Here is a 57671-nt window from a genome sequence, read left to right as displayed (position 1 = left end):
GCGCCGAGGGCGACGGCCTTCACGACGTCCGAGCCACGGCGTACGCCGCCGTCCATGACGACCTCGACCTGGCTGCCGACCGCGTCGGCGATCGGCTTGACCATCCGGATCGCGGCCGGGGTGCCGTCGAGGTTGTTGCCGCCGTGGTTGGAGACCGACAGGGCGCTCACGCCGGCGTCGACCGCGCGACGGGCGTCGTCGATCCGGCAGACGCCCTTGAGCATGAACGGCTTGCCGCCGCTGAGCTGCCCCCACTGCTCGACCATCCAGGCGACGTCGTCCCAGGACGCGGGCGGGGTGGTCATCCACTCGTAGTAGGCGCCGAAGAACGTCGGGCCCTTGGCCTCACCGGGTGCGGCGAGGTTGGGAGCGGTCAGGTCGGGGATCTGACCGGACTTCCCGAACTGGTAGAGCCAGCGCGGCTTGGTGGCGACCTTGGGCGCCATCCGGACCATCGTCTTGAGGTCGACCTTCTCCGGGATCTCCGGGCTCCCCCAGTCGCGGCCCATCGAGAACGACCAGTCCAGGGTGGCGATCAGGCCCTTGGCGCCGGCGTCGTGGGCGCGTTGCATCCGCTGGATCATCACCTCGCGGTCGCCGGTCCAGTACATCTGGAAGAACGTCGCGGCGCCGGTGGCCGTAACCTCTTCAACCGACTTGGAGGCGAAGTTGGACAGGCCCATGACCGTGCCGCGCGCCGCCGCCGCCCGAGCCACCGCCACCTCGCCATCGGGGTGCACCGCCTGAACGCCGGTCGGGCTGATCAACACAGGCAGCGAGATGTCCTGGCCCATCAGGGTGGTCGCCATCGACCGCTCCGCCTGGAGCCCGGCGACGTGCGGGGCAAACCCGAGCTCCATGAACGCCGACTGGTTGTCGCTACTGGACTGGCCACGCTCCGAGCCGGCGACGAGGGCGCCGTAGACGGGAGCGGGCAGCCGCTTCTTCGCACGGGCCTGGGCCACGGCGACGGACTCGAACCAGGGGTTCTGCTTCCAGGGGTTCTCGAGCCACTCGGGCTTCTTCGACACGGGTTGTCCTCAGTTCTGGGGCGGGGTGAAGCCGGCGAGCGGGTTCTCGGCGCATGCCGAGACCGGCGGCGCGGGCGGGGTGAAGCCGTCGGGGCGACGCCCGAGGGTGAGCATCACCGGCTGGTTGCGGGTCGGGTTGGCCTTCGAGTGGTCCTGGCTGGGCGCCGGGATGGTGCGCTCCCCGGTGAGCGCCTCCTCGCCGAAGCCCCGCACGCACTCGGGATCCGGGCCATCGAGCGGCAGACCGGTGAAGAACTTCGCGGCCATGCAGCCCCCGCGACAGGAGTCGTAGAAGGTGCACTTCGCACAGGCCCCGCCGGTCTGCGGTGCTCGCAGCTCCTGGAACAGCTCGGAGGTCTGCCAAACCTGCCTGAAGCCGCCCTCGGCCAGCAGGTTGCCGGCCAAGAAGTTGTCGTGGATCGCGAACGGGCAGGCGTAGACGTCGCCGATCGGGTCGATCAGGCACACCACGCGGCCGGCACCGCACAGGTTCAGGCCGGGCAGGGCCTCACCGAACGCCGCCAGGTGGAAGAACGAGTCGCCGGTCAGCACCCCGTCACCGTGCGCCATCAGCCAGTCGTAGAGGACCCGCTGCTGTTCGGGAAGCGGGTGCAGCTCGTCCCACACGTCCGCGCCACGGCCCGACGGGCGCAGCCGGGTCAGCCGCAGCGTGGCACCGAACTTGTCAGCGAGGGCCTTGAACTCGTCCAGCTGGTCGATGTTCTGCCGGGTGCAGACCACCGAGATCTTGGCGTCCTCGAAGCCAGCGGCCTGGAGGTTCTCCAGCGCGGTGATCGCGGTGTCGTAGGAGCCGGGGCCGCGCACGTAGTCGTTGACCTCGGCGGTCGCGCCGTCCAGGGAGATCTGCACGTCGACGTACCCACCGCACGCCGGGCTGGCCAGGAACGCCGCCCGCTCGGGATCGAGGCGGACACCGTTGGTGGAGAACTTCACGCCGACCTGGTGGTTCACGGCGTACTCCAGCAGGTGCCAGAAGTCCGGGCGGATCGTGGGCTCTCCCCCACCGATGTTCACGTAGAACACCTGCATCCGCTGCAGCTCATCGATCACCGCCTCGCACTGCTCGGTGCTCAGCTCACGCGGATCCCGCTTGCCGCTGCTCGACAGGCAGTGCGCGCACTCCAGGTTGCACGCATACGTCAGCTCCCAGGTCAGGCAGATGGGGGCGTCCAGGCCGTACTCGAACTGCTGCACCAACGAGCCGGTCGTGGGCCGCTCCGTCGGGGGCACTGAGGTCACGGTCATGCGACTGCCTCGTCCTCACTCGCGCGGGGACGGATCATGTCGGTGGCAGCCAGACCCATCAGGGCGGCGGCGTACGCCGCGTGCTGAGGGTCGGGGATGCCGGCGGCCACCAGGGCCGACCGGGCATCAGGGTGCTCGGCGAGTCCCTGCACGACCCGCACCAGCTCCGGGCGCTTGAGGAAGGTCAGCTTCCGGTTGCCGAAGTGGTAGGCCAGTGCACCGAACGGCTCCGGCCTCAACGCGACCGACGGCGACAGGCCCCAGGCTCCGTCCAGGAGGTCCAACGGGGACTCGGCGGGCGTGGGCATCAGTAGACGCCGCACATGCCATCGATCGAGACCTCCTCGATCAGGTCCTCGGCAAGCAGCTCCGAGCTCTGGTCAGCGTCGGCAGCAGTGTTCTGTGCGGGGTTCATGCGGGGCTCCTCACGGTCAGCAGTCACGGGCAGGTGGTGCCGATCACAATAATGGCACTCGTGGTCATAATGGAAGACCGCGGGACTGCTAAATTCCGATCGCCATGACATTGGAGCCGCCGCTGCGCACCGCAACCCTCAAGGGACGACCCGTCGCGACCAGCCACGGCGAGATCGAGCAGGCGGCCTTCGGGCTCTTCGCCGAGCGCGGGTTCGACGGCACCACGCTCGAGGACATCGCCCAGGCGGTCGGCGTCGGGCGACGCACCCTCTTCCGCTACTTCGACTCCAAGAACGACATCCCGTGGGGCCAGTTCGACCGCACCCTGCAGGGGTTCCGCCAGATCTTCGCCGAACTGCCCGCCGACCTGCCCACGCACGAGGCAGTCCACCTCGCGGTCCGCCGTTTCAACGAGTTCCCCGACGACGCCCAACCCCCGCACCGCGAACGGATGCGCCTGATCCTCCAGACGCCCACCCTGCAGGCGCACTCGGTGCTTCGCTACGGACAATGGCGCGCGGTGATCGCCGACTACGTCGCCACCCGACATGGCCTGCAGCCCGCAGACCTGCTCCCCCGCACCGCCGGCCATGTCTCACTGGCGCTTGCAATCGCGGCCTACGAGACCTGGCTCGAGGACGACACCGCCGACCTCCCCGCCCTCATCGACACCACGTTCGTCGAGCTGCGCACCTACCTGAAGACCTGACAACCGGTCCGTCGGGAAGCAACCCCACACACGCGTGGCCCGCGGCTGAGGATCACGAGTGCGTCTGCGTAGTCGAACAGGTAGTCCCCCGGTCGTGGACGACCCCCTGCCGACGTTCACTGGAATCACCGCGAAGGGTTCGCGGAACCAGGAAGCGAGGCAGCCATGACCCCCCAGACCAACACCGCAGAGGCCGGCAAGCTGCGCTCGATCCTGCTGGAGCTGGCCCGGCACCAGGACGACCTGGCGGCCACCGAGGCGGCGGTCACGCCGTACTGGAGCCCCTGCCCCCCGAGCGTCCTCGGACACCGCACGGCCGCTGCCGCGCTGCGGGCCCAGGCAGACCTGGTCGCGTGAGGAGCCGGCGCCATGTACACAGTCCTCCCCCAGAACGAGAAGTACCTGAGCGACGTCTTCGGCTCGCACCTGCGTGACGGGGCGTGCGTCCTCGATGCCGAGCGCGAGGTCGGCTACGTGCGCCTCGAGTTCGGCACCCGACGCGGTCCCGACTCGGCGTACTGGGACGGCTGGTTCTCGGTCACCCGCACCCGCGAGGCCCACCCCCTGAGCGGCAAGATCATGACCGGCCCGATGGTCCAGCTGATCGGGCGCGCGTCATGACCTGGCACACCGCCACCGTTCCGCCCTCCAGCCTCGCCTCTGCGCTGGCCGCGATCCACCGCGACCACGGAACCCTCACGAGCTCCAAGCCAGAACCGGACGGCATCCACCTGACCTGGACCACGCCATCGCCCTCCCGCGCAGCACTCCGATGATCGCCCGTGGCGAGTACATCAGGTTTGCCGCCCTCGGCGACTCCGCCACCTACGGCCTCGGCGACCCCGTCGACAGGGGCTGGCGCGGTTGGGCCCGCCTCCTGTCCGACGCCATCGCCGCCACCCACCAGGTGTCGTTCTGCAACCTGGCCCTGCCCGGCGCGACCGTGTCCGAGGTCCGTGAGCACCAGCTGCCACTGGCCCTGGCCCACCGCCCGGTCATCGCCTCGCTCGTGGTCGGCCTCAACGACACCATGCGCTCGACGTGGGACCCGCGACGGATCCGTGAGGACCTGCTCCATTGCGCACGCGAACTGGCCGAGTCGGGCGCGATGGTCATCACCGCCCGGTTCCACGACCACGGCCGGACCATCGGCCTCCCCGGCTTCCTGGCTCGCCCCCTCGCGCGGCGGATCGCCGAGCTCAACCGGATCTATGACGAGGTCCACGAGCGCTACGGCCTGCTACGCGTCGACCTCAGTACGGACGATGCCGCCGCCCGCCGGGACTTCTGGGCCCACGACCGGCTCCACCCCTCCGAGCTCGGTCACCGACACGTGGCGGTCCGCGTCGCCCGGTTGCTGAATGCGGAAGGTCTCGAGTTCGAGCTCCCCTCGCTCGTGTGTACCGGGCCACGCGTGGGCCGCCTCCGCGCCGCACAAGAACTCGCTCACCAGGCAGCCCCTTGGATCACCAGGCGCATCCGTGACCTCGCGCCCGTCGCCGCCGGCCTCGTGGTGAAGCAGGTGCGTCCCCTGTGGGGCCGCGCCGGTGACGTCAACGCGGGATACGACGACGCCTTGAGCGTCTAGTCGAAGCAACGCCCTCCGCGCTCGGCCACACTCACGTGTGGCGCTCGCGAACCACCAGGTCGGCCTCGCGAACATGATTCACGCAGGCGGGGCAGCGCCTCGAGCGCGGGGCAGCCTCGAAAGGAATTTCCCACAGCTTTGTCCAGGTTGTCGTGTTGAGTCCGCACGCCGACGCGTTGGTGCCCACGGACTTCGCGTGCGTGACGAGATCGGCGATCCTGGGATCACCCGCCACTAGGTCCTCTGCGGACGCCGGCCCGGTGAGGAACCAACGTGGGCTGATGGGGCGCCGTACGGTCCGGTCGGCGCCCGTGGCTCGCCGGGGCATTCCTTGGCTCCTGAGGTTCACTGCGAACCCCTCCTTTGGGCAGTTCTGTCAGGGTTCGGACGAGCACGTCCGACCTCGAGTCGTTGGGTGGTCTCGTGCGCGAGACGGATGAGCTCACGTGCGGCGCTGCGTGCCCAGTGCTCGCCGTGGACGTTGTAGATCGCCACATCGACACCCTTGGCCGTTGGCCGCCCCGAGGCGGCACTGCCGACGACGGTGTTCTCGGTTGGCTGCGTGTCAGAGGGCATGGAGGATGTCCTCGACGCGGTCCTTGGCGTCACCGAAGAGCATGGCTGAGTTGTCGCGGAAGAAGAGCGGGTTCTGCACGCCGGCGTACCCGGACGCCATCGAGCGCTTGAAGACGATGACGTGGTCGGCCTTCCACACCGTCAGGACAGGCATGCCGGCGATCGGACTGGACGGGTCCTCGGACGCAGCCGGGTTGACCGTGTCGTTCGCTCCGATGACCAGGACGACGGCGGTTCCGCCGAAATCGTCATTGATCTCGTCCATCTCCAGCACGATGTCGTAGGGCACCTTGGCCTCGGCGAGCAGCACATTCATGTGGCCCGGCAGCCGGCCAGCCACGGGATGGATGCCGAACCGGACGTGCACGCCACGGGCGCGGAGCTTGCGGGTCAGCTCGGCCACGCCGTGCTGCGCTTGCGCGACGGCCATGCCGTAGCCGGGCGTGATGATCACCGAGTCGGCTTCGCTGAGCAGCTCGGCCACGCCTTCAGCGCTGATCTCGCGGTGCTCGCCGTAGTCGGTGTCGTCGGACGGGCCGGCCTCCACGCCGAACCCGCCGGCGATGACCGAGATGAACGAGCGGTTCATCGCCGTGCACATGATGTAGCTCAGGTAGGCGCCGGAGGACCCCACGAGCGCTCCGGTGATGATCAGCAGGTCGTTGTCGAGCAGGAAGCCCGACGCCGCAGCTGCCCAGCCCGAGTAGCTGTTCAGCATCGAGACCACGACCGGCATGTCGCCGCCACCGATCGAGGCGACCAGGTGCCAGCCGAGCAGCAGGGCGAGCGAGGTGACGACCACGAGCAGCCACACCGCCGGCGCGAGCACGAACCACACGGTCAGCGCGACGAAGGCGAGCAGCGCGCCGATGTTCAGGAGGTTCTTGGCCGGCAGCAGCAGCGGGGAGGACTTGATCCTCGCCGACAGCTTGAGGAACGCCACGATCGAGCCGGTGAACGTCACCGCGCCGATGAAGACACCGATGAACACCTCGGTGCTGTGGATGCCCAGCAGGTCCTCGGCCACCAGGGTCTCGGCGGCGGGACCCTGGAGATGGTGCTCGACGTGGAGGTATCCGTTCCAGCCGACGAGCACCGCGGCAAGGCCGACAAAGGAGTGCAGCAGCGCGATCAGCTCCGGCATGCCGGTCATCTCGACGACCTTGGCGCGCCAGAGGCCAATGGCACCTCCGACCACCACGGCCGCGGCGAGCAGGGCGGCCGGGAGCGGGTCGATCCTGTCGTGGATCACCTCAGCTACGACGGCCAGGAGGGCGATTGCCATGCCCAGGATGCCGAAGGCGTTGCCCACGCGGGCGGTCTCGTGCCGCGAGAGACCGGCCAGGGCGAGGATGAACAGCAGCGCGGCGACGACGTACGCCGCCGTGGCGGCGGACTCGGTGGTGAACATGTGCCTCATCAGCTCCTGGAGAACATTCCGAGCATGCGGCGCGTCACCGCGAACCCGCCGAAGATGTTGATGCTGGCCAGCAAGGTGGCGATCGCGGCCAGGACCGTGATGGGCGTGCTGCCTTCGCCGATCTGGATGAGGGCGCCGACCACGATGATCCCGGAGATCGCGTTGGTGACCGACATGAGCGGCGTGTGCAGCGCGTGGTGCACGTTGCCGATCACGTAGTACCCGATGACGATCGCGAGTGCGAACACCACCAGGTGTCCCTGCAGGCCCTGGGGTGAGAGAGCGATGAGGCCGAACAAGGCGGCCGCCGCCAGGGCAACCAGCCCGAGCCGCCTGCCCGCGCTGATGGGAGGCTTCTCCTCCTTGACCGACCCGTTCTTGGCGGCAGTCGTGGCTGCGGGGGCGGCCGACACGTTGACCGCGGGCGGCGGCCAGGTCAACTCCCCCTCGCGCACGACGGTGATGCTGCGCTGGACGACGTCGTCGACGTCGATGGTCAGCTGGCCGTCCTGCTCAGGGGTCATGAGCTTGAGGAGGTTGACCACGTTGGTGCCGTACAGCTGCGAGGTCTGGGCGGCCAGGCGGCTGGCGAGGTCGGTGTAGCCGAGGATCGTCACCCCGTTGTCGGTGACGATGCGCTCGTCGGGCTGCGTCATGGCGGCGTTGCCACCGTTGGCTGCGGCCATGTCGACGATGACCGAGCCCTTGCCCATGCCGGCGATGGTCTCAGCGGTGATCAGCTGTGGCGCCGCACGTCCGGGGACCAGCGCGGTCGTGATGACGATGTCAGCCTGACGCGCCTCCTCGTCGTACATCGCGGCGGTGGCCGCCTCCTGCTCGGCCGTCATCTCCCTGGCGTAGCCGTCGGTGGAGACCTCGGCCTCGAAGTCGACCTTGACGAAATGCGCGCCCATCGACTCGACCTGCTCAGCCACCTCGGGACGTACGTCGAACCCGCGCACCACCGCACCCATCGCGGAGGCGGCGCCGATGGCTGCAAGGCCAGCGACACCGGCACCGACGACGAAGACCCGTGCGGGGGGAACCTTGCCCGCGGCCGTCACCTGGCCGGTGAACATCCGGCCGAACTCGTGCGCAGCCTCGACGACGGCGCGATAGCCCGCGACGTTCGCCATCGAGGACAGCACGTCCATCGACTGCGCTCGCGAGATCCGGGGCACGGCGTCCATCGCGAGCGCGATCACGCCTTGGGCCTGGAGCCGCTCCAACAGCTGCGGGCTCCGGGCCGGTGCCATCATCGAGACGATGGTCGCGCCCTGGCGGAGGCGCCTGACCTCCTCCTCAGACGGGGCGTTGACCTTCACGACCACGTCCGCTGCCCACACCTCCATGACGGTCCCGACCCGGACGCCGGCGTCGAGGAACATCGCGTCCGACTGGTCGGCCGCGTCTCCGGCACCCGATTCAACGATCACGTCATAGCCGAGCTTGGTCAGCTGCGTCGCAGTCTTGGCGGTCGCCGCGACGAGGGTCTCGCCCGGTTTCGACTCGCGGGGAATGCCGATGAGCACAGGTTCTCCATTCCTCGGATCAGGGTTGAACATGGTGCGGTGAGGCGCACACACCAGATGATCGACGGGTTGTGCCCCCACGCGTGACTGTCGGAGGAAGCCACTGACCACGTGGGGGATGGGCGTCCGCTGTTCTGAGCGAAACCTCCCCCGATCGGGCGATGGCCGCGCCTCGCGCCAGGGCGAGCAATGTCAACGCGCGGCCCGTCCGAGCGGGAGATCGACCAGATCAGCCAACGCCGCGCGGTGGGCGCCAGCGGTGCCCAGGCCGATCTGGTCCGCCTTGGCCTTCTTGAGGTAGAGGTGTGCGGGGTGCTCCCAGGTCATACCGATGCCGCCGTGGAGCTGCACCGCCTCCTCCGCCGCGTGGACAGCGACATCACTGCAGTACGCGGCCGCGACTCGGCAGCTGACCGCCTGGTCCTCACCGGCGGCGATCGCGGCGGCGGCGTACCGGGCAGCCGCCGAGGCCGAGTTGACCTCGGCGTACAGGTCGGCCAGGCGGTGCTTGAGCGCCTGGAACCCACCGACGACGCGGCCGAACTGCTTGCGCACCTTCAGGTAGGCGACGGTCTCCGCCAGGCACCAGGCCGCAACACCCGCTTGCTCGGAGGCAAGCAGCCCCGCACCCACTGCCAGAGCCGATCTGACCGCAGCCTCACCCTCGGCAAGTAGCTCCGTCGAAGCCGCATCGTCGAGGGTGACGTCCGCCAACTGACGGGACATGTCGAGCGAGCTGACCGGGGTCACGGTGGCTGCGGCGCGCTCCACCAGGTGCACGGACACACCTGTCGCGGTACGGACCGGGACGACGAGCAAGTCGGCCTCGAGCCCCCCGGCGACACTGCGCACCGATCCGGTCAGGCCGCTGGTCGACTCGAAGACCTCTGGAAGCGCGGCCTCGGCCGAGGCGGAAAAGGGGACAACGAGCGCGGCAGTTCGTTCGCCCGAGGCAACCGCCGCAAGCTCGGAGGAGGCGACGTCGCCGTCGGCGGCGAGCAGCACCGAGGTGGCGACGACCGCGCTCGTGAGGAAGGGCACCGGCGCGCAGGCCCGTCCGAGCTCCTCCAGGACCACCGCGGCCTCGCGCGCGCTCGCGCCCACACCGCCACGGTCCTCGGGGACCAGCAGCCCGGCCAGGCCGAGCTCGAGAGCGAGCGCCCGCCAGAGCGGATCGACGATCGACCGGTCGCCGTCGTACACGGCAGCAACCGCATCGGAAGGACACCGCGCGACCAGGAGATCACGCAGCGTGGTTCGCAGGTCGTTCTCGGTCTCGGTGGCGAGCAGGTCCAGGTCGGCTGCCTCAGGCACGGTGGTCACTTGGAGAGCTCCTTCCAGGGGCGGTCCTTGTCGGTGCGGTGCTCGGCCGGCAGCCCGAGGACGCGCTCGGCGACGATGTTGCGGATGATCTCGGACGTGCCTCCCTCGATGGAGTTTCCCTTGGCGCGCAGGTACCGGTAGCCGGCGTCGCGTCCGGTGAACTCGACCTTCTCCGGGCGCTGCATCGTCCAGCCCTGGGCGTCCTCGAAGCGCAGTCCGTCCTCACCGAGGAGCTCGAGCTCCAGGCCTGAGAGCTCTTGTGAGATCCGGGCGAAGAACAGCTTGGCTGCCGAACCCTCCGGACCCGGCTGGCCGGACGCGAGCTTCTGCGTCAGCTGGCGACCGGCGATCCGCGCGACCTCGGCCTCGACCCACAGCCGCAGCAGCCGATCCTGCAGCTCCGGGGTACGGCGCTCCGGGTGGGAGCGCCAGGTCTCGGCGACCACGCCGATCATGCCGCCCTCGCGGCCTGCTCCGTTGCCGATCGAGACACGCTCGTTGTTGAGCGTGGTGTTCGCGACCTTCCATCCCTCGCCGACCCCGGCGAGCCGCTGGGAATCGGGGATGCGTACGTCGGTCAGGAAGACCTCGTTGAACTCGGCCTCGCCGGTGATCTGCCGCAACGGTCGTACATCGACCCCGGGGTCGGTCATCGGGCACAGGAAGTAGGTCAGGCCCGAGTGCTTGACCGCGTTCGGGTCGGTGCGGGCGATCAGGATCGCCAAGTGGGCGTTGTGCGCGCCCGAGGTCCACACCTTCTGGCCGTTGACCACCCACTCGTCGCCGTCCCGCACCGCGCGGGTCGAGACGTTGGCCAGGTCGGATCCGGCACCCGGCTCGCTGAAGAGCTGGCACCAGATCTCCTCGCCGGTCCACAGCGGTCGCAGGAAGCGCTGCTGCTGCTCCTCGGTGCCGTAGGACAGGATGGTCGGCGCCGCCATGCCCAGGCCGATGCCGTTGCGCTCGGGGCGGTTGGTCGGTGCACCGGCCTCGGCAAAGAGCCGGTCCACCTCGGGCTGCACACGCTGCGGCAGGCCCAGCCCGCCGAGGCCCTCGGGGTAGGACACCCAGGCCAGTCCCGCGTCGAAACGGGCACGGAGGAACTCCAGCCGGTCGGTCGTGACCGGGTCGTGCGTCGCGAGGAAGTCCGCGACCCTCTGTGCGATGTCACTCATGCCAGCCCCTCCCGCTTCCCAGCCTGACGGCGCAGCTCGCTCTTCGCCAGCGCGTTGATGTGCACCTCGTCCGGGCCGTCGGCGAAGCGCAGGGTGCGGATTCCCGCATACATGTTGGCCAGGGGGAAGTCCTGCGAGAGCCCACCCGCGCCGTGCAGCTGGATGGCCCGATCGAGGATGCCCTGCACGACCTTCGGCGTGGCGATCTTGATCGCCTGGATCTCGGTGTGGGCCCCCTTGTTGCCCACGGTGTCCATCAGCCAGGCGGTCTTCAGGACGAGCAGCCGCAGCTGCTCGAGCTCGACCCGCGACTCGGCGATCCAGGTGCGGATGACGCCCTGGTCAGCAAGCGGACGACCGAAGGCAACCCGCTGCTCGGCACGGGCACACATCATCTCGATCGCGCGCTCGGCAATCCCGATGGACCGCATGCAGTGGTGGATCCGGCCAGGTCCCAGCCGCGCCTGGGCGATGCCGAAGCCGTCTCCCTCACCACCGAGCAGGTTGGTGGCAGGGACACGGACGTCGGTGAAGGACAGCTCGGCATGCCCGCCGTGCTCACGATCGTCGTACCCCATCACGGTCAGGCAGCGGTGGATCTCAAAGCCCGGGGTGTCCCGTTCGACGAGGATGAGCGACTGCTGCCGGTGCCGGTCCGCGGACGGGTCGGTCTTGCCCATCACGATGAAGATCTTCGCGTTGGGGTTCATCGCCCCGGTGATCCACCACTTGCGCCCGTTCAGCACGTAGGAGTCACCGTCCCGCACGATGCTGGTCTCGATGTTCGTCGCATCGGATGATGCGACCGCGGGCTCGGTCATGGCGAAGGCCGAGCGGATCTCGCCGCTCAACAGCGGCTCGAGCCAACGCTCCTTCTGGGCGTCGGTGCCCACCAGCGAAAGCACCTCCATGTTCCCCGTGTCGGGGGCCGCGCAGTTCATCGCCGGAGGTGCCAGGTGGATGCTGCGGCCGGAGATCTCTGCCATGACGGCGTACTGCAGGTTGGTCAGACCCGCGCCCTCGGCGCCGGGGTGGAAGAGGTTCCACAGGCCACGCCTGCGTGCCTCGGCACGCAAAGCGGCCAGCACGGGGACCGTGTCCCACGCCCAGGGATCCGCGAGTTGCGAGCGCTGCTCGTGGAAGACCGGCTCGGCCGGGTACACGTGGCTCTCCATGAAGTCGAGGAGGGTGGCACGCAGTACTTCGGTCTTCTGGTCGAACTCGAAGTCCATCAGGAGCACTCCTTCATTGCGGTGAGTCCGGCGTCCAGCAGGGGATGGATGACCTCGCCGATGCCGGCGAAGCCCTCCCCCACCGTCTGCCCGTGGAGATGGCGGAAGTGGATCCCCTCGAGGATCGCGGCGAGCTTGTACGACGCGAGTCCGAGGTAGAACCCGAAGCGCGACAGGTCCCGATCACTGTTCGCTGCGTAGCGGGCGACGATTTCGTCCTCGCTCAGGAAGCCCGGAGCGGAAGCCGAGTCGACCACCGAATTGCCTGTGACCTGATCACCCAACCGCCCGTAGACGCACATGAGGGCGAGGTCGGTCAGGGGGTCACCCAACGTGGCCATCTCCCAGTCGATGACGGCTGCGGGACGGTCTTGGTCATCGGTGAGGACGTTGTCCAACCGGAAGTCGCCGTGCACGATCCCGGTGGCCGACTCGGCGGGGACGTCCGAAGCGAGAAGGCTGTGCAGCTCGTCAGCAGCGGGGAGATCGCGGGTGTACGACGCATCCATCTGCCTCTTCCAGAGTCGGACCTGGCGCCCCAGGAACCCCTCCGGGCGACCGAACTCCCCCAGACCCACGTCCGTCGGATTGACGGCGTGCAACGCCGCCAGGGTGTCGACCAGGCCCTCGGAGATCCGCCGCGTCCGCTCGGGGCCGAGCGGCTCCAGCTCGGCGGCATGGCGATACGGATGACCCTGGACCCGCTCCATGACGTAGAACGGGGCACCCAGGACGTCCGCGTCCTCGCACAGGGCGAGCGTCATCGGCACCGGTACGTCGGTGTCCTGCAGCGCCGCCATCACGCGGTACTCACGGACCATGTCGTGGGCCGTGGCCAGCACGTGGCCGAGCGGGGGGCGCCGCACGATCCACGTTGCCACGCCGTCGGTGACCGCGTAGGTCAGGTTCGACTTGCCACCAGCCAGGAGGGTGGCGGAGAGGTCCGCCCCGGCCCCGGGTATCGCTCCGAGCAGCCACGGGGAGAGCCTGCCGAGGTCGAGCCCGGGAAGGGACTGCTCCGCCGCACTCATCACGGCACCAGGATGCTGACGGTGTCCACGACGCACGCGGGCTTCTCCCCGCCATCGCGCTCGATCGTGACCCTGGTGACGACCTGGTAGCCACCGCCTCCTGGTGTGACCTCGAGCAGCTCCACGCCGGCCCGGACCCGTGAGTCGACCGGCACGGGGGCGGGGAAACGCAGCTTGTTGGCGCCGTAGTTGACGCCCATGCCGATGCCCTGCACGTCGTACACCTCCCAGCTCAGCATCGGCACCAGCGACAACGTGAAGTATCCGTGGGCGATGGTCGTGCCGAAGGGGCCCTTCGCCGCCTCGACGGGATCGATGTGGATCCACTGGTGGTCGCCCGTGCACGTGGCGAAGGTGTCGATCTGCTCCTGCGTGATCGTGTGCCACTCGGAGTAGCCGAGGTGCTCGCCGACCGCGGCCTCGAGCGCCGGGATGCCGTCGAAGGTCCTCATGCCTTCGGGCCGCCCGCCACGTAGAGGACCTGGCCGGAGACGAAGCCCGCACCGTCTGATGCGAAGAACGACACCGCGTGGGCGATGTCGGCCGGCAGACCGCCGCGGCCGACCGGGATCTCCTTGACCACGAACGCCTTGAAGTCCTCGAACGGCACGCCCATGCGCTCCGCGGTGGCCATGGTCATCTCGGTCTCGATGAACCCTGGTGCGATCACGTTCGCCGTGACGCCGAACTTGCCCAGCTCGATCGCGAGGGTCTTCGTGAAGCCCTGGACGCCGGCCTTGGCGGCGGAGTAGTTGGCCTGCCCACGGTTGCCGAGCGCAGAGGTGCTCGACAGGTTGACGATCCGACCCCAGCCGGACCTGGTCATGTAGCCCTGGACTGCCTTGGTCATCAAGAAGGCACCACGCAGGTGGACGCTCATGACCGAGTCCCAGTCGGCAAGAGTCATCTTGAACAGCAGGTTGTCGCGGATGATGCCGGCGTTGTTGACGAGCACGGCCGGGTCACCGAGCTCGGCGGCGATCCGCTCGACCGCATCCCCGACCGCGACTTCGTCGGTGACGTCGACACCGACCGCGAGCGCACGACCACCGTCGGCCTCGATGTCGGCGACGACCTGCTGGCAAGCCTGCTCGTCGAGGTCGAGAACGGCGACGGCGAAACCGTCGGCGGCAAGGCGGCGGGCGACGCCGGCGCCGATGCCGCGGGCTGCTCCGGTGACGATGGCGGTGCGGGAGGTTGTCATGTGGATTCCTGTCGGAGAGGGTGAAAGGGGTACGCCGGATGAGGGTCAGTCGCCCGCGGTCAGGCTGACGCCGCCGTCGATGACGACGGTCTGGCCGGTGAGCCAGGCCGCGTCCGCCGACAGCAGGAAGGCCACGGCGCTGCCGATGTCCTCGGGTACGCCGAGTCGCTTCAGCGGATAGGCCTGTGCGGCCGCTTCCTCGCGGCCTCGGTAAAGGGCCTCAGCGAATCTGGTCTTCACCACGGCCGGGGCGACGCCGTTGACCCGGACGTTGGGCCCGAGCTCGACGGCGAGCAGCTCGGTCAGCGAGTTCAGCATGGCCTTGGATGCGCCGTAGAACCCGATGTTCGGGGCGGTGCGGACACTCGAGACCGACGAGACGTTGACGATCGCGCCGCCGTGCTCGGCCATCCAGGCACGGTGGACATGCTGGATCCAGGAGACCGCCGCGATGCAGTTCACCTCGACGACCTTGCGTGCCGCGTCAAGGTCCAGGTCGACGAGCGGGCCGTAGACCGGGTTGATCCCGGTGTTGTTGACCAGTAGGTCGATGCTGCCGAAGGCGTTGATCGCCGTGCGGGTCGAGTCTGCCTGGTGCTCGACGTCGTCGGCCTTGCCGGCCACGGCCACCGCTACGGCCTCGCCGCCCAGGTGGGCGACAGCCTCGTCCAGCGCCTCCTTCTTGCGGGCTGTGATCACGACCCGAGCTCCCTCGGCGACGAGTCGCTCGGCGATGCCAAGGCCGATTCCCCGGCTCGCGCCGGTGACGATCGCGGTCTTGCCTTCGAATCGCTTGCTCACGGGATCCTCAGCTCAGCCGCTCGATGACCATGGCCATGCCCTGGCCACCACCCACGCACATCGACTCGACGCCGAACTGCTTGTCGTGCCACTGCAACGAGTTGATCAGCGTCGCGGTGATGCGCGCGCCGGTCATGCCGAACGGGTGACCGATGGCGATGGCGCCACCGTTGACATTGAGCTTGTCGACAGGGATGCCGAGCTGCTGGGCCGAGCCCAGCGACTGCACCGCGAAGGCCTCGTTGATCTCGAACAGGTCGATGTCCTGCAGGGTGAGGCCCGCGTGCTGCAGCGCAGCCGGAATCGCCTCGACGGGTCCCAGGCCCATGATCTCCGGGGAGAGACCGGTGACGGCCGTGGAGACGATGCGGGCGAGGGGCGTGAGGCCGAGCGACTTGGCCCTGTCGCTGCTCATGATGACCATGGCGGCAGCGCCGTCGTTGAGCGGGCAGGCATTGCCGGCAGTCACGGTGCCGTCGGGACGGAAGACCGGCTTGAGCTGGCTGACCGCCTCGATCGTCGTACCGGGACGCGGGCCGTCGTCGGTCGAGACGATCGTGCCGTCAGGCAGTGCCACCGGGCTGATCTCGCGGGCCCAGAAGCCCTCCTCGATCCGCTGGCACGCGAGGTTTTGGCTGCGCACAGCGAACTCGTCCTGCTCGTGGCGCGACATGCCCAGCACCTGTGCGACGTTCTCGGCCGTCTGGCCCATCCCGATGTAGAGGTCGGGCAGCTCGCCACTCTCGCGCGGATCGACCCACTTCTCGGCGCCGCCCTCGGCACGCTTCGACGTGCGCTCCTGCGCCGTGCCGAGCAGCGGGTTCTGCGCGCTGGGGTCGTCGGCGAAGCCGTTGACGAACCGGCTCACGGTCTCGACACCTGCCGAGATGAAGACGTCGCCCTCGCCGGCCTTGATGGCGTGCAGCGCCATCCGGGTGGTCTGCAGGCTGGAGGAGCAGTAGCGGTTGACGGTCACGCCGGGGACGCGGTCGAGGCCCGCCAGGACCGAGACAGCGCGGCCGAGGTTGTTGCCCGCCTCGCCCGCGGGCTGACCGACGCCGAGGATGAGGTCGGTGACGTGGCTCGGGTCGAGACCCGGCACCTTGTCCAGGGCGGCCTTGACCATCTGCACGGCCAGGTCGTCGGGCCGCATGTCCTTGAGCGAGCCCTTGCCGGCCCGGCCGATCGGAGAGCGGACGGTGGACACGATGACTGCTTCGGGCATGACTGCTCCTTCGAGTAACTAAGCGCTTGCTTAGCGTTACTGTGGTGCCATGCGTCCCCCCACGTCAATCCGCCAGCCGGGTGTGTTAGCCACGTCACCCCGGGCACCACGCACATGCCCATCCCCGGGGCCGAGAATGGAGCCGCGATGATCGAGCCCACCGACGTCTCCCGCGCCGACAACAGCCGAGCGCGCCTGCTCGAGGCGGCCGTGGCAGCGTTCGCTGACAAGGGTTTCCACGGCACCACGACACGCGACATCGCGACCGCGGCCGGCATGAGCCCCGCTGCCCTCTACGTGCACCATCGCTCCAAGGAGGAGCTGCTCTTCCTCATATCGAAGGACGGGCACGAGGACACACTGCGACTCGTCCGGTCGGCGATCAGCACCAGTGACGACCCGGTGGAACAGCTGCGCCGCGTCATCCACGACTTCGCCGTCCACCACGCCCGCGGCCACACCAGTGCGCGCATCGTCAACTACGAGCTCGCCGCCCTCTCGCCCGAGCACCTCGCCGAGATCAGTGGTATCCGCCACGCGATCGAGGACGAAATGCGCCGCCTGGTCGGGCGCGGGGTCAGCGCCGGCGTGTTCGACAGTCCCGATCCGCGGATCGCCGCAGGAGCGCTGCTCTCGCTCGGCATCGACCTTGCCAGGTGGTACCGCGACGGACTCCGGTGGACTCCGGAGCAGATCGCCGAGCAGTACGCCGAGATGGCCCTGCGCATCGTCGGCGCAAGCGCGCGGTCCTGAGCATCCGCGAGGACCGGCTCGCCCTCCACATCGGCAGGCTGCTCCCCCATCTGGGCACAGGCTGCTGCTGCCTCCTTCCCTACCGCGTCAGGAGGGCGACGATTCGGCCATGAACAGCCACGTAACCGCACCCCACCGGGTTCTCGTCACCGGCGGTGCCGGTGAGATGGGGGCCTACGCCTGCCGCATCCTGGCTGAGGCCAGCGAGATCTCCCAGGTCGTGATCGGCGACCGCGACGAGGAAAAGGCCGCCAAGCTGGCCGTCGACCTCGGACCCAAGACGAGGGCGCTCGCGCTGGACATCTCCGATGCAGATGCCCTGTCAGACGCGCTCGAGACGGTCGACATCGTGCTCAACTGCGCCGGCCCGTTCTACCGCTTCGGCCGTGAGGTGCTCAGCGCCGCCATCGCCGCGGGGACCGACTATCTCGACATCTGCGACGACTGGGAGCCCACGCTCGAGATGCTCGAGCTCGACGACGCCGCCCGCGCCGGCGGAGTCACCGCCGTCATCGGCATGGGCGCGAGCCCGGGCACCAGCAACCTCCTCGCCGTCCTGGCGATGGACGAGTGCGACGCCGTCGAAAAGGTCTACACGTCATGGCGGGCGTCCGCGGCACACTTCCCCAAGGCGCACCAGGGCAAGGAGTTCGCCGACGCGACCGCGGCGATCGAGCACTGGGTCCACAACTGCACCGAGCCGATCAAGTTCTGGCGCGACGGCGAGCTCGTCGACGGTTACGGCCTCGAGGAGATGACCCTGACCTACCCAGGTGTCGGCACCGACCCCGTCTGGATCTGCGGTCACCCGGAGCCGCTCACGCTGCCGCGGGTCCGCCCCGAGGTCCGCGAGTCGCTCAACGTGATGAGCGCGCGACGTGGCCTCATGGAGGCGATCGGCGGCATCGCGCTGCGAGTCCGCGCCGGCGAGCTCGACGTGCGCCAGGCCTCCGAGGCACTACTGCGCTCACCCAACGTCGCCGGCAGGGCCGCCGGTCCGTCGCCCTCCCTGCCGAGCAACATCTTCGCCATCGCGGAGGGCACCAAGGACGGCCGCCGGGTCCGTGTGGGCGCACAGGCCGTCGTCCAGCCCGAGGGCAACATGGGCGAGATGACCGGCATCCCGCTGGCCGTCGCGGCCCTGATGGCCGCGCGCGGCCAGGTCAGCAAGCCCGGCGTGCACGGCCCGGAGGGCGCCATCGACCCGAAGACGTTCTTCCACGACCTCGCGCAGTACGCCGCGGAGCCGCCCGCCCCGGGCGCGCCGGTCTACGAGGTCGTCACCGAGACCATCGACTGATGGCCCGCGACCGGATTCCGCTGGCCGCGCCACCGCTGTAGGCCTGTCCCGAGAGCCCGCTAGCGGCTTCACCCCCGACTCCGGGTCGCCGTCCGCACGTCCGAGACGGGCGGCGACCCGGACTCCAGCGACGTCCGCCTGGCCCACCCGTTCTCACATGACGGAGGTCGTCGAGCAGGCGAACGCTTGAGTTGCCCTGTGTCAACGTCCGTCGTTTCATGTGGCCTGGGGGCCTGTTCGCTGAGAACGCGCTGGAGGGCGTGATGGCGATTGGAGTCGAGGCGACGCCGCCTTGCCAGCAGCGCCAGATGATGTTCGCCCAGGGTCGGCCGACGATGCCCACGGCGTGGGGGTGGCCGTGCCCGGGCGAAGTCGCACAAGGGGTCGCGGAGCCGAACCCGCCGAGCTGGCCGGTCATCGCACGGAACCAGCTCGGCTTGCGACTGCTGCCGAGCCAACCCGTGGGCCGAGGATCTCTACCCACGCCCCTTCGGGGGCCTGCACCGGTGGCGCGGTCAGCGGATCCGGTCGCGGGCCTTCAGTCGATGGTGTCGGTGACGACCTCGTAGACCGGCCCGCCCGGGACGGCGTCGAGGCGCTGCTGTGCACGAGGGTCTTGTAGGGCACGACCAACGAGGAGCATCGGAGGACTCTGCTGCCGTCGTGCCCGCAGCCGACGTTGAAATGCGCCGTGGGCCCCCTCAATGCGAAGGGAGCCCACGGCACGCGTTGAGCTGTCAGGCGCCCTGCTCCTCCAGCAGCTTCTGGAAGCCGTCGCGGTTGCGCAGCCGCGAGACGATCGCGGCCACGATGACCAGCGCGGGGAAGATCATCGCCACGTAGTAGCCGGTCGTGTAGACGTCAGCGCTCGGGATGTGCGTGCCCTCGAGCAGGTAGTCCGACATCGTGAGGTTGACCTTGGCCGGGTCCAGCTTTCCCGCGACCATGTTCGCCACGTCGACCGAGTGGTAGACGAAGCCGGAGCCGTTCTGGAGCACGGTGACGACCGCTGCACCCACGGCGAAGCCGATGGCCATGATCGTGCCGGGCATGCCGGCCGCCATCCCCGCCTCGGTCTGGGGTACGACGAACTGCGGAACCGCGAACGCGCCGCTGTAGCCTGCCCGGCTGCCGAGACCGATGATGCCGGAGCCGACGACGTACTCCCAGGCCTGGTCGTGGGCCACCGCGAGGAACCACAGCCCGACCAGGCAGATCACCGCGCCGCCGACCAGGACGATGCCCGGACGTCCGCGGCTGATGATCTTCTCGGAGTACTTGCCGCTGATGAACATGGTCAGCGCGAACGGCAGCATGATCAGGCTGGTCTTCAGCGGGTCGTAGGTCAGGCCGTACTGCGCGACGTGCGGGGGCCAGCCGGTCTGGCCACCGTCGGTCGAGACGGGCAGCCCGTTCGGGTTCTGCACGTAGTAGTTGGACAGCACGAGGAACGCGGCGTCGACACAACCGAAGAGACCGGCCGAGATGCACGCGGTGGTGACGAAGGGCTTGCGCAGCACCGCCAGGTCGAACACGGGCCGCTCGGAGCGCCGCTCAGCGAACACCCAGCCCACGGCGGCCACGATGCCGATGAGCAGGATCAACGTCGCGTTCTTGCCGATCGTGGAGTCGGTCGGCGCACTGAAGGCCAGCAGGATGAGGGTCACCCAGCCGATCAGCCAGACCGTGCCGAGCAGCCCGATCCGCCCGGTGGACTCGGGCGGCGAGTTCGGCACGACCACGAGCAGGGCGATCGTGGTGATGACGAACAGCGCGGCCAGCAGGTAGTAGAACGGCGCGATGGACAGGCTCGGGAGCGAGCCGTCGGCGTTGAGGTGGTCGGGCAGTGGCCACAGCCGCACGGAGATGCCTCCGCCGACCATGCCCAGCACGACACCGCTGCCAGTCGCCATGATCAGCACCATGACTGCGGTCGAGACGCCGTTGCCGGGCAGGTGCCTGCGGAGGAAGCTCAGCGGCACCAGTTGAGCGGCACCGCCGAACCCGAGCAGGACCGACCCGACGACGAGGCCGGCGTAGTTGTCGCCGATCGCGGCGACCAGCGCACCCCCGGTCAGGAACCCACCCGACATCAGCGTGGTGGAGCGGTCGCTGAGGATGTCGGTCAGCCGCGGGATCAGGACGAAGCCCGCACCTCCGCCGAGGGTCAGGGCGGTGAACACCCAGGTCGCGGCACTGACCGAGTTGTGCGCGTAGCTCGTGGTGATCACCGGCAGCAGCGGCGGGAGCATGAAGGCGACCGCGTTGGTCACCGTTGCCAGCAGTGCTGCCACCGCGATCAGCGCACCGGGGCTACTGGCGGCGACGCGGGTGGGAGCCACTTCCGCCAGGCCCACTGTGGTCTCGAATTGATCCATGTTCCTCTCCAAGGGTCACGTTGCGGTGCTCGTGCACCGTCGACGCGGCTGGGTCCAGCCGTACCCGCTCGAAGGTAGGGACGATTCGACGCGACGACGCCCTGTGACCCAGGCCTCACCCACTTGGGGGAGTATCCCGCGACGGCCCTGGCGACGCAGCAGACCCGGCGTCGGGACATCCCCCAGGCGGGTGGACCGGAGCCGCCACTGGCGCCACACGCAGACGTACGGCGTCAGCCTGAGCGCCATGACGACGCAGAAGCTCCTGCCCGAGACCATGCCGCCCACGCACGGCTGGCCGCAGGTCACCGTGGCCACCGGCTCCCGGATCGTTTTCACCTCCGGCCAGGTCGCCCAGGACACCTCCGAGGAGATGGTGGCCGGGCCCGACGACTACAAGGGCCAGATGCTCCAGGCCATGCTCAACGGCTACGCGGGCATTGCCGCCGCCGGGGGGACGCCCCAGGACGTCGTACGCCTCATGATCTACGTCGTCGACCCCACCCCGGAGACTCTCGAGCAGGTGTACGCCGGCTTCGGCAAGGCGCTGGCCAAGGTCGGCGCAGATCCCGCCACGATGACGCTGATCGGCGTCGCCGGACTGTCGGACCCCACGCACAAGGTCGAGGTCGACCTCACCGCCGTTCTGGACTGATCGGTCCTCCCCCGGGCGGGCTAGCGGCCGGGCTCCGGCCCGGCACCAGCCCGGTGAACGGGCGACGATCCGGACATGACCACCCCCACTTCTCAGAAGTCCCGTACGCGCATCCTCGTGACCGGCGGTGCCGGCGAGATGGGTGCCTATGCCTGCCGCGTCCTCGCCAAGGCCGACGAGATCGAGCAGGTGCTCGTTGCCGACCGCGACCTTGCCAGGGCCGAGGCGCTCGCCGCCGAGCTCGGCCCGACGGCGATTGCGTTCGCCCTCGACATCTCCGAGGCCGATGCACTGCGCTCGGCCCTGGAGCAGGTCGACGTCGTGCTCAACACCGCCGGACCCTTCTACCGTTTCGGGCGCGAGGTGCTCAGCGCCGCGATCGCGACCGGCACGGACTACCTCGACATCTGCGACGACTGGGAGCCGACGCTGGAGATGCTTGAGCTGGACGAGGCCGCGCGCGCGGCCGGGGTCACGGCCGTCATCGGCATGGGCGCCAGCCCCGGCACCAGCAACCTGCTGGCCCTCCTCGCCATGAACGGTTGCGACACCGTCGACCGCGTCGTCACCGCGTGGCGCGCTGGCGCGCTCCCCTACCCTGCCGAGGACGAGGAGCCGCAGACCAACGCTGCCCTGGAGCACTGGGTGCACAACTGCACCGAGCCCATCAAGATCTGGCGCGACGGCGCCCTCATCGACGCCCACGCGCTGGAGGAAGTCACCGTGACCTACCCCGGTCGCGGCGAGGGCCCGGTCTGGGTCTGCGGCCACCCCGAACCGCTCACGCTCCCCCGGGTGCGCCCCGAGGTGCAGGAGTCCCTGAACCTGATGGTGTCTCGACGAGGCCTGATGGAGGGCATGCAGCGCGTGGCCGCCAGGGTCCGCAGCGGAGAACTGGACGTGACCGCCGCCTCGAAGCAGATCCTCCTCGAACCGAACACCGGCGGCAACGCCGCCGGCCCCTCACCGACCCTGCCGAACCTCTTCGCCGTCGCCGAGGGCACCAAGAACGGCCGGCGGATCCGAGTCGGGGCTCAGCCGATCGTCCTGCCGAACGCCAACATGGGCGAGATGACCGGCTACCCGCTGGCGATCGCGACACTGATGCTGGTCCGGGGGCTCGTCGACGCGCCCGGCGTCCACGGCCCGGAGGGCGCGATCGATCCGGAGGCCTACTTCCACGAGCTCTCACTACTCGTCGAAGACCGGCCCAGTGGACCAGTGTTCGAGGTCGTCACCGAGGAGATCTGAGCCTCGGGCCCCGGGTGGAGGTCGACCCCTGCATCCCCCACCCGGGGGTCCTCGGCGGCCGCGTGCTGCGCCGTCGTTGCCCGCCGGGCCGACGCTGGGACCATGCACCTGAGCACCTCGGACTCCAGGAAGGTCATCGTCGTCGGCGCGGGCCTCGCGGGTCTCACGTCGGCCAGCCGCCTCACTGAAGCGGGCATAGACGTCACGGTCCTCGAGGCCCGCGACCGCGTGGGGGGTCGCACCTGTACGGTCCGCGACGGCTTCGCCGACGACCAGCACGGTGACCTCGGCGGGGAGCTCGTCACCACCGACCACCGGGCGTTCACCGCCCTCTGCGCCGAGTTCGGCGTGGAGCTGTCCGACGAGGTGTGGCTGGAGCGACCCGACCTGCGGGCCGGCGAGAGCGCGCTCGAGGGCTACCTGGTCGAGGGCCACGTCATCGTCGAGGGCGCGCTGCTCGCCGGTGCCCGCTTCGCGGCGGTGGACGACGAGATCAAGGTGGCGCTCCGCGACGTACCGCCGGCGCCGCACGAGGTGATCGCCCAGTGGGTACGCCGCGCAGGCCTGTCCGGCGTGGCACGCCGAGCCATGGCCGGTATCGGCCGGATGCCGGTGCAGCACGACCCGATGTTCATCGACACCCACTACCTGACCGGTGCCCACATGCGGACCATCCGGCGCGTCGTCGGCGGCAGCCAGCGGCTCGCGGACGAGCTCGCGCGCGGCCTCGACGTACGCCTCGAGAGCCAGGTGCGCTGCGTGCGCCAGGCCGGCGGCCGCGTGCAGGTGGAGCTGGAGAGCGGGCAGCGTCTCGTCGCCCACCAGGTCGTCGTGACCGTCCCGGCGTTCGTGCTGCCCACGATCGGCTTCGATCCGCCGCTTCCGGCCAACGTGAGCGGCGCCATCGCGGCCATGCAGCGCGCGCAAGGCGGCAAGGTGATCGCGCAGTACGCCGAGGGCGACGCCGTCCGGGCCGCGCTCAACCACGCGGTGTTCACCGACGGCCCGCTGAACACCGCCTGGGTCAGCAACCACTACGTGACCTCGGGGCCGGCGGTCGTCAGCGGCTTCGTCTGTGGGGCCGACCGGCACGTGCTCGAGGACGACGCGACCGCTTTCGCGGCGCTCGACGAGGTCGTCAGCATTGCGGTCGGGGGCCCGGTCACCCGGCTGACGGGCCAGCGCAAGAACTGGAGCGAGGACCCGCTCGCGCTCGGGATGGGCGCGACCACGACCCACTCCACCCGCACCCAGGTGGTCGCCCAGCTCGCGACGCCCGAGCGCAGGGTCCACTTCGCCGGCGACCAGACCGACGTGGAGATGGCCGGCTCGATGGAGGGCGCGGTGCGGTCGGGTCTCAGGGTCGCGGACGAGATCCTGCGGACGCCGCAGCGCATTCCCCTGAACGAGATCGACGCGAGGTTGGTGCGCGCATGAGCACCATCGTCATCGGAGCCGGCCCCGCTGGGCTGGCCGCCGCCCGCACGCTGGGCCGCGAGGGAGAGGACGTCGTCGTCCTCGAGGCGCAGCCGCACGTGGGAGGTCGCACCCGCAGCGTGCGCGATCGGCTCCGGCATGGCCAGCCCGCGGACCTGGGCGCCTCGTTCATCGACATCGGGCAGGACAAGCTGTTGCAGTACTGCGCGGCCCTCGGGGTCGACCTCACCCCTCAGGTCGCGCTGTTCCCGACCGATCCGGACGGCCGCCTGACCGCGGCCTCGCCGTTGCGCGTGACGCTGGTGGTCGACGGAAAGCGCCTCGACGACGCCGAACGCGACTGGCTCGCCGACGAGGTGCGGTCGGCCCTCGAGGCCACCCCGCCCGAGCGCACCGAGCCGATCCCCGCCTGGGCGGCAAGGGCCGGCCTCTCCCCGAGGACGCGGCGCATGTTCTGCTGGCAGACCGGCTACAACCCCGTGCACGAGGCCTCGCAGGTGCCGATGGCGATGCTGGAGCCGCCGCACGTCGGCCGGGTCTGCTGGATGATGGCCGACGGAACCGACGCCCTGGCCCGGGCCATGGCTGCAGGGGTCGACGTCCGCCTGGAGCAACCGGTGCGCGCCGTACGCCGCCGGCGTGGCCACCTCGTGGTGGAGACCGACACCGACCGGTTCACCGCCGACGACGTCGTCGTCGCCACACCCGTGACTCCCTCGCTCGCGATCGGCTTCGACCCGGTCCTGCCCGCCTGGAAGGTCGACGCCCTGCTCGCGACGCCGATGACCCAGGGCGGCAAGGTCATCGGGCAGTACGCCGATGGCGCGGCCCTCGTCGAGCGACTCGGCCTCTCGACCATGAGTGACGGCCCCATCTCGCTGGCCTGGGCGCGGCCGGTCGGCCCCGAGGACACCGTCGTGGTGCTGGGCCTGCTCGCGGATCGCGGCGACGGCGTGCTGCGTGACGAGGCGCGCTGCCTCCGCGCGCTCGACGAGCTCCTGGGTGCCGCGACGGGCCTTCCCGTCCAGCGGCTGGCCGGCCTCGTCCAGGACTGGACACGGGAGCCGTATGCCGGCGGCGTGGTCTCGACGCTGATGGGTGACTTTCCTCGCCTGCCCAGCCTGCTCGCACAGGGCGTGGGCCCGATCCACTTCGCCGGCGAGCACACCGCCGAGATGTGGCAGACCAGCATGGATGGCGCCCTTCGCTCCGGGGAGCGGGCTGCGGCCGAGGTGCTGCACCGCCGCCACCTCCGACGGCCGATTGCAACGCTGACGAGCTGACACCCGCGGACCCGGCGCCGGCACTAGGATCAACAAGCCCACGATCGCGGGAGACGAAGGACCATCTTGCCCTCACCGAAGACGACGCGCGCCCTCCCTGCCGACGTCACCAGCTTCGTGGGGAGGCGGCACGACCTCGCCGCCGTGCGCCAGCTCTTCTCCACTGCGCGGCTCGTGACGCTGACCGGCATGGGCGGCGTCGGGAAGACCCGGCTGGCGGTGAAGGCGGCGCACGAGATGCGCCGCGCGTTCCCCGATGGTGCGTGCCTCGTCGAGCTCGCGTCGTTGCGGGACCCGGACCTCCTTGTCCAGGCGATCAGCGACGCGCTCGGTCTGCGGGGCCAACCCGCGCTCGACCCACAGACGGCGCTGGAGGGGTTCCTGGCGCAGCGTCGGGTGCTGCTCGTCCTCGACAACTGCGAGCACCTCGTCGAGGCCACGGCTGACGTCGTGGACCGCCTCCTGCGCGCCGCACCGGAGCTCAAGGTGCTGACCACGAGCCGGCAGGCGCTGCGCCTTGTCGGCGAACACCTCTACCCGGTGGCTCCCCTGCTCGCGCCCGATCCGGACGCGGCCCGCGAGCCTGGAACGGCCCGCCGCTACCCGGCGGTGGCCCTCTTCGCGGACCGCTCGGCCGCGGTGGTGCCCGGCTTTGCCGTCACGCCGGAGAACGAGCACGCGGTGGTCCGTCTCTGCCACCGGCTGGAGGGCATCCCCCTGGCGATCGAGCTGGCCTCGGTCCGATTGCGCGTGCTCACGGTCGATGAGCTGGCGGCGCGCCTGGACGACCGGTTCGACCTGCTCCGCGAGGGCAGCCGCAACCTGCCCGAGCGCCATCAGACCCTGCAGGCGCTCATCGACTGGAGCTTCGACCTCTGCACCCCGATCGAGCAGGTCCTGTGGGCGAGGTCGGCCGTCTTCGCCGGCGGGTTCGGCATCGATGCGCTCCAGGCGGTCTGCACCGATGAGCGGCTGCCGGCGCGCTCCGTCATCGACACGGTGGCGCGCCTGGTGGACAAGTCGATCCTGATCCGCGAGGAGCATCTCGGACACACCCGATTCCGGATGCTCGAGACGTTGGGGGAATACGGCGCGGCCCGGCTCGCCGAGGATGACGAGGACCGCGCCGAGACCGAGCGCCGCCACCGCGACTGGTACGCCCGGCTCATCACGTCCGCCGGCAAGGAGTGGTCCGGTGCGCACCAGCAGGACTGGGCCACCCACCTGCGGTTCGAGCACGCCAACCTGCGCCGCGCGCTCGACTACTGCATGTCGAGGTCCGGCGAAGCCACGACCGGACTCCGCATGGCGGCAGTGCCTTGGTTCTGGGGCGCCATGGACCACCTCACCGAGGCGCGGCTGTGGCTCGACCGGGGCCTGGCGCTCGTCCCCGAGCGCACGTTCGAGCGCGCGTGGGCGCTCGCCACAGCGGCGTACATCGCAGGCTTCCAGGGGGACCTGGAGACCATGCACGCCTACGGCGGCCAGGCGCACGAGATCGCCGTCGAGCTCGACGACCTGCGGGCGCTTGCGTTCGCCAACCACGTGCTCGGTTTCGAGCGCGCGCTCGGCAACGCCGCCGACCTCAGCACAGCGATCCCGGTCTTCGAGGAGGCGCTGGCGCAGTACTCCGAGTCGGGCGTCGAGGAGCAGTACCCCGACAGCCTGCGTGTCGAGCTCGGCGCAACGCTGATCCTGCTGCGACAGCTCGAGCGCGCCCAGGAGGTCGCCGACGACCTGCACGACCGCTGCGCGGCGGCGGGCGAGCGGTGGAACCTCTCCTATGCCCTCTGGCTGCGCGGACTCCTGGCACTCATCGCCGGCGAGCTCGAGAGCGCCGAGCAGCAGCTCTTCGAGGCACTGCGCATCAAGCGGGTCTTCCACGACACGCTGGGTCACGGCCTCACGCTCGAGGTGGTCGCCTGGGTCGCGGCTGCCCGCGACGAGGCGGAGCGAGCCGCGACGCTCTTCGGTGGCACCGACACGATCTGGCGCACGCTCGGGGCCCGGCAGCTGCGCGGCTTCCGTCAGCGCTACGAGGAGACCGTGCGCGAGCAGCTGGGCGAGGACCGCTTCCGCGCGACCTTCGCGCTTGGAGCCCGCATGGGCGTCGAGGAACTGGTGGCCCTCGCCTTGCGGGAACCGTTCGCCGACGAGAACGGCGCGACGCCCGGCCAGACGGCGCCGGGCCTGACCCGTCGCGAGCGGGAGGTCGCCCAGCTCGTCGCCGAGGGCATGTCGAACAAGGAGATCGCCGCCAGGCTGGTGATCTCGCTGCGCACCGCTGAAGGCCACGTCGAGCGGATCCTCACCAAGCAGGGCTTCACGTCGCGCGCGCAGCTGGCCATCTGGTTCACCCAGCAGCAGTCGCAGGGGTGAGCCCGTAGCCCACCCCTGCGACGTGGCAGTGAGGGCTCAGCGGCGCCCGAGGACGACGTTGGCGTCCCAGGCCGCAGCCGTGAGGCCGCGCTCGCGCACCTTGCCCTTCTCGATGCGCTCCGACGGGGTCTTGGGGAGGCTGTCGACGACCTCGACGTAACGGGGTACGGCGAAACGCGGCAGGTCGGTCGACACGAACTCGACCAGCTGGGCGGGATCGACGGTCTGTCCGGGCACGGAGACGACGAGGACGGCGACGTCCTCCTCCCCCACCTCCGAAGGGACGCCGATCGCAGCGGCCTCCAGCACGTGGGGGTGGGCGAGCACCGCCGTCTCCACCTCCCAGGCGGACACGTTCTCGCCACGCCGGCGGATCGAGTCCTTCTTCCGGCCGATGTACTCCAGGGAGCCGTCGTCGTACCGACGGACCAGGTCGCCGGTGTGGAACCACAGGTTGCGCCAGGCCTCGGCGGTCGCCTCGGGCTTGTTCCAGTAGCCCTGCATCATCGCGAACTCGTCGCGCGTCCGGTAGATGAGCTCGCCCACCTCTCCCTGCGGCACCGGCGCGTCGTCGTCATCGACCAGTCGGATCTCGATCCCCGGCGCAGGTCGGCCGATCCGGCCCGGCGGAGTCTGGCCGCCGTCCGCGGTCGAGCAGGTCAGCAGCAGGCACTCGGTCATGCCGTAGCCCTCGACGATCGTCACGTCGAAGCGCTCCTCGAAGCCGCGCCAGATATCGGCCGGTGTCGAGGAACACATGGCCAGCCTCGCCGGGACGTCGCGGTCGTCGTCGCGGGGTGGCTGCTTGTAGAGCAGCCACAGCATGGTGCCGATCGTGCCGAAGGACGTCGCGCCGTGCTCGCGGAGCTCGTCCCAGAAGCGTGAGGCGCTGAACCGTTGACCCAGGATCGCCGTCGCCCGAAGACCCACGACCGTGGAGAGGAAGCCACGCGCATCGATGTGGAAAAGCGGCTGGACGCAGTAGATGACCTCGTCCGCAGACAACGGGTAGCTCTCGGTGATGTGCGCTGCCTGCGAGGGGTAGTACCTCTGCGGCAGCATCACGCCCTTCGACGGCCCCGTGGTGCCGGAGGTGTACATGATCGTGGCCGTCTCCCCGGGACGCGCCTCCTCGAGCTCGCCGCCGGTCGAACGGCCCAGGGCGCTCAGCTCCTCGAAGCTGAGCTGACGCGCGCGCTCACCGAACGGCGTCGTCGTGTGCTCACCGATGCACACCACGAACTCGGGGTCGTGCGTGATCGCGTCCGCCAAAATCTGGAGGTAGTCCTCGGTGCCGATGAGGACCTTCGGCCGGGCGTCATCCACGAAGTAGGCGAGCAGCCGGCCGCGCGCCTCGGCATTGAACGGCACGTCGATCGCACGGGCGGCGTTCACCCCGAGCCACGCCCACACGACCTCGGCGCGGTTGTCGCACATGAGGCCGACGCGCTCACCGGGGCCGACCCCCAGGGCACGCAGTCCCCGGGCCGCGGCCTCGACCTCGCCGAGAGCCTGTCGATAGGTGAAGGACTCGCCGGCGATGCGCAGGAACTCGTGGTCCGGGACGTCGGAGGCGGCGGTGCGCAGGGCACCGACGAGGCTGGAGGGGATCGACATGGCGTGATCCTCACCGCGCTTTGGGTGCGCAGGGCGTCGTCGCGCCCGCTCATCACCCGGCTGGGGGACGCCGCATCTGTACATCGATTCGCCGACGCTCCCCCTCGCCGAACGGCATCGACCGGCGAGCAGCGCGATCCCACCGCACCAGCACCACGCGTGCCCGGGTGTGCGGGCCCCGCGCCGAGGCCATCACCTCCTGCACGGTGACCGTGCTGCGGGTCAGCTCGACCGGCTCGACGCGCACCGTCACCGGGGCGTCTGCAAGCAGCAGCTCGCGCTCGTAGTCGAGCTCGACCCGGACCAGGACGAACGCGGGCTCTGGCTCGTCCACCACGCTGGCGAGCCAGTGGGCGTGGGCCTCCTCCAACAGCGTCAGGTGCGCCGCCGCCGTGACGTGGCCGAGGTAGTCGACGTACTTCTCGGTCAGCGGCAGCTCGATGCTCCAGGTCTCGTTCACGTGGGCAGGCTCCTGCGTCGGCTTCGGGATGTTGCCGCCACCGTGCCCCCCGTACCCGGCACCGGTCGCGAGTCGTCCTCGAATCTCCCCCACCCGGGTCAGCACAGGCCCTGTTGCACCGCCTACCCGCGCGGCGCCCAGCCCATCATCGGCGGCATGACCACGACCGAGATTCCCGTCCTGAACGGCCGCCGCGCACTCGTCACGGGAGCGAGCCGCGGCATCGGCCGAGCGCTCGTCGTAGCCCTCGCCGCCACCGGAGCCGATGTGCTCGCCGTCGCCCGCGGGGAAGACGGTCTGCAGGAGACCGCGGCCCTCGCCACCGGCCCGGGGAGGGTATCGGTGCTCGCGGCCGACCTGCGCGACCCGGACAGCATCGACGAGGTCGTCGCCCGCGCCGTCGCGGAGCTCGGAGGCCTCGACATCCTGGTCAACAACGCAGCCACGCACCTCAACGGAAGAATCGAGGACCTCCCGCTCGAGGACTACCAGCAGATCGTCGACCTCGGGCTGCGCTCGGCCTGGCTGCTGTGCAAGGCCGCCTCTCCCCTGCTCGGCGAGGGTGCCAGCGTCATCAACGTGGGCTCGGTCTGCAGCCTGGTGGCGATGCACGGCGAGACGGCGTACGTCGCCACCAAGCACGCCCTCCTCGGCGTGACCCGCGCGCTGGCCCTGGAGTGGGCACGGCGCGGTGTGCGGGTGAACGCGCTCGCCCCCGGCTGGGTCGAGACGGAGATGAACCAGGCGGTGCTCCAGGACGCGGACGCCATGACCTGGGTGCGGCGCAACACGCCCATGGGCCGTTGGGCGTCGACGGAGGAGATGGCGGGTCCGGTCGTCTTCCTGGCCTCGGACGCGTCGTCGTACATGACGGGACAGGTTCTCGTCGTCGACGGCGGCTGGACCGCGCGGTAGCCGCAGGATCAGCCCGGATCCGCGAGGAACGGCTCCCTGCCCTCGTCGGCCCGCAGGCTGCGTCGTACGCGGCCCACGGACGCGACACGGATGAGCACCACGCCCGCGACGACCAGGGCTGCGCCGGCGTACTGCAGCGGGTGGGGCGCCTCACCGAGGAGGAGCCACCCCATTCCCAGCGCCGAGATCGGCTCAGCCAGCGCGACGAACGACGTAACCCTTGCGCCGAGCACGCTGACAGCGGTGAAGCCGGCGACGTACACGAAGACGGTCGAGAGCAGCACGACGAGGCTCAGGGGCACGAGCGGACCCACGGTCCAGCCACCCAGGTCGACGCCGGCGGTGCCCACACGGAACGGGACCAGTCGCACCACCACAAGCAGGCTCAGCACCAGTGCGCTCACGCCGAGACCACCGCATGCGATGGCCATCGGCGGGACGGAGGCCGACATCCGCTCCGATGTGAGGAAGTACGTCGCGACGCAAGCGGCCCCGCCCAGGGCCCACGCGATCCCGTCGGGGCTGGGCCGGTCGACACCCATGGCGGCCACCACCAGCACCAGCCCCCCGATCGCGACTGCGGCACCGAGCAGGGTGGTGCGGTTCGGCCGCTCGCCGTCGCGCCACCACACCCAGACGAGCACCAGGACGGGCGCGAGGTACAGCAGCATCATCGCGACACCGACGGGCAGCCGGGCGAGGGCGTTGTAGTAGCACAGAGCGGTGCCGGTGATGCCGACCGTGCCCAGCACGACGATGCCGCCCAGGCTGGAGCCGAGCGCCGTCCGGCGCCGCCGCACCGTCCACCACGCCGGACCGAGCAGCACCAGGGTGGCGAGGCAGGTGCGCAGGAGCAGCACCCCAGCGGCCGTCCAACCGCCGAGGATCAGCGCCTTGCCGAACGGCCCGCTCGCGCTCGACGCCACCGCAGCCGCGATCTCGAGCAGGAGCGCGGCGGGCGCGCCGAGGCGGCGTACGCCGTATGCCGCAGCGGCATCGTCAGCCGGCACGGAGCTGCGGATCGGCCGGCGGCGTCCAGCCGAGGAGGCCCAGCTCCTGCGCGCGGCTCGCGGCCTCCGCGCGGTTGCGCACACCGAGCTTGCGGTAGACCGAGCTGGTGTGTTGCTTGATCGTGTGCCGGGAGAGCTGCAGGCTCTCGGCGGTCTCGGGGTTGCTGAGGCCGGAGGCCAGGAGGCGGAGCACGTCCAGCTCGCGACGCGACAGCTTGACCGTCGGCCCGGGCTGTCCCTTCGGGAAGACCTTGCCGCCCTCGGCCACGTGGCGGATCGCGATCAGGATCGCCCCGGGCGACATGTTCTTCGAGAGGGCGGCGACCGCTCCGAGGGAGGCGGCGAGGGCGGCCGGGACACGGCCGTCGCCGAACATCAGCACCACCTTCACGTGCGGCATCGACTGGCGGATCGTTCGACACAGGTCGGGGCCGCTGCGCCCGCCCAGCGAGGTGCTCACGAGCACCAGCTGCGGGTAGTGACGGCGGGCCACGTGGAGCGCCGCCTCCGCGGACGGGGCGGTGAGGCAGCTCTCCACCCAGGGTGCCTCCCTGAGCACAGCCCGCAGCCCGGCGGTGAGCAGGGCGTGCTCGTCGACCACCAGCACGCGTTGCGGACGGATGCCGTCCGTCCACTCCTGCTGGTCGACCGGCGGAAGCTGCGGAAGTGCCCGCTCGGAGCTCGGCGCAGTGTCGGCCAGTGTGGTCGGTTCGGGCTCAGCGTCTCGCGTGGCGACGAGTGTCATTGGGCACCCCTTCGGCGTCTCGTTCGGCGGGTTGTCCCCCTGGGATGAACAGTCCTCATCGGGGGTCGTACCGACACGCGTGGAACTACCTGTTTCCGCCACCCCGAACAGCAGCCGGTGACGCTGCCACCAGCGCCTCACGCTCAGCTGTGGTCAGCGCCCGGGCACCTCGCCGCTCGGGATCCCACGCCACATGGCGCACCCGGGAGGTGCTGCACACGCCACCGTCCGACGCGCACAGCACCATCTCGGCGACGAAGCTGGCGCGGCCGACCCGCGCGATGCCGACGTACACCCGGACGGGACCGTCCTGGCGGCACACCTCGCGCAGGTAGGCCACCTGCAGCTCGGCCACGACGAAGTCAGGCTCGTGCTGGCGCCACGCGGCCGAGACGAGCCGCCCGATCGCCTCCCCGTACATCACCGGGTAGCCAGTCGCCGTGAGGTGGCCGTAGCCGTCGATGTCGCGCCACCACAGCTGCAGGTCGGTCGACCACCACCGGTCGTAGCCGGCGGGCGGCTCCCGACGCAGGTGCGAGGTGCCCTCGAGGGTCACGGTGCCGACCGGTCCAGCTTCCTGACCAGCGCATCAGTGAAGTCGACCGCGCCAGCCGACGGGCGGTGCAGGGCCAGCGATCCGTCAAGCGGGGTCACGGTGGCGTAGCCGCGCGCGACCAGGCCGTAGTCGACCGTCGTCCGCCCGCTCTGGTGGGCCGTGGCGGCGTACAGCGGGTCGAGGCTGTAGCCGACGGTGTACTCGTCGTCACCGGTCTTCGTGTACGTCGTCGGGATGGGCTCCCGGATGCCCAGGGTGGCGACCCGGACACCGCGGAGCGGCCGTGCCGGGTAGTTGACGTTCAGGCCGCTGGTGCCGGGCATCAGGTGCCGGCAGTCCAGCGCGGTGCGCTGGATCGTGCGCACCATCCGGCGCACCAGCCGGGCAGTACCTTCGTAGTCCTCCGAACCGGTTCCGTCCCAGTTCGGGTCGAACTCGGCCGGGTGGGCGGAACTGACCGCGATCGCGGGCACACCCAGGTCCATCGCGGTGACCGCGGCGCCCACCGTGCCCGAGTGGTTGATCGTGCGCGACAGGTTCGTGCCGGCATTGGTCCCCGACACCACCAGGTCCGGCTGGCGGTCGGGGTAGAGAGCACCCAGCGCGAGGGCGACCGCGTCGGCGGGGGTGCCGGCGACGGCGTACACCTGCGGGTCGCCGTCGACCGGCTGCGTGACGGTGAGCGTGCCGCCGTACGCGAGCGCGCCGCCCTTGCCGGTCTGGTTGGTCGCCGGCGCCACCATCGTCACGTGCTCCCCCGCCGCCGTGAGGGCGGCGTACACGGCGTTGATGCCGGGGGCGGTGTACCCGTCGTCGTTGGTCAGCAAGATGTCGAGCGGCCGGTCGCAACCCGCCATCCGCGCGTCGGTCTCCACCGCGGCATCCGATCCGGTCGCGGTCCCGCCCACGCACATGCCAACCAGGACGAAGGCGGCCGCAACCGCCGAGGTCATTCTGATGTCCATGACTGCCTCATCTCTCGCGAGCCCACCCACCGTGGGCCGTCCTGGGCGGTCAACCTAGGTACGCCTGTGGGACGCGAGACGAGAGCCGCTCACCGTCATGACCCGGATGGGGGGTGCACCTCGCGCCAGCGCGTCAGCCGGCGACGCGGATCAGCTTGCGGTTGACGAACTCGTCGACGGCGAACCGGCCGAGCTCGCGACCGAAGCCTGACCGCTTGGTGCCGCCGAACGGCAGACCCGGCTCCTCGGCGCCGACGATGTTGACGAAGACCATGCCGGCATCCAGCGCGTTCGCGACCCGGTCGGCCTGATCGGTGTCGTTGGTGAAGACGTAGGAGCCGAGACCGAAGGGGGAGTCGTTGGCGACGGCGATCGCCTCCTCCTCCGAACCGACCCGGTACACGCTCGCGACCGGCCCGAAGAGCTCCTCGCGGGCCGCCTCGGTCGTGGCGTCGATGTCGACGAGCACGGTCGGTGCGTACGCCGCACCGTCCCGCGTGCCGCCCACGACCACCTTGGCCCCGCTCGCGACGAGTCGGTCGACCTGGTCCTCGAGGAACTCGGCAGCACCCACCGAGGACAGCGGCCCGAGCGCAGTCCCCGGCTCGGCCGGGTCGCCCGGGACGAGGGCGGCAGCCGCACCGCTCATCTTCTCCACGAACGCGTCGTAGAGGTCGTCGATGACGATGAACCGCTTGGCACCACAACACATCTGACCCGCGTTGTCGTAGAAGCGCACCCCCAGGGCCGCCTCGACGGTCGCGTCGAGGTCGTCGGTGCTGAGCACCATGAACGGGTCGTTGCCGCCGAGCTCGAGGACGACCTTCTTCAGGTTGCGGCCGGCGAGCTCGGCCACATGGGCGCCCACCGCCTCAGAGCCCGTCACCGAGACGCCCTGCACCCGGGTGTCGGCGATGAGGCCGTCGACCTGCGCGTACGTCGCGTAGAGGTTCTCGTAGGCGCCTGACGGCAGGCCTGCGTCGAGGAAGATCTGCTCCATCGCGGCCGCGGACTCGGGGCACTGCGCCGCGTGCTTGAGCAAGATGGTGTTGCCCGCCATCAGGTTGGGCGCGGCGAAGCGGGCCACCTGGTAATAAGGGTAGTTCCAGGGCATCACGCCCAGGAGCACTCCGACCGGCGAGCGTCGTACGACCGCCGTGCCGGTGCCCCACTCCAGGGCGACAGGCTCGTCGGCCAGGAACGTCTCGGCGTTGCGGGCGTAGTAGTCGTAGATCGCGCCAGTGAAGTCGACTTCGAGAGCGGCCTGCTCGACGGGCTTGCCCATCTCGCGGCTGATCAGGCGGGCCAGCTCGTCGCGTCGCTCGGCGTACAGCTCGGCGACGCGGCCCAGCAGGGCGCTCCGCTCGGCCGGGGAGGTGGTGCGACCCCAGCTGCGGTACGTCGCGTCCGCGCGCGCGACCTTAGCTTCGAGCTGCTCGGCGGTCAGCGCGTCGAATTCCTTGATGGTCTTGCCCGTGTACGGGTCGGTGACTGCGTAGGTACTCACCGCCCCACCGTCCCTCCGTGCCCCTGCCGAGGTCGGGCCCCGCCGCGGAACACCGCCCGGCCGGGGGAGGTCGCGTACACGCGAAGGCACCGCTCGCATCACCCATCCGGGCGGTCCTCGCTGCCGCGTCCCGTGCACAGCCACCACGCGCCCGCATCATCGGCCGCATGACTTCCACCGACATCTTCGACATCACCGGCAAGCGCGTCATCGTGACCGGCGCGAGCCGCGGCATCGGCCGCGCGATCGCGCTCGGCTTCGCCGACGCGGGCGCCCACGTGCTGATCATGGCCCGGTCCGAGGAAGGCCTGAAGGAGACCGCGTCGCTGGGTTCGGACTCCCCGGGCACCATCGACATCCTTGCCGCCGACCTGCTCGCGCCGGAGTCGGCGGAGGCCTCGATCCTGACCGCCGCCGAGACCTTGGGCGGGATCGACGTCCTGGTCAACAACGCCGCCGACGACCACGACTCCCCCATCGAGAAGACCGATCTGGCGACGTTCCAGCGTGTGGTCGACCTCAACCTGCAGTCGTGCTGGGTCATGACCAAGGCAGCCTCGCCGTTCCTGAAGGACGGCGGCGGCAAGGTCATCAACATCGCGTCGGTCCTCGGCCTGGTCGGCATGCGCGACGACAGCGCCTACATCGCGGCCAAGCACGGCCTCGTCGGCCTGACCAAGGCCGTTGCGCTGGAGTGGGCCCGCAAGAACGTGCAGGTCAACGCGATCGCGCCGGGATTCGTCGAGACCGCGATGCTGCCGCAACTGGGTCAGGAGGGTGTTGCGGACTACATCCGCAAGCAGGTGCCCGCTGGCCGCTGGTCGCAGCCGGAGGAGTATGCCGGTCCGGCGATCTTCCTCGCTTCTTCCGCGTCGGACTACATGACCGGCCAGGTCCTGGTCGTCGATGGGGGCCTGACTGCTCAATGAGCGCTCTCTGACCCAGAGGAGGCGGCGAAGGGGCCGGTGCGACTTGATCCGCACCGGCCCTTCGTCCTCGTCCGGGCGGGTAGGCGCCGCCGGGCCCGCCACACCTCATCACCCGCGGCGACGCCCCCGTAGCTCCATCAGCCGCTCGAGCCGGCCGAGGACGGTGTTGTAGTGACTCGGGGTCAGCCGGGTGACGACGTCGAAGATCCTGGCGTCGGGCCCGACCAGCACTCGTGCCTTCCCCGCGTCGACGCCGCGGTGGATGAGTTCGGCCGCACGTTCGGGGGTCGTCGGTGCCGCGGCCCGGAACTCGTCGGCCACCTCGGCGAGAGAGCGACCGAACGGGTCCTGGAGACGACCGTTGTCGACGATCGCCGTGCTCACGTAGCCCGGGTGGACGTTGACGGCGCGCACCCCCGTACCGGCCAGCTCGTGGCGCAGGGCGTCGGTGAAGCCTCGGACGGCGTACTTCGACGCGCAGTACGCCGTGTGGTACTCCATCGCCGCGAGGCCGTACATGCTCGAGGTGTTGACGAGAGCGCCCGAGCCCTGCGCTGTGAGCAGAGGCAGGAACGCGCGGGTGCCGTTCACGACACCGAGGAGGTTGATGTCCATCAGCCAGTCGTGGTCGGCGGCACTCTGCTCGCCGAAGGGGGCGGCGAGAAAGACACCGGCGTTGTTGAAGACCGCCCCGAGGGGCGCGGGCGCCCACTCCCCCACCGCCCCCGCGAAGTCGTCGAGCGCGGCTCGGTCGCGCACGTCGATCGTCCGCGTCAGGACCGGTCCGGACAGCGATGCGGCGGTCTTTTCCAGGCCCTCGGTGTTGTGGTCGAGGATCGCCACCGGGCAGCCATGAGAGGACAGACGCTGCGCGAGGGCGCGCCCCATCCCGGACGAGGCACCGGTGATCAGGACTGTCTGGCCGGCGAGTGGGCGAGGCTTGGAGATGAGCTTCATGTGCGACAGCGTCGCCGCGCCGGGGCACGTCGGACGGCCCGTCCCGCGGGGACTCCCCCAGGTGGGTGATCCCGCCGCCGCAGGTGTCGTATGCCGACGGCGGCGGTTCCTACATTTCATCGCATGCCCTTGGATCCTGCCTCGCATGCGCTGATGGACGAGCTGTCCGCCGACGGCGGCCCGCCGCCCTCCGAGCTGACCGCTCCGATCCTGCGGCTGGGCGACATGGTCCTGGCGGGCTTCAGCGGACCAGGACCCGAGGTCGGCGCCGTCACTGATCTCCGCCTCGACGCGGCCGACGGGACCTTCCGCATCCGGGTGATCCGACCGACCAGCACCCCGGAATCGATCGTCGTCTACTACCACGGTGGCGGCTGGGTGCTCGGCGACATCGACCTGCAGTACGACCACATGGCCCGTGAGCTCGCGAACGCAGCACGGTCCACCGTCGTGCTCGTCAACTACCGCAAGGCGCCCGAGCACCGGTTCCCCACCGCCCTCGAGGACAGCTGGACCGCGCTGACCTGGGTCGCCCAGCACGCCGATGACCTGGCACCCGCCGGCGTCCCGCTGGTCGTTGCCGGCGACTCGGCGGGCGGCAACCTCGCCGCGGTCATGACGCTGCGAGCCCGCGACCGCGGCGGCCCGCACCTCGCTCACCAGGTCCTCATCTACCCCGTCACCGACTGCCGCACCGACCGGCTGTCGTTCCTGGAACCGGACAACCAGCTGTTCCTCGACCGCGACACGATCGTGTGGTTGTGGGACCAGTACCTGCCCGATGAGCAGGCCCGCACCCAGCCCGAGGCCTCGCCGTTGCGTGCCGCCTCCCACGCCAACCTGCCGCCCGCACTGGTCTACCTCGCGGCGTACGACCCGCTGCACGACGACGGGCTCGCCTACGCCGGGGCACTGCGCGCCGCCGGCGTCCCCGTCCGGGTGGAGGTGGCCGAGACCCAGATGCACGGCTTCTTCCAGATGGCCGGGATCCTGCCGGGTTACGAAGCCGGTATCCGCCTCGTGAGCGAGCACCTGACGACCTCCCTCTCCCGCCCGACCAAGGAGCCCACCCGTGGCTGACCACGACGTCATCGTCATCGGCGCCGGCTTCGCCGGCTTGTACCAGCTGCACCTCCTGCGCCAGCGCGGCTTCGACGTGCTCGTCATCGAGGCTGGCGAGGACGTGGGCGGCACCTGGTACTGGAACCGCTACCCCGGCGCGCGGTGCGACATCGAGTCGATCGAGTACTCCTACTCCTTCGACGAGGACCTCCAGCAGGAGTGGATCTGGAGCGAGCGGTACGCCGCCCAGCCCGAGCTGCTCTCCTATGCCCGGCACGTCGCCGACCGGTTCGACCTGCGCCGCAACATCGCCTTCGGCGCGCGCGTCGAGGCCCTCGACTGGGACGAAACCAGCCGCCACTGGACGGTCCGTACCTCCAACGGACACGTCCGCACCGCGACGTACGTCGTCGCAGCGACCGGCTGCCTCTCGGTCCCCTCACGCCCGGACCTCGCCGGGCTCGACGACTTCGGCGGAGAGCTGCTGTGGACGTCGAGCTGGCCAGACGACGCCGGGCTCGCCGGCAAGCGGGTCGCCGTCGTCGGCACCGGCTCCTCCGGCCTGCAGACGATCACCGCGATCGCGCCCGTGGTGGGCTCGCTGACCGTCTTCCAGCGAACCGCCTGTTACGCCGTGCCGGCGCACAATGGGCCGATCGGTGACGCGCTGTCAGCCGTGAAGGCGAGGTACACCGACCGGCGGGCCGCGAGCCGGATGACGCCCAGCGGCTACCAGTGCCCGCTGGAGACGACCAACCTGGCGGAGATCAGCGCGACCGAGCTGCCGGCTGTGCTCGACAAGCACTGGGAGGTCGGCGGGCTGTGCTTCACCGATGCCTTCGCAGACGTGCTGGTGGACCCGGACGAGAACGAGCGCGTCTCGACATGGGTGCGCGAGCGCATCCGCGCCAAGGTCGACGACCCGGCCGTCGCCGCGAAGCTGCTGCCGACATTCCCGATCGCGACGAAGCGACTGTGCGTCGACACCGGCTACTACGAGGTCTACAACCAGGACAACGTCGAGCTCGTCGACATCACCGCGGAGCCGATCGAGCGGATCACCGAGCGCGGCATCCTCGCCGGCACGCGCGAGCACGAGCTCGACGTGATCATCATGGCGACCGGCTTCGACGCCATGACCGGCGCTCTCACCGCGATGGACGTCCGCAGCGGCGACCTCACGCTCCGGGAGAAGTGGGAGGACGGCCCTCGCACCTACCTCGGCCTGATGTCCGGCGGCTTCCCCAACCTGTTCACGGTCTGCGGGCCGCAGAGCCCGTCGGTGCTCTCGAACATGCTGACCTCGATCGAGTACCACGTGGGCTGGATCGCGAACCTCCTGAGCCACCTGCGTGCGCGCGGGCTGGCACGGGTGGAGCCGCTGCCGGAGAACGAGGACAACTGGGTGCGCGCGACCAACGACCTGGCCGACCTCACCCTCATGCCGCAGGCCGCGTCCTGGTACATGGGCGCCAACATCCCGGGCAAGCAGCGGGTGTTCATGCCGTTCGTGGGCGGGGTCGGGATGTACAAGCAGGTGGCCGACGGCGTCGCCGCTGCCGGGTACCACGGGTTCGAGCTCACCTGATCGAGCGCGCGGTGGTCGGGCTCAGCCGAGCGCAGCCACCGCGTCCTGGTAGGTGACGCCCTGGAGGATGTCACGCTTCGCGAAGGCGAGCTGGCGCGGGGCGTTGATGCAGAGCGCACCACGCAGCCGCTCGCCGCGGCCGAACAGCGCGACCAGCGAGGAGTCGCCGGTCCGGGCGACCTTCAGCTCGTCGTCACCGTTCACGTGGCCGACGAACTTGACCTTGGCCTCGAACTGGTCGGACCAGAAGTAGGGCACCGGCGCGAACGGTTCGGCCCCGCCCATCAGCGTCTTCGCCGCATGCGTGCCCTGCTCGACGGCGTTGAGCCACTGCTCGACTCGCATCGTCTCGCCGAACAGCCGGTTCGGCCACCGGACGATGTCACCGGCCGCGACGATGCCCGGGACCGACGTGCGCAGCGACTCGTCGCAGACCACGCCGTCGGCGAGCTCGACGCCGCTGCCCTCCAGCCAACCGGTCGCCGGCTGGACGCCCACGCCGGCAACGATCAGGTCGGCGAGCAGCTCCGTGCCGTCATCCAGGCTCAGCCGGGTGCCACCCGCCGTGACCTCGACCGAGACGATGCCGCGGCCACAGTGCATGCGCACGCCGTGGTCGGTCTGGTGGTCGCGGAACCAGTGGCCCAGCTCCGTGCCCAGGACCCGGGTGAGCGGCACCGGGGCGATCTCCACCACCGAGACGTCCAGCCCCATCTTGCAGGCGGTCGCGGCGACCTCGAGGCCGATGAAGCCGGCCCCGATGACCACGAGATGGCGCCCCGGGGTGAGCTCGGCATGCAGGCCCAGGGTGTCGGCGAGGGTCCGGATCTCGAACACCCCCGGCACGGCCGCGAGGACCGGGAGCGAGCGGGTGCGCGAACCGGTGGCGATCACCAGCCCGTCGTAGGTGAGTTCGCGGCCGTCGGCGAGGGCGACGGTGCGGGCTGCGGCGTCGAGCCCCACGGCCGGCGTGCCGAGCGAGACACAGACGTCGACCTCGTCGTACCACTCGGGCTCCTTGAGCAGCAGTGCCTCGTGCTGGCGTCCCTCGCGCAGGGCTTCCTTCGACAGCGGCGGGCGGTCGTAGGGCAGCAGGTCTTCGGCGCTGACGAGGGTGATCTCCCTTTCGAAGCCGGCGTGTCGCAGACCGTCGACCGCGTTGACCGCAGCGACCGAACCGCCGACCACGACGACCCGATCCATGGCGGCCACGCCTCAGGCCTGCTCGAGGACGATCGCGCCCTCCGGGCAGGAACGGACCGCACGTTCGGCCTCGTCGAGCCGGTCGTCGGACGGGTGGGCCTCCAGCAGGACCGCCAGCCCGGACTCGTCGTCGATGTCGAACAGGTCCGGGCACTCCATCATGCAGCAGGCACACCCGGTGCAGCTGGTGAGATCGAGCGTGAGCTTCAGCGTCATGGTGGCTCCTTGCCGTGTTTCAGATACGGAGCCAACTGTCCGACGGGTTCGTCCACTGACTCGGCCATCGACCTCGAAGCATGCCCAACCGGGGGGTACGTCCAGGTGGGCCTTCATCCCCCAGCCGGGCGGCAGGCTGGCCCGGCATCGCGTCACGCTGCCGTGCCGCGCCTACGTTCGACCGCCGCTGTCGGCTCGCGCCGATGATCCGCCGTATCGAACTGAGTCGAGGTCCCTTCATGCAACGCACCGTTTTCACTGACGACCACGAGTCCTACCGCAAGACGCTCCGCGCCTTCCTCGAGTCGGAGGTGCTGCCCGACTACGACGAGTGGTTCACGGCCGGCATGGTTCCGCGGGATCTCTACCTCAAGCTTGGTGAGCTCGGCGTCTTCGGCGTCTCCGTGCCGGAGGAGTACGGCGGCGCCGGGCTGACCACCTACAAGTTCACCGCGGTGGAGTACGAGGAGATCGCGCGCATCGGCGTGCTCCTCGGAGGGTCGAGTGCCCACGTCCTGTTGGCACTCCCCTACCTGAAGATGCTCGCCACGGACGAGCAGAAGCAGCGCTACCTGCCGCGGTTCGTCAGCGGCGAGGAGATGTGGGCGCTCGCGATGACCGAGCCCGGCGCGGGCTCCGACCTGGCCGGCATGCGGACCACGGCGAAGCTGTCGACCGATGGCTCGAACTACGTGCTCAATGGCGCGAAGACGTTCATCACCGGCGGTGTGCACGCCGACCGGGTGATCGTGGCCGCCCGCACGAACCCGCCGAAGGACGACGACCGTCGCCATGGCATCTCGTTGTTCGCCGTCGACACCTCGCTGCCCGGCTACAGCGTGGGCCGCAAGCTCGACAAGCTCGGGCTGCGGACCTCCGACACCGCCGAGCTGGCGTTCGTCGACGTGCGGGTCCCCGTCGAGGATCTGCTGGGCGAGGAGAACCAGGGCTTCTCCTACCTCGGCAAGAACCTCGCCTCCGAGCGCTGGGGCATCGCCCACGGTGCCTACGCGCAGGCCAAGGCGGCCGTCGAGATGGCACAGGCCTACGTGAGCGACCGGAAGGTCTTCGGCCAGTCCGTGTCCTCCTTCCAGAACACCAAGTTCGAGCTCGCTGCCTGCAAGGCTGAGGTGGACGCCGCCGAGGCCGTCACCGACCGGGCACTCGAGGCGCTCGACGCGGGCGATCTGACGGCGGCGGAGGCCGCGTCGGCCAAGCTGTTCTGCAGCGAGGTAGCAGCCCGCGTCGTCGACCGCTGCCTGCAGCTGCACGGCGGGTACGGCTACATCAACGAGTACCCCATCGCCCGCCTGTACGCGGACAACCGGGTCAACCGCCTCTACGGCGGCACCTCCGAGGTGATGAAACTGATCATCGCGCACGACATGGGGCTATGAGCCCGGCCAGTCGGGCCGGGGCCGACATGGAGAGAGGGCGCGACCAGCATCGCTGACGGCGCCCTCTCGTCGTGTAGGTAGCCGCCGCGTCAGCGAAGGCTCTCCAACGTCTTGTGCGCCGCTCGTTGACCGGCTTCGGCTGCGGCGGCGAGCGACGGGTCGGCGAGGTAGTCGCCGGCGAATCTGACTGGACCCATGGGGGCACGCAGGGTGCTCTGTGAGGCCGCCCGTTTGCCGGGCTCCCAATAGGACACGACCCGGGGCTGCCGCTTGAGCACGACATGCTCGATGTTGCCGTCGAGCTCGGGGAACATCGCGACGAGATCCTTCACGAAGGCGGCCTCGATCTGGTCGTCGGTCAGCTGCCCAAGCTCGTCGGCGCGCGACCCGCCCGACATCAGCACCAGCGCGCCTCCGGGCCGACGCGGCCCGCGCGCCCGCTGCGGCGCGGCGTGGTTGAAGAGCATCTGGAAGGACAGCCCCGGCGTGGAGATCCCGTAGTAGTCGTCCCAACGCTGGGCACCCTCCTCGGAGGTGAACAACCCGGCCAGGATGTAGCGGCCGTACTTGATGTCCGCCAGCGCGGTCCTCTGTGCGTCGGGCAGATCGGGCAGGATCTCGAGCGCCCGGTCGGCCGGGGTCGCGATGATGGCTCGCCTCGCCGTCAGGCGCACGACGCCGGCCTCGTCGGCGTAGTCCACGGTCACTGCGTCGTCGGTCCAGGTCACGTGCCGTGCTTCGGCGCCGAGCCGCAGCCGGTCTCCGAGCTCGGCGGCGAGCGCGTCGGTGAAGGTCTGGTTGCCACCGACCGGCAGGGCGAAGTTCGGCACCTTGGCGGCCTTCTCGAGCGCGGTGCCGATCGAGATGACCAGCTGGGTGGCCGCGGTCTCGTCGGGGTCACAGCCGATCCACTGGCCGGACCAGGCGTCGACCAGCGCCCGCATCTCGGGCGTGCTGTCGGCCACTTTCAGCGCCGTCGCGCCGGTCTGGGTCTCCAGTCGGTCACGGAGGCGGCGCGCCCTCTCTGGGTTCTTCCCGAACAGCCGACCGTACGCCGTCTTGATCCACAGCCCCGTCCTGGCGAGCTCGAGCTTCGCGGTCAGCGACATCCGGGAGCGGAGCAGCAGGAGCGCCGGGTTCTCCGTGGTGACCATCCGGCCGTTGAGGTAGAGCCCGGCCCTGCGGCCCGCGAGCGAGCCGCGCTCGACGCCGTGACGGTCCATGACATCGAAGAGGGCGCCGACGCCCTCGGTGAACTGGGTGCCGATGTTGAGCCAGTAGTCGCCACGGCACACCGACTCGACCCGGCCACCGGGACGCCCGGCGGCCTCCAGCACGACGACGGCGGCCGACCCGGCCAGCGTCGTACCTGCGACGAGCCCGGCCGCGCCGGCCCCGATCACGACAACGTCACAGGTCTCCTGGCGAATGTCTTCAGTCTTCATGAGGCGATGCTCACCGCCAGCAGCCACCCCGCTCGGCACACCGAGCTGCAACGGGCCCAGCCGGGGGATCCTTGCGGCTGGCTCAGTGTCGGATGCGGTCGAGCCGGTCGCCCATGCGGTCGGCCAGCCAACCCAGCTTCAAGGTGAGCGGGTTGACGATGCCGGGGGCGAAACGTGGGTTCTCGCGCCACACTGCCGCGAGGTCTTCGTGCATCGGGCCGCCGTCGCCAGCAGCAACGTGGTCGGCCAGCAGGCTGCCGAGGTACGGCGCCTGCGGCAGCCCGTGCCCGTTGCACGCCAGCTGGTAGTGCACTCGGGGCGTCACCCGGCCCACGACCGCCATGTTCGACGGCGTGAGACCGATCCAGCCGCCCCACGCCCGGGCCGCTGCCAGGTCGGGCAGCGTGGGCAGACGCTCGTGCAGACCCCGCACGAGGTCGTCGACGACGTTCGGGCTGGGCCGACGGTCCAGGCTCGCGTGGCGGGCCATCTGCAGGCTACGGGTGGTGGTGACGATGGTGCCCCGCAGCGTGGGACGGAAGCTCTGCATCACCAGGTGGTTGGTGGTGATCGGCGTACGACTCGTCCAACCGGCGTCGTCCAGCTGCTCGGCGCTGACCGGCTCGGTCTCGATCGCCGTCACCCAGACCGGCGTACCAAGGTTCCGTGGCGCGATGGCCAACTCCTTGCTGAACGCGTTGGTGGTCAGGATCGCCTCGCGAGCCGTGACCTGACCGCCGTCGAGGCGGACTCGTACGGACCCTCCGCGGTCCTCCACCTGGCGCGCCGGGCACTGCTCGTAGACCCGCACCGAGGACGCCCGCACGAGGTCACGCACGCCGAGGGCGAGCTCGCCCGGGTTGAGGATGCCGCCGACGTCGATGTGGATGCCACCGTGGAAGGCGGGCGGCACGCCGAGCGCGGTCGCGTCGCCGACCGTCGCACGCCGGCCGTTCTTGGTCTTCGCGGCGAGCTTGCGGAAGGCGGCCGCCGTCGGCGCGGCCGCGATGTTGCCGGTCTGCCGGTAGCCGCAGTCAATGGCGTGGTCCGCGATGAGGCCCTCGGTGAACCCGACGGCGTTGTTGGCCATTCGGTAGAGCCCGCGCACGCGATCACCGTAGAAGCGCTCGAGGATCCGGGGGTCGCTGCCGAGGGTCGGCGTGATGTAGCCGGCGTTGCGGGCGCTGGCCCCCCAGCCGCAGACGTCCGCCTCGAGCAGCACCACGTCGCGGCCGTGCTCGGCGAGGCGCAGCGCGGCCAGCATGCCGCCCAGGCCGCCGCCGATGACCACGATGTCGCAGTCGACCTGACCAGACACGGCTGGCTCGAGCTCCGCTGGCCGGTCGACCCACCCGCTTCCCTGCAGCAGGGCGGGCGGTGCCGAGGAGGTCGTCGAGGGGGCCATGGCTCGGATCGTCGCGTGTCGTGCGACGGCCCGGCGGGGCAGCCCGCCGCCAGACGGCCCATCCGGGGGAAGTGTCGCGCCGTGGTTCCCCCACCCGGGCGTCGTTGCCGACGCACCGGCTCGCTGCCTCACCCCGCGCCAACAGGCTGGTCAGCGCCCCCAACAGACCTCAGCCAGAAGCCTCGAGAAGGAGATCCGCATGTCCACCTCACCCTCCGCCCGTCCGCGTACCGCGGTGATCGTCGGCGGCGCCGGCGCGATGGGCCGGTGGGCCGTCCGCGCGATCGCCCGTCTGGGTTCCGTCGAGCGCCTGCTCGTCGCCGACATCGACCTGGCCCGCGCCGAGAAGGTGGCCGCCGAGGTCGGGGGTCCGTGCGAGGCCATCAGGCTCGACGCGACTGACACAGCGGCGATGCGAGCGACGTTCGGCGACTGCGACGTCGTGCTCAACACGATGGGGCCATTCTCGCTGTTTGCCCGACCCATCCTCGAGGCGGCGATCGACAGCGACTGCCACTACCTCGACATCGACGACGACTGGGAGTCGACGGTCGAGGCGTTCGAGCTCGACGAGCGGGCCCGCGAGCGCGGCCTCACCGTGATCAAGGGCATCGGCGGCAGCCCGGGCGTGTCGAACATGGCCGCGCTCGTCGCCGCGCGCCGGCTCGACGAGGTGGACACGCTCCTGACCGGTTGGTCGATGGGTGGCGCCGTGCTCGCCGACGAGCCGGACTACCCGCAGACGGGCACCGGGGCTGCGGTCGAGCACTGGCTGATCCAGATCAGCGGCTCCATCCGCGCCTGGTGCGGCAACGAGCCCCGCGACATCACGCCGCTGCAGCCGGTCGAGTTCGACTACCCCGGCCTGGGCCGGGTGCGCGGCTACACCGTCGGTCACCCCGAGGCCGTCACCCTCCCCCGGTACGTCGAGGGTCTGACGACCTCGATCAATGTCACCTCGGGCCCCGGCTGGATCTTCGCGCACGCCGCGGAGGTCGCGGCGGCGTACGACGCCGGCACGATCACCCTGGCCGAGGGCGCCCACCAGCTGGAGAACCCGCCGCGGCCCGCCGAGCGCGCCCCGCGCGACCCGCTCGGTCAGGTGTGGACCGTCGCGGTCGGCACCCGCGACGGCAAGCGCAGGGCCGTCTCGGTCTCCCCGACCGCCATGCCCGAGGGCAAGATGGGGGGCGGCACCGGTGTCGCCCTGGCCGTCGGGATGGAGCTCCTCCTGCGCGGCAAGATCACCGCTACCGGCGTGAACGCGCCCGAGGGCGCCATCGAGCCCGACGACTTCTTCGCGTTGTACGCCGAGCTGTCCCTCCCGGCGACCGCCCCGGAGGACTACCTGCTCATCCAGGAGCTCATGGACCCGGCGCCCGCCGACCTGCCGGACGCGGTCCGCGCCTGACCCCCGGGGGAGTGCCGGCCCGCCCCCCGAACAACCGGCACTCCCCCAGGTGGGGGGACCCTGCGCCGGGCCCGACCGACGGGGTGACCTCCGCCATAGCGTCGCCGCAGCGACCCATCACGCGATCGACACCTGGAGGAACCATGACGACGCACCAGGACCTGCCCAGCGACCTCACGGTCGCCGACCCCGCCCTGTGGGCCGACGGCCCCCCGCACGAGACCTTCGCACAGCTGCGCGCGAAGTGCCCCGTCCACCACTCGCCCAGGATCCCCGGGGTCTCCGAGGAGTCCGGCTTCTGGTCGGTCACCAAGGCCGACGACATCAGGAAGGTCAGCCTGGACTGGAAGACCTTCTCCTCCAACGCCGACGGCGCGGTCGACCTGACCTGGGAGGGCATGCCGGAGCACCTCAAGGAGCTCCAGAAGCTTGACATGATCAACCTGGACCCGCCGCGGCACGACCGGCTCAAGCAGCTCTTCCTGGCCGGGTTCACCCACGACCGCATCCTCGCCGAGGAGCACAAGGTCCTCGAGGCAGTCACCAACGTGCTCGACCGGCTGGCGGGCAAGGAGACCTGCGACCTGGTCAACGACATCTCCAAGCCGATCGTCGCGCGCGTCATCCACGGCTTCATGGGCATCCCCGAGGAGGACGATGCCCGCTGGATCCACAACATCAGCCGCTACATCGCCCTCGACGACCCGCACTTCAACCCGGGCGGCCTGGACGAGTGGCTCGAGGTGTTCATCCCGGACCTGATCGGCCAGTGCGTCGAGCTCGTCGAGCAGCGCAAGGCCAACCCCGGTGACGACCTGATCTCCATCCTGATCAACGCCGAGGTCGAGGGCGACAAGCTCGACGACGAGGAGATCATCGCGGGCATGCTGCTGCTCTTCGCCGCCGGCAACGACAGCACCATGGCGACGTTCACCAGCGCCATGATCGCGCTGATCGAGAACCCGGGCGAGCGGCAGAAGGTGCTCGACGAGATGTCGCTCGTGCCGAGCGTGGTGGAGGAGGCGCTGCGGATGTTCCCGGCGTTCACCTTGATGCGCCGCACTGCCGTCAAGGACGTCGAGCTCAACGGTGCCCAGATCAAGGAGGGGGACTCGGTCGTCCTGTGGTACCCCTCGGCCAACCGCGACGAGGACAAGTACGACGACCCGCACCGCTTCGACGTCACCCGCAACCCCGAGCACCAGGCGTTCGGGGCGGGAGGCCGTCATTTCTGCCTCGGCAACGCCCTGGCCCGACTCGAGCTGCGCGTGATGATCGCCGAGACCCTCAAGCGCTACCCGCAGATGGAGATCGCCGGCGAGGCGCCCTTCACCGAGTCCTACTTCGTCAACCAGCGCAAGTCTCTGCCGGTCCGCCTCGGCCCGCGCGCGTCCTGACCCCCCAACCCCAGGAGTACCCGTGTCAGACAGCTCCACGCAGAACCAGTACGACGTCGCCGTCATCGGCTGCGGCCTGATGGGCGCCGCCCTGGCGAAGAACTTCGCCGCCAACGGCCTCAAGGTCGCGGCCTGGAACCGGTCGCCGGAGAAGGCCGAGGCGCTCGCCGGTGACAACATCACCCCCGTGGTCTCGGCGGCCGATGCGGTGGCCGGGACGAACCTGGTGATCGGCTGCACCTCGACGTACACCACGACGCGGGACGCGCTCTCCCTCGTGGCCGACTGGACCGGCAAGACGCTCGCCAACATCGGCACCAGCACGCCCACGGAGGCCGCCGACATGGATCAGTGGACGACCACCCGGGGCGGTCGCTACCTCGACGGCGCGATCCTGTGCTACCCGCAGCAGATCGGCGGCGACGAGGGCATGGTCCTCTACTCGGGCTCCCCCGAGGCGTGGGCAGACCACGAGAAGGCGTTGATGACGGCGGGTCCGTACTCCAGCCTGGTCTCGGACAACGTCAAGGTCGCGGCCGTCCTGGACGCCGCGGTCATCGGTGGCTTCTACTCGGCGGCCCTCAATGCCTACGTGGAGGCAGCGACGTACGCGCTGAACGAGGGAGTCGCGCCGGAGGTCCTCACCGGGATCAGCGAGCTGGCGTTCCAGACCATCGGCGAGTCCGCCAAGGCGGCAGTCGAGGCCATCAGCACCGACCGGCACGAGACCGACGTTGCCTACCTGGGCGTCTACGCCGAGGGCTGCCGCGCGACGCTCAGCGCGATGCGCGACGCGGGCTACAAGGCCCGGCTCCTCGGTGCCGCGGTGGAGAACCTCAACGAGGCCGAGGCGGCCGGCCTCAGCGGGCTGGGCTTCTTCGCCCTCACCAAGGTCGCGCGCGCCGACGCCTGACCAACCGCGGTCCGCGAGTGCGGTGGCCGGCCCTCTGCAGGCCGGCTGCCGCACTCGCGCTCGTTCCTCCTCCCTCACCCAGTCGGGCGGGTAGAGCGCACCGATCACCTATCCCGGCACGTTCGTCGCGGTGTACTCGTCCGGATCGACCACCACGACCGGAGGAACGCATGGCCACGACACTGATCCTCGGCGCGACGGGCAACCTCGGCGGATTGACCGCCGAGCGTCTGTACGGCGCCGCACCGAAGGACCTCCGGGTCGCGAGCAGCCGCGAACGCGGGGCCTCACGGCTGCGCGATCGCTTCCCGCAGGCCGAGACCGTGCTCTGCGACTGGAACGACGAGGACAGCGTCGTCGCCGCGATGCACGGCGTGAGCCGCGTCTTCGTCGTGACCCCGGACATGGTCACCGACGAGAGCGTGGTGACGAGCAACGTGGTCAACGCGGCGAAGAAGGTCGGCTCCATCGAGCTGCTGGTGCGGCTGCTCGGCATGCCGCCGGGCTACACGATCGAGCAGGCCGATCCGGCCTACGTCGCGGCGCGGTGCGGGGCCGGTCTGCACGTCGTGGCCAAACCGCTGCTGGACGCGAGCGGCCTCCCCGTCGCCTATGTCAACGCCCCGGCCTGGATCATGTTCAACCTCGCCTCGTTCGTGGCCACCGAGGTGAGGCCCCGCCGCAGGATCGCCATGCCGGCCAGCACCGACTGTCCCCGGATGTGGGTCTCGGAGGGCGACGTCGCCGAGGTGGCCGCGCGGATCCTGCTCGGCGACCCGACCGACCACGCCGGGAAGGAGTACGTCCTGACCTCGCCCGATCGCCACGACTACGCCGGCCTCGCGGCGATCTTCACCGAAGTCCTCGGCGAGACGGTCACGTACGCCGACGACGACAGCGCGCTGCAGGCCGCGATGGGTCCGGCGTTCGACCAGCTGATGACCTACCTGAGCCACGAGACGGGTTCGTATGCAGGGGTCCAGCACCTCGACACCATGACCGAGCTCCTCGGCCGCCCGCAGGAGACCCTGCACGACTACGTCACCACCCACAAGGAGCTCTTCTCGTGACCACCCCCCATCCCGTCCCCGCACAGCGCGACCACATCGAGGGCCGCAACCTCCCGCCGATGGCGATGTGGCCTGCCGAGATGATGCCGCGTCCGATCGCCTCCAACCGCAACGCCGTCTGGTACGCCGGCGAGGAACTCATCAGCTGCGTCTACGAGGCCGACGACGGCACCGTCGCCTTCACCGACCTGCCCTATGACGAGCACGTCCACATCCTCAACGGCAGGGCTGTGCTGACGTCGTCGGACGGCCGGGTCGACACCTACGGTCCGGGCGACTGGTTCGTCGCGCCCAAGGGCTGGTCGGGCACCTGGGAGATGACCGGGGGCTACCGCGAGCTCATCGTGTTCCACGCCGCGTCGCTGGTGAAGGCCGCCAAGGAGTGGGGCATCGACTGATCCCCGGCAGCGCCGGCTGAAGGTGAGTCCCCCACCCGGGTGCGGCCTCGGCTGCGGACCTCCCAGACGTCCTGCTGCGGCCTACGTTCGCTGGACCACCCGTGATCCAGACAAGGAACGCATGATGAAGACGAAAGCCGCCGTGCTGACCGAGGTCGGCAAGCCGTTCGAGATCCTCGAGCTCGAGCTCGACGGCCCCAGGGAGGGCGAGGTCCTGGTCCGCTACGTGGCGGCGGGCCTGTGCCATTCCGACCTGCACCTGATGAAGGGCGACTTCCCGTCGCGGCTGCCCATCGTGGGCGGTCACGAGGGTGCCGGCGTGGTCGAGGAGGTCGGTCCGGGCGTCACGAAGGTCCAGCCGGGCGACCACGTGCTCGTCAGCTTCATCCCCAGCTGCGGCGAGTGCCGCTGGTGCCGCACCGGTCACCAGAACCTGTGCGACCTCGGCGAGTTCCTGCTCGACGGCCAGCTTCCCGACGGCACCTTCCGGTTCCACCTCGGCGGTGAGGACGCAGGCGGCATGTGCTCGGTGGGCTCGTTCTCGGAGTACGGCACGCTCTCCCAGCACTCGGTGATCAGGGTCGACCAGTCCCACCCGCTCGACAAGGCGGTGCTGGCCTCCTGCGGCGTCCCGACCGGCTGGGGCACCGCCGTCAACGCCGCCGGCGTGCGCGTCGGCGACACCGCCGTCATCTACGGCTCGGGGGGCGTGGGCATCAACGCTGTCCAGGGTGCCTCGGCCGCGGGCGCCAAGAACGTGGTCGTCATCGACCCGGTCGCCTTCAAGCGCGAGACCGCCCTCAAGCTGGGTGCCACACACGCGTTCACCGATGCCGAGGCCGCACACGACGCGGTGTGGGAGATGACCCATGGCCAGGGCGCCGAACGGGCCATGGTCATCACGGGCGACGTGAGCCCCGAGGTCGTCACCTCCGCGTTCAACATCGTCGGCAAGGCCGGCACCGTGGCGATCACCGCCATGGGCCCGTGGGAGGAGCTCAGCGTGCAGCTGCCGGCCGCCCAGCTGGCGATGTACCAGAAGACCGTGAAGGGCTGCATCTTCGGCCAGTTCAACCCGCAGTACGACGTACCGAAGCTGCTCGGCCTCTATCAGAGCGGCCTGCTGAAGCTCGACGAGCTCATCACCCGGGAGTACACCCTCGACGAGGTCAACCAGGGGTATGACGACCTCGTGGCCGGGGAGCTCATCCGCGGTGTGATCCGCTTCGGCGACTGACGTCGCCGTTCCCCTCGGTGTGACACACCGGCGACCCGTCCACGTGACCTGGTTCACGTGGACGGGTAGTCATCCGGGTAGTTCCCCGGGTGATCCGCGTAGTTCCCCGCAGCAGTCTTCCGAGCACACCAGATCGATGACCTGGAGTCGTCCGGAGGAGGAACCATGTGTGAATTTCGCGGTGGAGACCACGCACTGACGGGGTGGGACGCATGAGCGCCGTGCTCGCCGTGGAGCCCGACGTCGAGGACCGGTGTCGCCTCCAGCGGGTCCTGGTCGTCGACGAGAACGAGCTGCTGCAGGCCGGTCTCCGTGCCGTCCTCGTTGAGCAGCCCTGGGTCGCCTCGTGCCTCCTGGCCACGAACGCGGAGACCGCGTGGCAGGTCGCGCAGCGCCACCACCCGCAGCTGGTCGTGGTCAGCACCTCCCTGGGCGGGCGCTCGGCGCTCGAGCTGTGCGGGGCGTTCCGTGAGCGGATGCCCCACGTCCGCGTCGTGCTGCTCTCGGGGGAGGGCCGGGTCTCGGCCGCCATGGCGCTGCTGCACGGTGCAGTCGCCTCGCTGTCGAAGCAGATGCCGCGTCAAGTCGTCGCCAGCGCGCTCGAGAAGGTCGCCGAGGGCGCCAAGATCTTCCCCAAGGAGCATGCGTCAAGCCACGTCCGCCTCTCACCCCGCGAGCTCGACATCCTTCAGCACGTGTCGAGCGGCCTCAGCAACCCGGAGGTCGCGAGCCTGCTGAACCTGTCTCGGCACACCGTGAAGCAGCACACCAGCGCGGTCTACCGCAAGCTCGGCGTCCGCAACCGCGCGCAGGCCGCCAGTCGCGCCCAGGAACTCGGACTGCTGTCCTGATCGTTCCCCGGTGGCACCCATCTCGTGACCCCGAACGGCGGTAGCATCGCGACGAACCCTCCTCCCGATGTCACGAAGGATCACATGGCGTCACGGTCAGGCACCCCGCTGCCCGGCGTGCCGGTGGAGCTCACCAGTTTCGTGGGTCGGCGCCAGGATCTCGCGGCCGTGCGTCAGCTCTGCGGGATCGCGCGGCTGGTAACCGTGACCGGGATCGGAGGGGTCGGCAAGACCCGCCTCGCCGTCCGCGTCGCCGGCGAGCTGCGGCGCGCGTTCCCAGACGGCCTCTACGTCGTCGAGCTGGCCGCGCTGACCGACCCGTCGCTGCTTCCCCACGCAGTGCTCGACGCCCTCGGCGTCCAGGACCAGCCGACGCGGCCGCCACTGACGGTCATCGCCGAGCACCTGCGGTCCCGTCACATGATGCTGCTGCTCGACAACTGCGAGCACCTCGTCGACGCGGTCGCAGAGCTCGCCGACCATGTGCTCCGGGGCGCTCCGGAGGTGCGGATCCTGGCGACCAGCCGTCAGGCCTTGCGCATCGCCGGCGAGTACGTCTACCCCCTCTCGCCGCTACCGGCGCCGCACCCTGAGACCACGATCCGGCCCGGGACGGCGTTGCAGTACCCGTCGGTGATGCTGCTCGTGGAGCGCTCGACCGCCGTCGTGCCCGACTTCGCGCTGACCCCGGAGAACGAGGCAGCCGTGGTCCGGCTGTGCCAGCGGCTCGAGGGCATCCCCCTGGCCATCGAGCTGGCCGCGGTCCGCCTGAAGGTCCTCACCGTCGAGCAGCTCGTGAGCCGCCTCGACGACCGGTTCGAGCTGCTCAGCGAGGGCAGCCGTAACCTGCCGCGCCGCCACCAGACGCTCCAGGCGCTCATCGACTGGAGCCACGACCTCTGCGACGCCGACGAGCGCACCCTGTGGGCGCGCGCCTCGGTCTTCGTCGGCAGCTTCGCCCTCGACGCGCTCGAGACCGTGTGCACCGACGAGGCGCTGCCGACGGCAGCCGTCCTGAACACGGTCGCCGGCCTGGTGGACAAGTCGATCTTCCAGCGGGAGGTGACGGAGGGAGGCGCGCGCTTCCGCATGCTTGAGACGCTGCGGTCCTACGGCCAGGACCGCCTCACCGCCGCCGGCCAGGAGCGCGAGCTCGCCCGCCGGCACCGCGACTGGTGCCTGGAGATGGTCGAGCGGGCAGGCGACGAATGGGTCGGACCGCGGCAGCAGGAGTGGGCGAGCCGGCTGGAGCTCGACCACGCCAACATCAGGCGGGCCCTGGAGTTCTGCGTGTCGGAACCGGGCGAGGCCCGCGCCGGACTCCGGCTCGCGGCCGTGCCGTGGCTGTGGGGCGCCACCTCGCACCTGAACGAGGGCTACCTGTGGCTGCGCCGTACCTTGGCGCTCGACGAGGAGCCCAGCCACGAGCGCGCCTGGGCGCTGGCCACGGCGGCGTACGTCGCAACATTCGAACGCAACCTGGAGGCGCTGCACACGCTGCCCGAGGAGGCGCTCGCGCTCGCCCAGCAACTCGACGACCCCGCAGCGATCGCCTACGCCAAGCACGTCCTCGGCACCGGCCGGGCCCTCGGCCCGGACCCCGGCAGCGCCATCCCGCTTCTGACCGAGGCCCTCCAGGGCTATCTGGACTGTGGCGTGCCGGCGCAGTACCCCGACAGCCTGCTGATCGAGCTCGCCGCCGCCCACCTGTTTCACGGGGACATCGACATCGCCGCCGACATCGTCGACCGGCTGCTCGAACAGTGCACCGCGAACGGCGACCTGTGGAACCTCTCCTACGCCCTCTGGGGCCGCGGCTACATCGCCGTGCTGCGCGGTCAGCCTGAGACGGCCGAGGAGGACCTGCGCACGGCACTGCGGATCAAGCAGCAGCTCCACGACACCCTGGGCGTGGCGTTCGCGCTGGAGCTGCTGGCTTGGGCCGCCGTCCACCGGGACGCGGAACGGTCGGCCACCCTCTTCGGGGCCGCCGACCGACTCTGGGAGACCGTCGTCGGCTCACCCCACCTGGCTGACCAGCGCAAGGAGCATGAGGCAATCGCCCGCGCACAGCTGAGCGGGCCGGCCTTCGACCTCGCCTTCGGTCGAGGCCGGGGGGCCGACACCGAAACGATCGTCACCCTCGCACTCGGCGATTCGACGCCACCCGTCGGAGCGGCCACTCCTTCCACTCCGGCGGTCTCCCTGACCCGACGCCAGCGGGAGGTCGCGGAGATGGTGGCCGCCGGCATGTCCAACAAGGACATCGCCGCACGCCTGGTCATCTCACTGCGCACGGCCGAGGGACACGTGGAAGGCATTCTGACCAAGCTGGGCTTCACCTCCCGCGCACAGATCGCGACCTGGATGAGCCAGCAGGAAGCCGACGAGCGCTGATCCCCTCCCCCACCTGGGCGCATTGGCTCGGGTGACCTGCCTCTCTTGTGCCTCGTCGGCGATAGGCCGTACCCAGCGGCCGACAGACGGCCGCTCACGGTCCGGACCTGGCGTCGCGAGGCCACACGACGAGGAGAAGTGGATGAACACTCGAGACATGTGGCGACGGGGCGTCGCCCTCGTGGCCGCCGCGACGTTGGGCCTGGGGCTCGCGGCCTGTGGCAGCAGCGCTTCCGCGGGGCACGGCAAGACGAGCGAGGCGGACCAGAAGTCCTACCAGGCCACACTCGACGCCTGGTACAAGGGCACCTACAAGAAGCCGAGCGGCCCGACAGTGCAGGCACCCAGCGGCAAGTCCATCTGGCTGATCGAGTCGGGGCTCGGCAGCGACTACGCGACCCGAGGTGTGGCGGCGGCCGAGGAGACGGCCAAGAAGCTCGGTTGGACCGTCCACGTCTTCGACGCGAAGTACGACCCGACACAGATGCTCACCGGCGTCCAGCAGGCCGTGGTGGCCAAGGCCGACGGCATCATCCTCTCGGCGATCGACTGTCCGACGGTCAAGAACGCGGTCGTGCAGGCGAAGGCCGCCGGAATCCCGGTCGTCGGTGTCGAGACCAAGGACTGCACGCCAGCGCTGCTTTCCCACGTCGTCACCTACGCCGGCCACGAGTCGTTCGAGGACCAGGACAAGGACTGGGGCGGCGCGCAGGCCGCGTGGGTGATCGCCAAGACGAACGGACAGGCGAAGGTCGTGCTCGACACGGAAACCGATGCCTGGACGACCCTGACGGCCACGGAAGGCATCAAGCGGGAGATCGCGAAGTGCTCCGGGTGCTCGATCGTCGGTGACGCCACGTTCGTCGGCACGGACCTGGGTCCGGCCCTGCAGCAGAAGATCGAGCAGATCCTGGTCCAGCACCCGGAGGCCAACGCCTTCATCCCCGCGTACGACGTCGTGATGACGCAGAGCGGAGGCGCGCAGGCGATGCAGACCGCGGGACGTCTCAAGTCGCTGGCGATCGGGGGCGGCGAGGGTACGACTGCCGGGATCGACCAGATCCGCAACGGCACCGGTGAGCAGGCGTGCGCCGGCCAGTCGGTCGAGTGGGAGGTCTACAGCGCAGTGGACACGCTGATCCGCCTCTTCCTCGACCAGGACCCGAACGAGGTCGACACGGGCAACGGCATTCAGGTCTGCGACAAGGACCACAACCTGCCGCCGGCCGGACAGCCGTACACCCCGCCGGTCGACTTCCGCTCTGCCTTCCTCGCCATGTGGAGCGTGAGCTGAGTCCCCGTACCCCTTGAAAGAAGTGGAGGTGGCCCGCGCGGAATCCGTGCGGGCCACCTCTGTCTGGTGCGGGGTGCTCGCCAGGCCGCCCGGTAGCCCAGTCGGGGGGTGTTGTCGCGCAGATCACTCGGCCCACCACAGCCGCGCGCCCATCCTGATGCCCATCCACACTCCGCCTTCTGTGAAAGGGGATCCGCCGTGAGCGCTGACCCACATGAGCCCGCACTCGTGCTCAGTGGCGCCACGAAGTCCTTCGGCGCCAACCTGGCCGTCGACGGCGTCTCGTTCTCCCTTGCCAAGGGCCATGTGCACGCCCTGCTCGGGGGGAACGGCTCCGGCAAGTCCACCCTGATCAAGATGCTCGCCGGCGTCGAGCGCGGCGACGGCGGCACGGTCGCGATCCGCGGCCACAGCATTCCCCTGGCCGAGATGACGCCGGCCCGCGCGACCGCTGCGGGGCTGAGGTTCGTGCACCAGCAGCGGTCCACCTTCCCGGAGCTCACCATCGCGGAGAACCTGGCCATCGGCGGCAACGGTTTCCCGGTCGGCGCCGGAGGGCGCGTGCGCTGGCGCGCGGCGCGGCGTGAGGCGGCGCGAGTGCTTGCCAAGTACGACATCGACGCCCACCCGGACCAGCTCCTCGGCGAGCTCGGTCCGGCGCGACAGGCCATGGTGGCCATCGCCCGCGCCCTGCAGACCGGCCACGCCGACAACGGGATCCTCGTCCTCGACGAGCCGACCGTCTCACTGCCCGACACCGA

At 70.1% G+C, this 57671-nt stretch carries 52 protein-coding genes and 1 pseudogene (2 of these 53 only partly in view); 26 read left to right on the top strand and 27 right to left on the bottom strand.

Annotation, left to right across the window (positions count from 1 at the left end; translation table 11 throughout):
- The 4 genes in view from mftD to mftA are tightly spaced (at most 9 nt apart) and all read right to left on the bottom strand, a layout consistent with a single transcriptional unit that may run on beyond the window.
- On the bottom strand, positions 1-1031 hold the 5' portion of the coding sequence (mftD, locus tag EJF31_RS00800) for a pre-mycofactocin synthase MftD (protein WP_125035210.1). 226 nt of this gene lie to the left of the window's left edge; the window shows 1031 of its 1257 coding nt (coding positions 1-1031); the start codon lies at positions 1029-1031; its stop codon lies beyond the left edge, outside the window.
- Between the two features lie 9 nt (positions 1032-1040).
- Entirely contained in the window at positions 1041-2297 is a 1257-nt protein-coding gene (gene mftC / locus EJF31_RS00795; RefSeq protein ID WP_125035209.1) for a mycofactocin radical SAM maturase, read from the bottom strand.
- Complete coding sequence (gene mftB / locus EJF31_RS00790) at positions 2294-2605, bottom strand: mycofactocin biosynthesis chaperone MftB (protein ID WP_125035208.1); 312 nt, start codon at positions 2603-2605, stop codon at positions 2294-2296. Before mftB ends, mftC begins: the two co-directional genes overlap by 4 nt.
- Positions 2605-2712, bottom strand: a complete 108-nt coding sequence (gene mftA, locus EJF31_RS00785) for a mycofactocin precursor MftA (protein WP_125035207.1) — start codon at positions 2710-2712, stop codon at positions 2605-2607. Before mftA ends, mftB begins: the two co-directional genes overlap by 1 nt.
- A gap of 104 nt (positions 2713-2816) precedes the next feature.
- Between mftA and mftR the strand changes: the two genes are divergently transcribed.
- The 4 genes from mftR (at position 2817) to EJF31_RS00765 (ending at position 5010) form a co-directional block, all read left to right on the top strand.
- On the top strand, positions 2817-3422 hold the full coding sequence (gene mftR / locus EJF31_RS00780) for a mycofactocin system transcriptional regulator (protein WP_125035206.1): 606 nt from the start codon (positions 2817-2819) through the stop codon (positions 3420-3422).
- A 165-nt stretch (positions 3423-3587) separates the two neighbouring features.
- A complete protein-coding gene (locus tag EJF31_RS00775) occupies positions 3588-3779 on the top strand; it encodes a hypothetical protein (protein WP_125035205.1) in 192 nt (63 codons plus the stop codon).
- 12 nt (positions 3780-3791) lie between these two features.
- Positions 3792-4043 (top strand): hypothetical protein, encoded by a 252-nt coding sequence (locus EJF31_RS00770; protein WP_125035204.1) that lies wholly within the window; start codon positions 3792-3794, stop codon positions 4041-4043.
- A 151-nt stretch (positions 4044-4194) separates the two neighbouring features.
- Positions 4195-5010 carry an SGNH/GDSL hydrolase family protein gene (locus EJF31_RS00765; RefSeq protein WP_125035203.1) on the top strand — a complete coding sequence of 272 codons (816 nt, stop codon included), beginning with the start codon at positions 4195-4197 and terminating at the stop codon, positions 5008-5010.
- A 565-nt stretch (positions 5011-5575) separates the two neighbouring features.
- Here the strand turns inward: EJF31_RS00765 and pntB are convergent.
- The 10 genes from pntB to EJF31_RS00715 all read right to left on the bottom strand — a co-directional run bounded on the left by pntB (position 5576) and on the right by EJF31_RS00715 (position 16529).
- Positions 5576-7006: a Re/Si-specific NAD(P)(+) transhydrogenase subunit beta gene (gene pntB / locus EJF31_RS00760; RefSeq protein ID WP_221767409.1), complete on the bottom strand. Its 1431-nt coding sequence runs from the start codon at positions 7004-7006 to the stop codon at positions 5576-5578.
- Positions 7006-8538, bottom strand: a complete 1533-nt coding sequence (locus EJF31_RS00755) for a Re/Si-specific NAD(P)(+) transhydrogenase subunit alpha (protein WP_125035202.1) — start codon at positions 8536-8538, stop codon at positions 7006-7008. The genes pntB and EJF31_RS00755 overlap by 1 nt, the downstream gene beginning before the upstream one ends.
- Positions 8539-8730: 192 nt before the next feature.
- Positions 8731-9861 carry an acyl-CoA dehydrogenase family protein gene (locus EJF31_RS00750; protein WP_260430563.1) on the bottom strand — a complete coding sequence of 377 codons (1131 nt, stop codon included), beginning with the start codon at positions 9859-9861 and terminating at the stop codon, positions 8731-8733.
- Positions 9858-11036: an acyl-CoA dehydrogenase family protein gene (locus EJF31_RS00745; RefSeq protein WP_125035201.1), complete on the bottom strand. Its 1179-nt coding sequence runs from the start codon at positions 11034-11036 to the stop codon at positions 9858-9860. The genes EJF31_RS00750 and EJF31_RS00745 overlap by 4 nt, the downstream gene beginning before the upstream one ends.
- Positions 11033-12268: an acyl-CoA dehydrogenase family protein gene (locus EJF31_RS00740; protein ID WP_125035200.1), complete on the bottom strand. Its 1236-nt coding sequence runs from the start codon at positions 12266-12268 to the stop codon at positions 11033-11035. The genes EJF31_RS00745 and EJF31_RS00740 overlap by 4 nt, the downstream gene beginning before the upstream one ends.
- Entirely contained in the window at positions 12268-13299 is a 1032-nt protein-coding gene (locus EJF31_RS00735) for a phosphotransferase family protein (protein WP_125035910.1), read from the bottom strand. Before EJF31_RS00735 ends, EJF31_RS00740 begins: the two co-directional genes overlap by 1 nt.
- A complete protein-coding gene (locus EJF31_RS00730; protein WP_125035199.1) occupies positions 13299-13751 on the bottom strand; it encodes a MaoC family dehydratase in 453 nt (150 codons plus the stop codon). Before EJF31_RS00730 ends, EJF31_RS00735 begins: the two co-directional genes overlap by 1 nt.
- Positions 13748-14503 (bottom strand): 3-oxoacyl-ACP reductase FabG, encoded by a 756-nt coding sequence (gene fabG, locus EJF31_RS00725; RefSeq protein WP_125035198.1) that lies wholly within the window; start codon positions 14501-14503, stop codon positions 13748-13750. Before fabG ends, EJF31_RS00730 begins: the two co-directional genes overlap by 4 nt.
- 45 nt (positions 14504-14548) lie before the next feature.
- Positions 14549-15304 (bottom strand): SDR family oxidoreductase, encoded by a 756-nt coding sequence (locus EJF31_RS00720; protein ID WP_125035197.1) that lies wholly within the window; start codon positions 15302-15304, stop codon positions 14549-14551.
- Positions 15305-15311: 7 nt separating this feature from the next.
- Positions 15312-16529, bottom strand: a complete 1218-nt coding sequence (locus EJF31_RS00715; protein WP_125035196.1) for an acetyl-CoA C-acetyltransferase — start codon at positions 16527-16529, stop codon at positions 15312-15314.
- Between the two features lie 147 nt (positions 16530-16676).
- On the opposite strand from EJF31_RS00715, the gene EJF31_RS00710 reads away from it, so the two are divergent.
- On the top strand, positions 16677-17282 hold the full coding sequence (locus tag EJF31_RS00710) for a TetR/AcrR family transcriptional regulator (protein WP_125035195.1): 606 nt from the start codon (positions 16677-16679) through the stop codon (positions 17280-17282).
- Between the two features lie 109 nt (positions 17283-17391).
- A complete protein-coding gene (locus EJF31_RS00705) occupies positions 17392-18582 on the top strand; it encodes a saccharopine dehydrogenase family protein (RefSeq protein WP_125035194.1) in 1191 nt (396 codons plus the stop codon).
- 737 nt (positions 18583-19319) lie between these two features.
- Here EJF31_RS00705 and EJF31_RS00700 read toward each other — a convergent pair.
- On the bottom strand, positions 19320-20960 hold the full coding sequence (locus EJF31_RS00700) for an MFS transporter (RefSeq protein WP_125035193.1): 1641 nt from the start codon (positions 20958-20960) through the stop codon (positions 19320-19322).
- Positions 20961-21207: 247 nt separating this feature from the next.
- Here EJF31_RS00700 and EJF31_RS21685 point away from each other — a divergent pair, with 247 nt between their 5' ends.
- From EJF31_RS21685 to EJF31_RS00675, 5 genes and pseudogenes are all read left to right on the top strand, one after another.
- A complete protein-coding gene (locus EJF31_RS21685; protein WP_185736095.1) occupies positions 21208-21615 on the top strand; it encodes a RidA family protein in 408 nt (135 codons plus the stop codon).
- 75 nt (positions 21616-21690) lie between these two features.
- A complete protein-coding gene (locus EJF31_RS00690) occupies positions 21691-22866 on the top strand; it encodes a saccharopine dehydrogenase family protein (RefSeq protein WP_125035191.1) in 1176 nt (391 codons plus the stop codon).
- A gap of 66 nt (positions 22867-22932) precedes the next feature.
- Positions 22933-24303, top strand: a pseudogene (locus tag EJF31_RS00685) (flavin monoamine oxidase family protein); the annotation flags it as partial.
- On the top strand, positions 24300-25586 hold the full coding sequence (locus EJF31_RS00680; RefSeq protein WP_125035189.1) for an NAD(P)/FAD-dependent oxidoreductase: 1287 nt from the start codon (positions 24300-24302) through the stop codon (positions 25584-25586). The pseudogene EJF31_RS00685 and the gene EJF31_RS00680, both read left to right, overlap by 4 nt.
- A 66-nt stretch (positions 25587-25652) precedes the next feature.
- Positions 25653-27965, top strand: a complete 2313-nt coding sequence (locus EJF31_RS00675; RefSeq protein WP_221767408.1) for a LuxR C-terminal-related transcriptional regulator — start codon at positions 25653-25655, stop codon at positions 27963-27965.
- 36 nt (positions 27966-28001) lie between these two features.
- Here EJF31_RS00675 and EJF31_RS00670 read toward each other — a convergent pair whose 3' ends face one another.
- Entirely contained in the window at positions 28002-29582 is a 1581-nt protein-coding gene (locus EJF31_RS00670; RefSeq protein ID WP_185736094.1) for an AMP-binding protein, read from the bottom strand.
- Between the two features lie 52 nt (positions 29583-29634).
- The gene (locus EJF31_RS21680; protein WP_185736093.1) at positions 29635-30042 is read right to left on the bottom strand and encodes a thioesterase family protein; all 408 of its coding nucleotides are present in this window, start codon (positions 30040-30042) and stop codon (positions 29635-29637) included.
- Between the two features lie 156 nt (positions 30043-30198).
- On the opposite strand from EJF31_RS21680, the gene EJF31_RS00660 reads away from it, so the two are divergent.
- Positions 30199-30957: an SDR family NAD(P)-dependent oxidoreductase gene (locus tag EJF31_RS00660; protein WP_125035186.1), complete on the top strand. Its 759-nt coding sequence runs from the start codon at positions 30199-30201 to the stop codon at positions 30955-30957.
- Between the two features lie 8 nt (positions 30958-30965).
- Here EJF31_RS00660 and EJF31_RS00655 read toward each other — a convergent pair whose 3' ends face one another.
- From EJF31_RS00655 to EJF31_RS00635, 5 genes are all read right to left on the bottom strand, one after another.
- Positions 30966-31967: a DMT family transporter gene (locus tag EJF31_RS00655; RefSeq protein WP_185736092.1), complete on the bottom strand. Its 1002-nt coding sequence runs from the start codon at positions 31965-31967 to the stop codon at positions 30966-30968.
- Entirely contained in the window at positions 31957-32712 is a 756-nt protein-coding gene (locus tag EJF31_RS00650) for a response regulator transcription factor (protein WP_125035184.1), read from the bottom strand. Before EJF31_RS00650 ends, EJF31_RS00655 begins: the two co-directional genes overlap by 11 nt.
- Positions 32713-32797: 85 nt before the next feature.
- Positions 32798-33268, bottom strand: coding sequence for a thioesterase family protein (locus tag EJF31_RS00645; protein ID WP_125035183.1), 471 nt, complete (start codon positions 33266-33268; stop codon positions 32798-32800).
- Positions 33265-34233, bottom strand: a complete 969-nt coding sequence (gene surE / locus EJF31_RS00640; protein WP_125035182.1) for a 5'/3'-nucleotidase SurE — start codon at positions 34231-34233, stop codon at positions 33265-33267. Before surE ends, EJF31_RS00645 begins: the two co-directional genes overlap by 4 nt.
- A 133-nt stretch (positions 34234-34366) precedes the next feature.
- Positions 34367-35740 carry an NAD-dependent succinate-semialdehyde dehydrogenase gene (locus EJF31_RS00635; RefSeq protein WP_125035181.1) on the bottom strand — a complete coding sequence of 458 codons (1374 nt, stop codon included), beginning with the start codon at positions 35738-35740 and terminating at the stop codon, positions 34367-34369.
- A 167-nt stretch (positions 35741-35907) separates the two neighbouring features.
- Between EJF31_RS00635 and EJF31_RS00630 the strand changes: the two genes are divergently transcribed.
- Positions 35908-36669 carry an SDR family NAD(P)-dependent oxidoreductase gene (locus EJF31_RS00630; protein ID WP_125035180.1) on the top strand — a complete coding sequence of 254 codons (762 nt, stop codon included), beginning with the start codon at positions 35908-35910 and terminating at the stop codon, positions 36667-36669.
- Positions 36670-36777: 108 nt separating this feature from the next.
- Here the strand turns inward: EJF31_RS00630 and EJF31_RS00625 are convergent, their stop codons facing one another.
- Positions 36778-37626 (bottom strand): SDR family oxidoreductase, encoded by an 849-nt coding sequence (locus EJF31_RS00625; RefSeq protein ID WP_125035179.1) that lies wholly within the window; start codon positions 37624-37626, stop codon positions 36778-36780.
- A 123-nt stretch (positions 37627-37749) separates the two neighbouring features.
- Between EJF31_RS00625 and EJF31_RS00620 the strand changes: the two genes are divergently transcribed.
- Both EJF31_RS00620 and EJF31_RS00615 read left to right on the top strand, forming a co-directional pair.
- A complete protein-coding gene (locus EJF31_RS00620; RefSeq protein ID WP_125035178.1) occupies positions 37750-38706 on the top strand; it encodes an alpha/beta hydrolase in 957 nt (318 codons plus the stop codon).
- Entirely contained in the window at positions 38699-40276 is a 1578-nt protein-coding gene (locus EJF31_RS00615) for an NAD(P)/FAD-dependent oxidoreductase (RefSeq protein ID WP_125035177.1), read from the top strand. The genes EJF31_RS00620 and EJF31_RS00615 overlap by 8 nt, the downstream gene beginning before the upstream one ends.
- Before the next feature lie 21 nt (positions 40277-40297).
- Here EJF31_RS00615 and EJF31_RS00610 read toward each other — a convergent pair whose 3' ends face one another.
- Together EJF31_RS00610 and EJF31_RS00605 are read right to left on the bottom strand one after the other, a co-directional pair.
- Positions 40298-41479 carry an NAD(P)/FAD-dependent oxidoreductase gene (locus EJF31_RS00610; protein ID WP_260430614.1) on the bottom strand — a complete coding sequence of 394 codons (1182 nt, stop codon included), beginning with the start codon at positions 41477-41479 and terminating at the stop codon, positions 40298-40300.
- Positions 41480-41491: 12 nt separating this feature from the next.
- A complete protein-coding gene (locus EJF31_RS00605; RefSeq protein WP_125035175.1) occupies positions 41492-41695 on the bottom strand; it encodes a ferredoxin in 204 nt (67 codons plus the stop codon).
- A 239-nt stretch (positions 41696-41934) separates the two neighbouring features.
- Between EJF31_RS00605 and EJF31_RS00600 the strand changes: the two genes are divergently transcribed.
- Positions 41935-43092, top strand: a complete 1158-nt coding sequence (locus EJF31_RS00600; protein ID WP_125035174.1) for an acyl-CoA dehydrogenase family protein — start codon at positions 41935-41937, stop codon at positions 43090-43092.
- A gap of 89 nt (positions 43093-43181) precedes the next feature.
- Here EJF31_RS00600 and EJF31_RS00595 read toward each other — a convergent pair whose 3' ends face one another.
- Positions 43182-44537, bottom strand: coding sequence for an FAD-dependent oxidoreductase (locus tag EJF31_RS00595; protein ID WP_125035173.1), 1356 nt, complete (start codon positions 44535-44537; stop codon positions 43182-43184).
- A gap of 82 nt (positions 44538-44619) precedes the next feature.
- Complete coding sequence (locus EJF31_RS00590) at positions 44620-45942, bottom strand: FAD-binding oxidoreductase (RefSeq protein ID WP_125035172.1); 1323 nt, start codon at positions 45940-45942, stop codon at positions 44620-44622.
- 199 nt (positions 45943-46141) lie between these two features.
- Between EJF31_RS00590 and EJF31_RS00585 the strand changes: the two genes are divergently transcribed.
- From EJF31_RS00585 to EJF31_RS00540, 10 genes are all read left to right on the top strand, one after another.
- On the top strand, positions 46142-47353 hold the full coding sequence (locus tag EJF31_RS00585; RefSeq protein ID WP_185736091.1) for a saccharopine dehydrogenase family protein: 1212 nt from the start codon (positions 46142-46144) through the stop codon (positions 47351-47353).
- Between the two features lie 143 nt (positions 47354-47496).
- Positions 47497-48750 carry a cytochrome P450 gene (locus tag EJF31_RS00580; RefSeq protein ID WP_125035170.1) on the top strand — a complete coding sequence of 418 codons (1254 nt, stop codon included), beginning with the start codon at positions 47497-47499 and terminating at the stop codon, positions 48748-48750.
- Positions 48751-48772: 22 nt separating this feature from the next.
- Positions 48773-49663, top strand: coding sequence for an NAD(P)-binding domain-containing protein (locus EJF31_RS00575; protein WP_125035169.1), 891 nt, complete (start codon positions 48773-48775; stop codon positions 49661-49663).
- 170 nt (positions 49664-49833) lie between these two features.
- A complete protein-coding gene (locus EJF31_RS00570; RefSeq protein WP_125035168.1) occupies positions 49834-50733 on the top strand; it encodes an NmrA family NAD(P)-binding protein in 900 nt (299 codons plus the stop codon).
- Entirely contained in the window at positions 50730-51131 is a 402-nt protein-coding gene (locus tag EJF31_RS00565) for a cupin domain-containing protein (RefSeq protein WP_125035167.1), read from the top strand. The genes EJF31_RS00570 and EJF31_RS00565 overlap by 4 nt, the downstream gene beginning before the upstream one ends.
- Before the next feature lie 124 nt (positions 51132-51255).
- Positions 51256-52368 (top strand): NDMA-dependent alcohol dehydrogenase, encoded by a 1113-nt coding sequence (locus EJF31_RS00560; RefSeq protein ID WP_125035166.1) that lies wholly within the window; start codon positions 51256-51258, stop codon positions 52366-52368.
- A gap of 212 nt (positions 52369-52580) precedes the next feature.
- Positions 52581-53219, top strand: a complete 639-nt coding sequence (locus EJF31_RS00555) for a response regulator transcription factor (protein WP_125035165.1) — start codon at positions 52581-52583, stop codon at positions 53217-53219.
- Between the two features lie 84 nt (positions 53220-53303).
- Positions 53304-55616 (top strand): LuxR C-terminal-related transcriptional regulator, encoded by a 2313-nt coding sequence (locus EJF31_RS00550; protein ID WP_125035164.1) that lies wholly within the window; start codon positions 53304-53306, stop codon positions 55614-55616.
- A 142-nt stretch (positions 55617-55758) separates the two neighbouring features.
- The gene (locus EJF31_RS00545) at positions 55759-56910 is read left to right on the top strand and encodes a sugar ABC transporter substrate-binding protein (protein ID WP_125035163.1); all 1152 of its coding nucleotides are present in this window, start codon (positions 55759-55761) and stop codon (positions 56908-56910) included.
- Positions 56911-57108: 198 nt separating this feature from the next.
- Positions 57109-57671 carry the beginning of a sugar ABC transporter ATP-binding protein gene (locus tag EJF31_RS00540; RefSeq protein WP_185736090.1) on the top strand. 973 nt of this gene lie beyond the right edge of the window, so 563 of the gene's 1536 nt are visible here — the first part of the coding sequence; the start codon lies at positions 57109-57111; the stop codon falls past the right edge of the window.

The sequence above is a fragment of the Nocardioides sp. LS1 genome (assembly GCF_003865225.1).
Taxonomy (GTDB): domain Bacteria; phylum Actinomycetota; class Actinomycetes; order Propionibacteriales; family Nocardioidaceae; genus Nocardioides; species Nocardioides ginsengisegetis.
Note: the sequence above shows the minus strand (reverse complement) of the source record. Positions and strands in the feature narration are given on the sequence as shown.

Coding starts and splice junctions, on each gene's coding strand:
- EJF31_RS00590 (WP_125035172.1), bottom strand. CDS start 45,942: ATGGCCCCCTCGACGACCTCCTCGGCACCGCCCGCCCTGCTGCAGGGA.
- mftA (WP_125035207.1), bottom strand. CDS start 2,712: ATGAACCCCGCACAGAACACTGCTGCCGACGCTGACCAGAGCTCGGAG.
- EJF31_RS00740 (WP_125035200.1), bottom strand. CDS start 12,268: ATGGACTTCGAGTTCGACCAGAAGACCGAAGTACTGCGTGCCACCCTC.
- EJF31_RS00715 (WP_125035196.1), bottom strand. CDS start 16,529: ATGCCCGAAGCAGTCATCGTGTCCACCGTCCGCTCTCCGATCGGCCGG.
- EJF31_RS00605 (WP_125035175.1), bottom strand. CDS start 41,695: ATGACGCTGAAGCTCACGCTCGATCTCACCAGCTGCACCGGGTGTGCC.
- EJF31_RS00610 (WP_260430614.1), bottom strand. CDS start 41,479: ATGGATCGGGTCGTCGTGGTCGGCGGTTCGGTCGCTGCGGTCAACGCG.
- EJF31_RS00600 (WP_125035174.1), top strand. CDS start 41,935: ATGCAACGCACCGTTTTCACTGACGACCACGAGTCCTACCGCAAGACG.
- EJF31_RS00765 (WP_125035203.1), top strand. CDS start 4,195: ATGATCGCCCGTGGCGAGTACATCAGGTTTGCCGCCCTCGGCGACTCC.
- fabG (WP_125035198.1), bottom strand. CDS start 14,503: ATGACAACCTCCCGCACCGCCATCGTCACCGGAGCAGCCCGCGGCATC.
- EJF31_RS00550 (WP_125035164.1), top strand. CDS start 53,304: ATGGCGTCACGGTCAGGCACCCCGCTGCCCGGCGTGCCGGTGGAGCTC.
- EJF31_RS00660 (WP_125035186.1), top strand. CDS start 30,199: ATGACCACGACCGAGATTCCCGTCCTGAACGGCCGCCGCGCACTCGTC.
- EJF31_RS00745 (WP_125035201.1), bottom strand. CDS start 11,036: ATGAGTGACATCGCACAGAGGGTCGCGGACTTCCTCGCGACGCACGAC.
- EJF31_RS00670 (WP_185736094.1), bottom strand. CDS start 29,582: ATGTCGATCCCCTCCAGCCTCGTCGGTGCCCTGCGCACCGCCGCCTCC.
- EJF31_RS00585 (WP_185736091.1), top strand. CDS start 46,142: ATGTCCACCTCACCCTCCGCCCGTCCGCGTACCGCGGTGATCGTCGGC.
- EJF31_RS00560 (WP_125035166.1), top strand. CDS start 51,256: ATGAAGACGAAAGCCGCCGTGCTGACCGAGGTCGGCAAGCCGTTCGAG.
- EJF31_RS00545 (WP_125035163.1), top strand. CDS start 55,759: ATGAACACTCGAGACATGTGGCGACGGGGCGTCGCCCTCGTGGCCGCC.
- EJF31_RS00555 (WP_125035165.1), top strand. CDS start 52,581: ATGAGCGCCGTGCTCGCCGTGGAGCCCGACGTCGAGGACCGGTGTCGC.
- mftR (WP_125035206.1), top strand. CDS start 2,817: ATGACATTGGAGCCGCCGCTGCGCACCGCAACCCTCAAGGGACGACCC.
- EJF31_RS00630 (WP_125035180.1), top strand. CDS start 35,908: ATGACTTCCACCGACATCTTCGACATCACCGGCAAGCGCGTCATCGTG.
- mftB (WP_125035208.1), bottom strand. CDS start 2,605: ATGCCCACGCCCGCCGAGTCCCCGTTGGACCTCCTGGACGGAGCCTGG.
- pntB (WP_221767409.1), bottom strand. CDS start 7,006: ATGAGGCACATGTTCACCACCGAGTCCGCCGCCACGGCGGCGTACGTC.
- EJF31_RS00735 (WP_125035910.1), bottom strand. CDS start 13,299: ATGAGTGCGGCGGAGCAGTCCCTTCCCGGGCTCGACCTCGGCAGGCTC.
- mftC (WP_125035209.1), bottom strand. CDS start 2,297: ATGACCGTGACCTCAGTGCCCCCGACGGAGCGGCCCACGACCGGCTCG.
- EJF31_RS00700 (WP_125035193.1), bottom strand. CDS start 20,960: ATGGATCAATTCGAGACCACAGTGGGCCTGGCGGAAGTGGCTCCCACC.
- EJF31_RS00620 (WP_125035178.1), top strand. CDS start 37,750: ATGCCCTTGGATCCTGCCTCGCATGCGCTGATGGACGAGCTGTCCGCC.
- EJF31_RS00625 (WP_125035179.1), bottom strand. CDS start 37,626: ATGAAGCTCATCTCCAAGCCTCGCCCACTCGCCGGCCAGACAGTCCTG.
- EJF31_RS00770 (WP_125035204.1), top strand. CDS start 3,792: ATGTACACAGTCCTCCCCCAGAACGAGAAGTACCTGAGCGACGTCTTC.
- EJF31_RS00775 (WP_125035205.1), top strand. CDS start 3,588: ATGACCCCCCAGACCAACACCGCAGAGGCCGGCAAGCTGCGCTCGATC.
- EJF31_RS00690 (WP_125035191.1), top strand. CDS start 21,691: ATGACCACCCCCACTTCTCAGAAGTCCCGTACGCGCATCCTCGTGACC.
- EJF31_RS00680 (WP_125035189.1), top strand. CDS start 24,300: ATGAGCACCATCGTCATCGGAGCCGGCCCCGCTGGGCTGGCCGCCGCC.
- surE (WP_125035182.1), bottom strand. CDS start 34,233: ATGGACATCAGAATGACCTCGGCGGTTGCGGCCGCCTTCGTCCTGGTT.
- EJF31_RS00650 (WP_125035184.1), bottom strand. CDS start 32,712: ATGACACTCGTCGCCACGCGAGACGCTGAGCCCGAACCGACCACACTG.
- EJF31_RS21685 (WP_185736095.1), top strand. CDS start 21,208: ATGACGACGCAGAAGCTCCTGCCCGAGACCATGCCGCCCACGCACGGC.
- EJF31_RS00570 (WP_125035168.1), top strand. CDS start 49,834: ATGGCCACGACACTGATCCTCGGCGCGACGGGCAACCTCGGCGGATTG.
- EJF31_RS00730 (WP_125035199.1), bottom strand. CDS start 13,751: ATGAGGACCTTCGACGGCATCCCGGCGCTCGAGGCCGCGGTCGGCGAG.
- EJF31_RS00580 (WP_125035170.1), top strand. CDS start 47,497: ATGACGACGCACCAGGACCTGCCCAGCGACCTCACGGTCGCCGACCCC.
- EJF31_RS00705 (WP_125035194.1), top strand. CDS start 17,392: ATGAACAGCCACGTAACCGCACCCCACCGGGTTCTCGTCACCGGCGGT.
- EJF31_RS00710 (WP_125035195.1), top strand. CDS start 16,677: ATGATCGAGCCCACCGACGTCTCCCGCGCCGACAACAGCCGAGCGCGC.
- EJF31_RS00595 (WP_125035173.1), bottom strand. CDS start 44,537: ATGAAGACTGAAGACATTCGCCAGGAGACCTGTGACGTTGTCGTGATC.